61 protein-coding genes (2 of these 61 cut by a window edge) are annotated in these 56,938 nt (G+C 48.4%); 16 read left to right on the top strand and 45 right to left on the bottom strand.

Annotated features, from left to right (window positions below):
• Positions 1-1,280, top strand: the 3' portion of a protein-coding gene (locus tag WCY20_RS04105; protein WP_345977206.1) for a diguanylate cyclase. 556 nt of this gene lie to the left of the window's left edge; the window shows 1,280 of its 1,836 coding nt (coding positions 557-1,836); its start codon lies beyond the left edge, outside the window; it ends in the stop codon at positions 1,278-1,280.
• On the opposite strand, the gene WCY20_RS04100 is transcribed toward WCY20_RS04105, so the two are convergent.
• On the bottom strand, positions 1,233-2,006 hold the full coding sequence (locus WCY20_RS04100) for a DNA-processing protein DprA (RefSeq protein ID WP_345977204.1): 774 nt from the start codon (positions 2,004-2,006) through the stop codon (positions 1,233-1,235). The genes WCY20_RS04105 and WCY20_RS04100 overlap by 48 nt on opposite strands.
• Positions 2,003-2,980 carry a divergent polysaccharide deacetylase family protein gene (locus WCY20_RS04095; protein ID WP_345977202.1) on the bottom strand — a complete coding sequence of 326 codons (978 nt, stop codon included), beginning with the start codon at positions 2,978-2,980 and terminating at the stop codon, positions 2,003-2,005. The genes WCY20_RS04100 and WCY20_RS04095 overlap by 4 nt, the downstream gene beginning before the upstream one ends.
• Before the next feature lie 148 nt (positions 2,981-3,128).
• On the opposite strand from WCY20_RS04095, the gene WCY20_RS04090 reads away from it, so the two are divergent.
• On the top strand, positions 3,129-3,659 hold the full coding sequence (locus WCY20_RS04090; RefSeq protein WP_345977200.1) for a DUF2062 domain-containing protein: 531 nt from the start codon (positions 3,129-3,131) through the stop codon (positions 3,657-3,659).
• A gap of 177 nt (positions 3,660-3,836) precedes the next feature.
• Here WCY20_RS04090 and ilvC read toward each other — a convergent pair whose 3' ends face one another.
• A complete protein-coding gene (gene ilvC / locus WCY20_RS04085) occupies positions 3,837-4,859 on the bottom strand; it encodes a ketol-acid reductoisomerase (RefSeq protein ID WP_345977198.1) in 1,023 nt (340 codons plus the stop codon).
• A 164-nt stretch (positions 4,860-5,023) separates the two neighbouring features.
• Between ilvC and WCY20_RS04080 the strand changes: the two genes are divergently transcribed.
• Complete coding sequence (locus WCY20_RS04080; protein ID WP_345977197.1) at positions 5,024-5,674, top strand: hypothetical protein; 651 nt, start codon at positions 5,024-5,026, stop codon at positions 5,672-5,674.
• Positions 5,675-5,702: 28 nt separating this feature from the next.
• Here WCY20_RS04080 and ruvX read toward each other — a convergent pair whose 3' ends face one another.
• The 9 genes from ruvX to WCY20_RS04035 all read right to left on the bottom strand — a co-directional run bounded on the left by ruvX (position 5,703) and on the right by WCY20_RS04035 (position 14,142).
• On the bottom strand, positions 5,703-6,095 hold the full coding sequence (gene ruvX, locus WCY20_RS04075; protein WP_345977195.1) for a Holliday junction resolvase RuvX: 393 nt from the start codon (positions 6,093-6,095) through the stop codon (positions 5,703-5,705).
• A 47-nt stretch (positions 6,096-6,142) separates the two neighbouring features.
• Positions 6,143-7,486 carry a tRNA uridine-5-carboxymethylaminomethyl(34) synthesis GTPase MnmE gene (gene mnmE / locus WCY20_RS04070; RefSeq protein WP_345977193.1) on the bottom strand — a complete coding sequence of 448 codons (1,344 nt, stop codon included), beginning with the start codon at positions 7,484-7,486 and terminating at the stop codon, positions 6,143-6,145.
• Between the two features lie 213 nt (positions 7,487-7,699).
• The gene (locus WCY20_RS04065) at positions 7,700-8,578 is read right to left on the bottom strand and encodes a Jag N-terminal domain-containing protein (protein ID WP_345977191.1); all 879 of its coding nucleotides are present in this window, start codon (positions 8,576-8,578) and stop codon (positions 7,700-7,702) included.
• Complete coding sequence (yidC, locus tag WCY20_RS04060; RefSeq protein ID WP_345977190.1) at positions 8,578-10,161, bottom strand: membrane protein insertase YidC; 1,584 nt, start codon at positions 10,159-10,161, stop codon at positions 8,578-8,580. Before yidC ends, WCY20_RS04065 begins: the two co-directional genes overlap by 1 nt.
• 15 nt (positions 10,162-10,176) lie before the next feature.
• Positions 10,177-10,503 (bottom strand): membrane protein insertion efficiency factor YidD, encoded by a 327-nt coding sequence (yidD, locus tag WCY20_RS04055; RefSeq protein WP_345977188.1) that lies wholly within the window; start codon positions 10,501-10,503, stop codon positions 10,177-10,179.
• Positions 10,481-10,819, bottom strand: a complete 339-nt coding sequence (gene rnpA / locus WCY20_RS04050) for a ribonuclease P protein component (RefSeq protein WP_345977186.1) — start codon at positions 10,817-10,819, stop codon at positions 10,481-10,483. The genes yidD and rnpA overlap by 23 nt, the downstream gene beginning before the upstream one ends.
• A gap of 8 nt (positions 10,820-10,827) precedes the next feature.
• Positions 10,828-10,962 carry a 50S ribosomal protein L34 gene (gene rpmH / locus WCY20_RS04045; RefSeq protein WP_275856444.1) on the bottom strand — a complete coding sequence of 45 codons (135 nt, stop codon included), beginning with the start codon at positions 10,960-10,962 and terminating at the stop codon, positions 10,828-10,830.
• Between the two features lie 182 nt (positions 10,963-11,144).
• Positions 11,145-11,501, bottom strand: a complete 357-nt coding sequence (locus WCY20_RS04040) for a hypothetical protein (RefSeq protein WP_345977185.1) — start codon at positions 11,499-11,501, stop codon at positions 11,145-11,147.
• Positions 11,502-11,565: 64 nt separating this feature from the next.
• A complete protein-coding gene (locus tag WCY20_RS04035; RefSeq protein ID WP_345977184.1) occupies positions 11,566-14,142 on the bottom strand; it encodes an AAA family ATPase in 2,577 nt (858 codons plus the stop codon).
• A gap of 307 nt (positions 14,143-14,449) precedes the next feature.
• On the opposite strand from WCY20_RS04035, the gene WCY20_RS04030 reads away from it, so the two are divergent.
• From WCY20_RS04030 to crcB, 7 genes are all read left to right on the top strand, one after another.
• Positions 14,450-15,775 carry a S41 family peptidase gene (locus WCY20_RS04030; RefSeq protein WP_345977183.1) on the top strand — a complete coding sequence of 442 codons (1,326 nt, stop codon included), beginning with the start codon at positions 14,450-14,452 and terminating at the stop codon, positions 15,773-15,775.
• Positions 15,776-15,778: 3 nt separating this feature from the next.
• A complete protein-coding gene (gene purC, locus WCY20_RS04025) occupies positions 15,779-16,489 on the top strand; it encodes a phosphoribosylaminoimidazolesuccinocarboxamide synthase (protein WP_345977182.1) in 711 nt (236 codons plus the stop codon).
• Positions 16,490-16,500: 11 nt separating this feature from the next.
• Positions 16,501-16,743 carry a phosphoribosylformylglycinamidine synthase subunit PurS gene (gene purS / locus WCY20_RS04020; RefSeq protein ID WP_345977180.1) on the top strand — a complete coding sequence of 81 codons (243 nt, stop codon included), beginning with the start codon at positions 16,501-16,503 and terminating at the stop codon, positions 16,741-16,743.
• Positions 16,743-17,411: a phosphoribosylformylglycinamidine synthase subunit PurQ gene (gene purQ, locus WCY20_RS04015; RefSeq protein ID WP_345977179.1), complete on the top strand. Its 669-nt coding sequence runs from the start codon at positions 16,743-16,745 to the stop codon at positions 17,409-17,411. Before purS ends, purQ begins: the two co-directional genes overlap by 1 nt.
• A gap of 2 nt (positions 17,412-17,413) precedes the next feature.
• Positions 17,414-18,469 (top strand): hypothetical protein, encoded by a 1,056-nt coding sequence (locus tag WCY20_RS04010; protein WP_345977178.1) that lies wholly within the window; start codon positions 17,414-17,416, stop codon positions 18,467-18,469.
• Positions 18,444-19,139, top strand: a complete 696-nt coding sequence (locus WCY20_RS04005; RefSeq protein ID WP_345977176.1) for a lysophospholipid acyltransferase family protein — start codon at positions 18,444-18,446, stop codon at positions 19,137-19,139. The genes WCY20_RS04010 and WCY20_RS04005 overlap by 26 nt, the downstream gene beginning before the upstream one ends.
• A 122-nt stretch (positions 19,140-19,261) precedes the next feature.
• Positions 19,262-19,657: a fluoride efflux transporter CrcB gene (gene crcB / locus WCY20_RS04000; RefSeq protein WP_345977174.1), complete on the top strand. Its 396-nt coding sequence runs from the start codon at positions 19,262-19,264 to the stop codon at positions 19,655-19,657.
• 30 nt (positions 19,658-19,687) lie between these two features.
• Here the strand turns inward: crcB and WCY20_RS03995 are convergent, their stop codons facing one another.
• The 8 genes from WCY20_RS03995 to WCY20_RS03960 form a co-directional block, all read right to left on the bottom strand.
• Entirely contained in the window at positions 19,688-20,230 is a 543-nt protein-coding gene (locus WCY20_RS03995; protein WP_345977172.1) for an O-acetyl-ADP-ribose deacetylase, read from the bottom strand.
• Between the two features lie 135 nt (positions 20,231-20,365).
• Positions 20,366-20,926, bottom strand: a complete 561-nt coding sequence (locus WCY20_RS03990; protein WP_345977171.1) for a YqiA/YcfP family alpha/beta fold hydrolase — start codon at positions 20,924-20,926, stop codon at positions 20,366-20,368.
• The gene (locus WCY20_RS03985; RefSeq protein WP_345977170.1) at positions 20,927-21,448 is read right to left on the bottom strand and encodes an ATP-binding cassette domain-containing protein; all 522 of its coding nucleotides are present in this window, start codon (positions 21,446-21,448) and stop codon (positions 20,927-20,929) included.
• 50 nt (positions 21,449-21,498) lie between these two features.
• Positions 21,499-22,731, bottom strand: a complete 1,233-nt coding sequence (locus tag WCY20_RS03980; RefSeq protein WP_345977169.1) for a glutamate-5-semialdehyde dehydrogenase — start codon at positions 22,729-22,731, stop codon at positions 21,499-21,501.
• Positions 22,732-22,848: 117 nt separating this feature from the next.
• On the bottom strand, positions 22,849-23,472 hold the full coding sequence (locus tag WCY20_RS03975; RefSeq protein ID WP_345977167.1) for an ankyrin repeat domain-containing protein: 624 nt from the start codon (positions 23,470-23,472) through the stop codon (positions 22,849-22,851).
• A 138-nt stretch (positions 23,473-23,610) separates the two neighbouring features.
• On the bottom strand, positions 23,611-25,488 hold the full coding sequence (gene dnaK, locus WCY20_RS03970; RefSeq protein WP_345977165.1) for a molecular chaperone DnaK: 1,878 nt from the start codon (positions 25,486-25,488) through the stop codon (positions 23,611-23,613).
• A 64-nt stretch (positions 25,489-25,552) separates the two neighbouring features.
• Positions 25,553-26,107, bottom strand: a complete 555-nt coding sequence (grpE, locus tag WCY20_RS03965; protein ID WP_345977163.1) for a nucleotide exchange factor GrpE — start codon at positions 26,105-26,107, stop codon at positions 25,553-25,555.
• Positions 26,108-26,337: 230 nt separating this feature from the next.
• Positions 26,338-26,802, bottom strand: coding sequence for a hypothetical protein (locus WCY20_RS03960; RefSeq protein ID WP_345977161.1), 465 nt, complete (start codon positions 26,800-26,802; stop codon positions 26,338-26,340).
• 124 nt (positions 26,803-26,926) lie between these two features.
• On the opposite strand from WCY20_RS03960, the gene WCY20_RS03955 reads away from it, so the two are divergent.
• Entirely contained in the window at positions 26,927-28,501 is a 1,575-nt protein-coding gene (locus tag WCY20_RS03955) for a SagB/ThcOx family dehydrogenase (RefSeq protein WP_345977160.1), read from the top strand.
• A 5-nt stretch (positions 28,502-28,506) separates the two neighbouring features.
• On the opposite strand, the gene WCY20_RS03950 is transcribed toward WCY20_RS03955, so the two are convergent.
• From WCY20_RS03950 to WCY20_RS03920, 7 genes are all read right to left on the bottom strand, one after another.
• Positions 28,507-29,751 carry a HAMP domain-containing sensor histidine kinase gene (locus WCY20_RS03950; protein WP_345977158.1) on the bottom strand — a complete coding sequence of 415 codons (1,245 nt, stop codon included), beginning with the start codon at positions 29,749-29,751 and terminating at the stop codon, positions 28,507-28,509.
• Positions 29,720-30,382, bottom strand: a complete 663-nt coding sequence (locus WCY20_RS03945) for a response regulator transcription factor (protein ID WP_345977156.1) — start codon at positions 30,380-30,382, stop codon at positions 29,720-29,722. Before WCY20_RS03945 ends, WCY20_RS03950 begins: the two co-directional genes overlap by 32 nt.
• Complete coding sequence (locus WCY20_RS03940; protein WP_345977153.1) at positions 30,379-31,470, bottom strand: cache domain-containing protein; 1,092 nt, start codon at positions 31,468-31,470, stop codon at positions 30,379-30,381. The genes WCY20_RS03945 and WCY20_RS03940 overlap by 4 nt, the downstream gene beginning before the upstream one ends.
• Positions 31,471-31,565: 95 nt before the next feature.
• On the bottom strand, positions 31,566-32,525 hold the full coding sequence (locus tag WCY20_RS03935; RefSeq protein ID WP_345977151.1) for a substrate-binding domain-containing protein: 960 nt from the start codon (positions 32,523-32,525) through the stop codon (positions 31,566-31,568).
• Positions 32,526-32,654: 129 nt separating this feature from the next.
• Positions 32,655-33,149 carry a DsrE family protein gene (locus WCY20_RS03930; protein WP_345977149.1) on the bottom strand — a complete coding sequence of 165 codons (495 nt, stop codon included), beginning with the start codon at positions 33,147-33,149 and terminating at the stop codon, positions 32,655-32,657.
• Between the two features lie 13 nt (positions 33,150-33,162).
• A complete protein-coding gene (locus WCY20_RS03925) occupies positions 33,163-34,551 on the bottom strand; it encodes a hypothetical protein (RefSeq protein ID WP_345977147.1) in 1,389 nt (462 codons plus the stop codon).
• 248 nt (positions 34,552-34,799) lie between these two features.
• Positions 34,800-35,267: a haloacid dehalogenase gene (locus WCY20_RS03920; RefSeq protein ID WP_345977145.1), complete on the bottom strand. Its 468-nt coding sequence runs from the start codon at positions 35,265-35,267 to the stop codon at positions 34,800-34,802.
• A gap of 120 nt (positions 35,268-35,387) precedes the next feature.
• Here WCY20_RS03920 and selD point away from each other — a divergent pair, with 120 nt between their 5' ends.
• Positions 35,388-36,419 (top strand): selenide, water dikinase SelD, encoded by a 1,032-nt coding sequence (gene selD / locus WCY20_RS03915; protein WP_345977144.1) that lies wholly within the window; start codon positions 35,388-35,390, stop codon positions 36,417-36,419.
• Position 36,420: 1 nt separating this feature from the next.
• Entirely contained in the window at positions 36,421-37,518 is a 1,098-nt protein-coding gene (mnmH, locus tag WCY20_RS03910) for a tRNA 2-selenouridine(34) synthase MnmH (RefSeq protein WP_345977142.1), read from the top strand.
• A gap of 3 nt (positions 37,519-37,521) precedes the next feature.
• Here the strand turns inward: mnmH and WCY20_RS03905 are convergent, their stop codons facing one another.
• The 7 genes from WCY20_RS03905 to aroQ form a co-directional block, all read right to left on the bottom strand.
• A complete protein-coding gene (locus WCY20_RS03905; RefSeq protein ID WP_345977140.1) occupies positions 37,522-38,097 on the bottom strand; it encodes a phosphoribosyltransferase family protein in 576 nt (191 codons plus the stop codon).
• A gap of 11 nt (positions 38,098-38,108) precedes the next feature.
• A complete protein-coding gene (lepA, locus tag WCY20_RS03900; protein WP_345978214.1) occupies positions 38,109-39,899 on the bottom strand; it encodes a translation elongation factor 4 in 1,791 nt (596 codons plus the stop codon).
• A 41-nt stretch (positions 39,900-39,940) separates the two neighbouring features.
• Complete coding sequence (locus WCY20_RS03895; protein WP_345977139.1) at positions 39,941-40,867, bottom strand: ribose-phosphate pyrophosphokinase; 927 nt, start codon at positions 40,865-40,867, stop codon at positions 39,941-39,943.
• 153 nt (positions 40,868-41,020) lie between these two features.
• Complete coding sequence (mnmA, locus tag WCY20_RS03890; protein WP_345977137.1) at positions 41,021-42,064, bottom strand: tRNA 2-thiouridine(34) synthase MnmA; 1,044 nt, start codon at positions 42,062-42,064, stop codon at positions 41,021-41,023.
• 158 nt (positions 42,065-42,222) lie between these two features.
• A complete protein-coding gene (locus WCY20_RS03885) occupies positions 42,223-43,056 on the bottom strand; it encodes a MinD/ParA family protein (protein ID WP_345977135.1) in 834 nt (277 codons plus the stop codon).
• Positions 43,056-43,547, bottom strand: a complete 492-nt coding sequence (folK, locus tag WCY20_RS03880; RefSeq protein WP_345977133.1) for a 2-amino-4-hydroxy-6-hydroxymethyldihydropteridine diphosphokinase — start codon at positions 43,545-43,547, stop codon at positions 43,056-43,058. Before folK ends, WCY20_RS03885 begins: the two co-directional genes overlap by 1 nt.
• Positions 43,548-43,552: 5 nt before the next feature.
• Positions 43,553-44,035 (bottom strand): type II 3-dehydroquinate dehydratase, encoded by a 483-nt coding sequence (gene aroQ / locus WCY20_RS03875; protein WP_345977131.1) that lies wholly within the window; start codon positions 44,033-44,035, stop codon positions 43,553-43,555.
• Positions 44,036-44,184: 149 nt separating this feature from the next.
• Between aroQ and WCY20_RS03870 the strand changes: the two genes are divergently transcribed.
• Entirely contained in the window at positions 44,185-45,408 is a 1,224-nt protein-coding gene (locus WCY20_RS03870) for a metal-dependent hydrolase (RefSeq protein WP_345977130.1), read from the top strand.
• Positions 45,408-46,277 carry a signal peptide peptidase SppA gene (gene sppA, locus WCY20_RS03865; protein WP_345977129.1) on the top strand — a complete coding sequence of 290 codons (870 nt, stop codon included), beginning with the start codon at positions 45,408-45,410 and terminating at the stop codon, positions 46,275-46,277. Before WCY20_RS03870 ends, sppA begins: the two co-directional genes overlap by 1 nt.
• A gap of 24 nt (positions 46,278-46,301) precedes the next feature.
• Here the strand turns inward: sppA and dbpA are convergent, their stop codons facing one another.
• Entirely contained in the window at positions 46,302-47,678 is a 1,377-nt protein-coding gene (gene dbpA, locus WCY20_RS03860) for an ATP-dependent RNA helicase DbpA (RefSeq protein WP_345977127.1), read from the bottom strand.
• A gap of 172 nt (positions 47,679-47,850) precedes the next feature.
• Here dbpA and WCY20_RS03855 point away from each other — a divergent pair, with 172 nt between their 5' ends.
• Complete coding sequence (locus WCY20_RS03855; RefSeq protein WP_345977125.1) at positions 47,851-48,126, top strand: CDGSH iron-sulfur domain-containing protein; 276 nt, start codon at positions 47,851-47,853, stop codon at positions 48,124-48,126.
• A 4-nt stretch (positions 48,127-48,130) separates the two neighbouring features.
• Here the strand turns inward: WCY20_RS03855 and WCY20_RS03850 are convergent, their stop codons facing one another.
• The 10 genes from WCY20_RS03850 to thrB form a co-directional block, all read right to left on the bottom strand.
• Positions 48,131-48,736, bottom strand: a complete 606-nt coding sequence (locus WCY20_RS03850; RefSeq protein ID WP_345977123.1) for a hypothetical protein — start codon at positions 48,734-48,736, stop codon at positions 48,131-48,133.
• A gap of 57 nt (positions 48,737-48,793) precedes the next feature.
• Positions 48,794-49,267, bottom strand: coding sequence for a PAS domain-containing protein (locus WCY20_RS03845; RefSeq protein ID WP_345977121.1), 474 nt, complete (start codon positions 49,265-49,267; stop codon positions 48,794-48,796).
• Between the two features lie 258 nt (positions 49,268-49,525).
• Positions 49,526-50,779, bottom strand: a complete 1,254-nt coding sequence (xseA, locus tag WCY20_RS03840; protein ID WP_345977119.1) for an exodeoxyribonuclease VII large subunit — start codon at positions 50,777-50,779, stop codon at positions 49,526-49,528.
• Positions 50,780-50,789: 10 nt separating this feature from the next.
• A complete protein-coding gene (gene ubiE, locus WCY20_RS03835; RefSeq protein WP_345977117.1) occupies positions 50,790-51,500 on the bottom strand; it encodes a bifunctional demethylmenaquinone methyltransferase/2-methoxy-6-polyprenyl-1,4-benzoquinol methylase UbiE in 711 nt (236 codons plus the stop codon).
• Positions 51,501-51,522: 22 nt separating this feature from the next.
• Positions 51,523-52,536: a bifunctional diaminohydroxyphosphoribosylaminopyrimidine deaminase/5-amino-6-(5-phosphoribosylamino)uracil reductase RibD gene (gene ribD / locus WCY20_RS03830; protein ID WP_345977115.1), complete on the bottom strand. Its 1,014-nt coding sequence runs from the start codon at positions 52,534-52,536 to the stop codon at positions 51,523-51,525.
• Between the two features lie 70 nt (positions 52,537-52,606).
• Positions 52,607-53,041, bottom strand: a complete 435-nt coding sequence (locus tag WCY20_RS03825; RefSeq protein ID WP_345977114.1) for a ribosome maturation factor RimP — start codon at positions 53,039-53,041, stop codon at positions 52,607-52,609.
• Complete coding sequence (gene rbfA / locus WCY20_RS03820; RefSeq protein ID WP_345977112.1) at positions 53,031-53,396, bottom strand: 30S ribosome-binding factor RbfA; 366 nt, start codon at positions 53,394-53,396, stop codon at positions 53,031-53,033. The genes WCY20_RS03825 and rbfA overlap by 11 nt, the downstream gene beginning before the upstream one ends.
• Positions 53,393-56,020 carry a translation initiation factor IF-2 gene (infB, locus tag WCY20_RS03815; RefSeq protein ID WP_345977110.1) on the bottom strand — a complete coding sequence of 876 codons (2,628 nt, stop codon included), beginning with the start codon at positions 56,018-56,020 and terminating at the stop codon, positions 53,393-53,395. Before infB ends, rbfA begins: the two co-directional genes overlap by 4 nt.
• A complete protein-coding gene (locus WCY20_RS03810) occupies positions 56,004-56,237 on the bottom strand; it encodes a hypothetical protein (RefSeq protein WP_345978213.1) in 234 nt (77 codons plus the stop codon). Before WCY20_RS03810 ends, infB begins: the two co-directional genes overlap by 17 nt.
• Before the next feature lie 80 nt (positions 56,238-56,317).
• A protein-coding gene (thrB, locus tag WCY20_RS03805; RefSeq protein ID WP_345977109.1) for a homoserine kinase crosses the window boundary here: on the bottom strand, positions 56,318-56,938 show its 3' portion. It continues 261 nt past the right edge of the window; the window shows 621 of its 882 coding nt (coding positions 262-882); its start codon lies beyond the right edge, outside the window — the gene reads right to left on this strand; it ends in the stop codon at positions 56,318-56,320.

The raw sequence follows: 56,938 nt of genomic DNA, 5'->3' as shown, positions 1-56,938 counted from the left end.
CTGTTGTCGCTGAGCGTTATCTCTCGATCAATGACAATTATGAGGCCTTTACACCGAATCTTCTGCACTACCAAGAGCTTCGTCTTCTGAAATGGAAAAAGGCGCTCTCCGGTGGCGGGTATGTCAACGGCACCATCAAAAGTTTAAATGCAAAAGAACAGATGATGCTGCGCTCCTGCAAAGTCGAGACCCTCTTGATGCTGCCGGTCTTTGCCGACGGCGAATGGTGGGGTTTTCTGGGAATCGGCCATGACAGAGAGCTCCTCTTCGACCTTTCCAATCTAGAGATGCTGGAGACAGTTGCACGCATTATCGGCTCAGCAATCAACAATCAGCAAAACCTGCGCGAACATGAGATCAAAAGTGCCATGTTTGAGTACACTGTTGACGGTATCGTCATCACCGATGCCGAGAACCGCATCATTAATATCAACAACGCCTTCAGCGACATTACCGGTTTTACCAGAGAGGAGGTTGTTGGAAAAAATCCCACGATCTTGAAGTCCTCTGCCCATGACAGAAGTTTCTATCAGTCGATGTGGGAGAAGATACAACACGAAGGCTACTGGCAGGGAGAGATCAAGAACCGCCGCAAAAACGACGAACTTTATATCGAATGGTTGAGTATTACCTGCATCAAGGACAAAAAAGGGAATGTGCAGAACTATATGGGTATCTTCTCCGATGTCACGGCACACCGTAAGAGTCAACTTGAATATGCCCATCTAGCCACCCACGATGCGCTGACAGGACTGGCCAACCGTCTCTTGCTTGACGACCGTCTTACGCAGGCGATCAACCATGCCAAACGCTTCGACAAAAATGTGGCCGTCATATTCTGCGATCTCGACAACTTTAAACCGATCAATGATGTTTACGGCCACACCGTCGGTGATTTGGCACTCAAGCGATGCAGTGACTATTTCACCTCAATAGTGCGGGCGGAGGATACCGTCTGTCGCTACGGCGGCGACGAGTTCGTTATCATCCTCGGCGACATCGACAAGTTTAGCGATACCACTGCTGCTATAGAAAAGATATTGAATATTGCGGATGCGCCATTCTCGATAAACGGCGATCTGATAACACTGGAGATGAGCGCGGGTATCAGCTTCTATCCGCAGGATGCTCTCGACGCGAAAGATCTGATAGATAAAGCCGATGAGGCGATGTACAGTGCCAAAAGAAACGGCAAGAATGCCATTAATTACTACGGCCGGAAACCTCTGTTTCTAGATCAGCCTGATCTGTCCATTTACAACAGCGATTTTTCCATCTAGCTCATACTGTGAGACTTTCTCACCATACGTTCTGAACACCGCTTCATAAGAGGGGTTTTTAAGACAAAAAGCCAGAAACGGATCGTTTTCGACTGCTTTTACCTGCCCGTATTGCGCGACAAATTTATCGATATCGTAGATGATCGCGGCTTCACCCTGCTTGACCAGGTCCATACTCCCCTCGCTCTCTCCCGTACGGTGCGAAATGGTATAGATCTTTTTACCCATCTTTTTGGCATACTCGACACTGCGCATCGAACCGCTGTTACGGTCGGCTTCGGAAACGATGAGCACATCGCCGAGCGCTACAACCATCTCATTGCGTGCTACAAAACTCCAATACGCGGCCAAGGTATCATCCGGGTACATGCTGAGCGCGAGCCCCTCTTTTTCTATACCTCTGATAAGTTCTCTGTTGGTGGCCGGATAGTATATGTTGAGCCCGTTGCCCATGACGGCGATTGTATTCTCGGCACCGGCACCGAAATGGGCCTGGGCATCCACACCCATCGCCGCTCCACTAACAATGACAACCCCCGCCTGGGAAAGTTTTCGTGCTATATCCACCGTCATATGCTGTGTGTATTGAGAAGGACGGCGTGTACCGACAATGCTGATCTTCGGCCGTTTCAACAGCTCTAGATTGCCCCGGAAGAAGATCTCTTTCGGCTCTTTTTTCATCGCCGAAAAATGTTCCCTATACTCCAGAGGCAATCTTTGCGTCATCGTCTCGTCAACTTATCGATACGCACAAGCTCGACATCGTCAAAAAGTAGCTTTGACTCTTGCAGTGCCTGAAGTGTGGATTTGTGCGGGTGGCAGATAGCAACACATTTACCGTATTTTTTTGCAATGCGAACGGCCTTTTTGATCTGCGACTTGATCGTTTCAACGTCGTCGTCATGGTCCAAGAAGATATCACGGGCAATATAGGGCATCTTGTACCGTGCCATCACCTTTTTGGCTTTACTCTCTGCCGTAGTGCGCGAATCGATAAAACCGACCTTCTCAAGCCGCAAAGCAAAGATCAGCTTGTTCATCGCGCTTTCATCGGAGGTAAACTTGCTGCCGGTGTGGTTGTTGATATATTCAACATTCGGAAAAAGCTTTTTAAGCTTTTGTATCCGTTCTACAATCTTCGCCTTCGAGTCAGTCGTCAGCAGGGTTGATTTTTCAGGTGCATGGAAATTCATCGCTTCCATCGGAAGGTGCACCATATAGTAAGGCTCTTTTGAAGCCAGTCTGGCAGAATTCGGATGTCCCGATGTGGGCGGTAAAAAAGACATTGTCACAGGGATGCCGAGTGCCTTGATCTGTTTGACATCCCCCGAAAAAGAGACATCGTCAAAAATGATGGCGAGCTTTCCTTTTTGACCGGCAACTTTCTCGACACTCTTCTTCAGGCCGTTAGGCGGTTTTGATGCGGCATCATACTCGTGTTTGGCCGTCTGATTTGAAAGTTCCTGCAGCTCTTTTCGAAGTTGTATAGTCTCTTTTTTGTGTTTGGTTATCACACAGACGGATTCATCCCTCGCCTGATTGTATCCGGCATAAAAACCGACAACACCGGCAGCACCCAAGGCAGAGACAATTGCCAGTACCCAGTAAAAGTAGTGGAGGAATTTTTGCAGGTCAAACCGATTTTTCGGTGACGTTTTTTTACCTGATTTTTTCGATACCGCTTTTCTTGTCGCTGCCATTGCTGCCCGTCTTTTTTAGATCCTAAATTCTAGTCAAGAAAGAGTTAGATGCGGTTTAATATGACACCATGTCACACAAAAGAGCAATGCGTTCAATTTCTGCAGCAATATTAGAGAAGTTTGATAGAAGATAAGTATAATTACCTTTATGATCCGAAAAGTCTTTAAAAAACGAAACAGCAACAGCAAACTTGATGCTATCATTGACAAATACCATATTCCAAGAGAGTACCTTAGTGTCAACCGCAACTCTGTCTCGAAGGCTGTTTTGATCGGCATTTTTTTTGCCTTTATCCCCATGCCGATGCAGATGCTGGCCGTTGTCCTGATGATCCCTTTCATAAAGTTCAACGTACCGATCGGTGTCAGTCTGGTCTGGATCACCAACCCTATTACGATGCCCTTTATCTTCTACGGCGAACTCATTATTGGTGATCTTTTGACACTTAGTCCGATCAACCAGGACCTTGACTTTATGGTCGAGCTCTTTACGATGGATTGGTTCACCACCGACTTTTTGTCCAAATTGATGGAGATCGTCGTCCCGATGTATCTTGGTGCACTTTTTACCGCGGTCGTTTTATCAATAAGCGGATATTACCTCGTCCGTTACTTATGGTGGCGTTCAGTCCACCACCAAAAGCTCAAACGGGAAGAACGTTTTCATACGAAACCGTAGTCAATCGAGCTACGAGCTACGAGCTATGAACAATATATTACCCGTCTTTAACGAGTAAAGCGATGTTAAAACAGCTTTGTATAAAAACTGAAAGAGTGGTGTAATTGCAAGGGTCTGAGTGAGGAAGCGTACATCGGTACGCAACGAAGGAAGCAACGCAGCAAGTGCGCCGCTATTTTAGTTTTTAGAAGTGTCTACAATTTTGTTTGCAGAGATCCATGGCATCATCTCACGAAGCTTAACACCAGTCTGCTCAATCAAAGAAGCACGTGCATTGGTGCGCTCAGCGTTCATACGCGGGTAACCTGCTTGACCTTCAAGGATAAAATCTTTTGCAAAACGGCCGTCTTGGATCTCTTTAAGGATCTCTTTCATTGCCGCTTTTGATTCGTCGTTGATAACACGTTTACCGGAAACATAGTCACCGTATTCAGCTGTATTAGAGATTGAGTAACGCATGTCAGCGATACCGCCCTCGAACATAAGGTCAACGATAAGTTTAAGTTCGTGCAGACACTCGAAGTATGCCATTTCAGGAGCATAACCTGCTTCTGTCAATGTTTCGAAACCGGCTTGTACCAGCGCTGAAGCACCACCACAAAGAACAGCTTGCTCACCGAAAAGATCCGTCTCCGTCTCATCTTTGAACGTTGTTTCGATAATCGCTGTACGACCGCCACCGATTGCAGATGCATAAGAAAGTGCCAGCTCTTTAGTCGTACCGCTTGGATCCTGACCGATAGCGATAAGGTCAGGGATACCGCCGCCACGAACAAACTCAGAACGTACCGTGTGACCTGGAGCTTTTGGCGCGATCATTGTGACATTGATGTCCGCTCTTGGGATGATGCGACCGTAGTGAATGTTGAAACCGTGACCGAAAGCGATTGTAGCGCCCTCTTTAAGGTTTGGCTCGATCTCATTTGCATAGATCTCAGACTGGTTTTCATCAGGAAGAAGGATCATGACTACATCAGCAGCCGCAGAAGCTTCTGCTACTGTCATAACTTTGAAATTTTTTGCTTCAGCTTTAGCCCAGCTTGAACCGCCTTTGCGAAGACCAACGACAACTTCTACACCACTGTCACGAAGGTTTTCCGCGTGTGCGTGCCCTTGTGAACCAAAACCGATCATTGCAACCGTTTTGCCCTTAATAATATCGATATTACAATCTTTGTCATAGTAAACATTCAATGCCATGAATCGTCCTTCATCATATGCCATTTTGAGGCGAAAATTTCGCGGATTATACCCTAACTAACTATAAAGTTTGTTTACGTAGAACTTAGTTTACACAGCTTAAGAATCTCTTTTAATATAGTGGTGCTAAAATTCAAAATCAAAAATTATCGGATACCTACAAAATGAAAAAGTTCAACCTTTTAAAAGAGATCATTGTTATTTCAAGAGAAGCGCTTCTGAAAGCGATCAACACCAATAAAGAGTTTGCCGTAAGTTACAGGGGCGATGTCGTCTACCCACCCTACGGTGAGAAAGAGATCTTTGTTTTCAGAGGGACGGCTTCAGCACCAAAGGCCTCCGCTTTGACGCTGCCTAGAGCGCAAACTATTTCAGATATTTTGGGGAAGGAGTACAAGGTCGTTGAAGATGAAGATCGTGTCCTTATCAAAGCAGCCGGCAATTGGCAGGCACTGATCGGCATCAATACGCCAAACTCCGATTATGACGACACGACCGGTGACGGTATCTCTGAATTTGCTGATGAGCAGCTAGAAGAGATGGGTTGGCATGCAACGGATTTCAATATCGACTATCGTGCCATCGTTTCGCATCTCGAAGAGAACGTCGATGGCGTCTTGTTCTGTATTGAGAGAGATGAACCCTACCAATTCAGCGGCCTCGGATATATCTTTGACATCGAAAATGCACGCCGTCTGACCTTTGCATATTGTCAAAACATCATTAAAGAGAAACTGGCCAATGACCCTGATTTTGCACCGGACAATCTCACCGATGACGAAGAGCAGGTAGCTCGTTTTTTCGAGTGTCTATAACAGGCTGACACCCGATATCGACCATTCGTCACGTGTTATGACGAAGCCACCGCTCCAAAATAATCTTTGCCGCGATCGAATCGACCCGTCCGTCGCGCTTGTACTTCATCCCGCCCTTCATCATTGCTTCGGCTTCAAGTGAACTGTCCGCTTCGTCCTGGTAATACACCGGCCCATTAAAATTCACCAGGTTCATAAAATGCGCCACTCTGCGTCGCATCTCGTCTTCCGCGCTACCACCCATCGGGATGCCGACGACAACGGCATCGGCTTCCCATTCGTCAATGATCTTTTTCACGGCGGCAGCGGCCTGGTTGCGATTTTTACGCTCAACCGCTTCCAATGGTGTAACGATGTCCTGCCCGCCGCTGTAGGCCAGACCGATCCGTTTCAGTCCCAGATCAATTGCAACTATTTTCATTTTCTCTTCATCCTTGCTCTATCACGTTTTTGACCTGCTGGGCAAGATCATTTTCCCAGACAGAATGAGCCGAACATCTTGTCAAGCATCTCTTCGTTATCAAAAGGTCGTGTAATCGAAGCCATAGCACGGATAGCACGGTTCATGTGGAAAGAGAAGATCTCAAGGTCCTGATCACCGAGCGGACCGATCGCCTCATTGATCTCTGTGAGCGTATTTTTTACCGCGTCGATCTGGCGTGAGGAGATAAGCATGATCTCGTCCGAGACATTTTGTCTATCCATGATCGCTTTCAAAGTCTCTATAAGTGTTGCCGCATCTTCTTTGGCACTGATGCCCATAGGCGAAAAAGACGCAATAGCCGTTCGATCAAACTGCTGTCCGAGGTCCTGTTTGTTGACCGCACAGACAAAGGCCTTCTCATCCTTATGCTCTTTCATCAGATCGATGATCTTTCGGTCCTCTTCGTCTAGAACACGGCTGCCGTCAAAAATAGCAATAACGATATCGCTCTCTTCGACTGCTTCAATACTGCGTTCGATCCCGATTCGTTCGATCTCGTCACCCGCTTCACGGATACCAGCCGTATCGACGATGCGGATCAGATGCGAACCTATTTTAACCTGTTCTTCGATAGTGTCGCGTGTCGTACCGGCAATGTCACTGACAATCGCACGGTTGTAATTAAGCAGTGAGTTCAGCAGCGAGCTTTTGCCGACGTTCGGTTTGCCGATCAAAGAGACTTTAAAACCCTGCATCAGTCCCTGGCGACTCTCGCTTGCCTGCAGTGTTCTCTGCAAATTTTTAGAGATTGTACTCAGGCGTGCCTGTATCTGTTCTATAAGATCAAGCGGCAGATCCTCTTCGGCATAATCAATGGTCACTTCGGAATAGGCCAAAGCATGTAAAAGCTGATCGCGCACCTCTTCGACATAGTGACGCAATGACCCCTTCATCTGTTTGGCCAGGATCTTCGCCGCATCGGCACTTTTCGCTTCGATGAGCTGGGCGATCGCTTCGGCTTCCGTAAGATCAATGCGTCCGTTCATGAATGCGCGTTTTGAGAACTCACCCGGTTCAGCCAGTCGGGCACCCGCATCGAGTGTTGCCTGAAGGATCTCCTGCGCAACAACGGCACCACCGTGGCACTGAAATTCGACAACGTCTTCACCGCTGAAACTGTTAGGACCCTGGAAGTAGATCGTGATACTCTCGTCTATCAGTTCGTTATCGGCATCATACAGGGAGGTCAAGTGTGCATGTCTCGGCACTAAAGTCTCTCTCTTCGTCAAGGTCTTGGCAATGTGAAGAGCATTCTCTCCGCTCAGACGGATAATGGCAATAGAGCCGACCCCGTACGCCGTAGCAATAGCTGTAATAGTATCGTTCATCAAAAATCCATAAAAGTGTATTTGAAAGTGTAACTAAATTTTGCAGTAGGTGGATATAGAAAAACGACCAAAGTAGATCAAACCCAGATATAAAAGTTTTAGATTTAGTGCAGGTTGTACCGAAATAATCCCGAAGACGCACAAATGTGCGTCGAGTGGTGAAGTGGGTCTGTCCCTACGGGTATCGGTGCAAGATGCGCCGAAGCTAAAACTTTAATAAGCGTTGTAGCCGTTGACGATAATGAACTTCGAACCGTCTCGTGTCGAGCGGATGGCGACATACTTGTCCGGGTATTGATCGCGCAGCTGTTTGAGCGCGATCTGGACAAGGACGCCGTCGAGGATCTTAGTCTGGGCACGGCCGTCACGCTCGATCGCCTCGCAGACACCTACCAGATAACGGGTGATAGACTCTTCCTGGTTTTTCAGGAACTCTGCGATCTCAAGACGAAGCTGAAGTCCGTATTTGGCATTGATCCAGTTAAAGATCATGTAAGAGAGTGCTTTGTAACGATACCCCTCTTTACCGATCAGCAGCGCCGCATCAGGACCATTAAAATCGATCATCAGGGTATTCTCGTCATAGACGCTGACCTCGATCTCATTAAGTTCAAAACAGATATTGGCAAAAAGGGCATTGATCTGCTCTTTGACTTCGTGAGCGATCGTTTCAATGTCTTCAAAAGGTTCTTCCTCTTCGTCGTCAAACATCCCTTCAATCGCATCTTCGATATAGTCGTTCTGCTCATCTTCTTCGTCCTGGTCTGTCACAAATGATTCAGGTAAGATGGTGTCATTCAAGATACGCTGTCTAGGCATTTCAGGCTCTTTTTCTGTCACCTTTTCATCGTGGATCTCTTCTGCGACAGTGCTCGCTTCTTCCGGTTCGGCTATTTTTTCTTTGATCGGTGCGGCTGACTGAGGCTCTGTTTTGCGTGTAGCAACGATAATGGCACTTTTAGAAAAGAACCCTAATAAACCGCTTGATGGGTACTGAACAATTTCGACTTGAAGCTGTGTGACAGAGCACCCCAGCTTTTCCGCTGCTTGAGAGTAGGCAGCTTCAAGCGATTTTGATTCAATCTTGATCATTACGCTGCGCCTCCCGACTCTTTCGCCTTTTTGATCGCTTCAAACTGTTTATTGACCATAAACTGTTGTGCGATCGAGAAGATATTGTTTACGAACCAGTAAAGTACCAGACCCGACGGGAAGGTAATAAAAAAGAACGTAAAGATAACTGGCAGGTACTTAAAGATCTTCTCTTGCATCGGATCCGTAAAGTTGTTCGGCGTGATATGCTGCTGATAAAACATCGTCGCACCCATCAGGATCGGCAGGATGAAGTACGGGTCCATACGGGAAAGATCGTTCACCCACATGATCCATGGCGCACCCTGCAGCTCGACCGCGTTAAGAAGGACGCGATAGATCGCGAAGAAGACAGGGATCTGCAGCAGAAGCGGCAGACAGCCGCCGAGCGGATTGGCACCGTGTTTCTTGTAGGTCTCCATCACCGCCGCGTTCATACGCTGCGGATCGCCTTTATATTTGGCTTGGATCTCTTTGACCTTAGGCGCGATATCTTTCATCTTCTGCATAGAGAGCATCCCTTTATAGGTCAGTGGGAAAAGTACCATACGGATCAATATTGTCAAAGCGATGATCGCCCAGCCCCAGTTGCCGAAGATACCGTGCAGCCACATCAGCACCTTGAAAAGCGGTGCAGCAGCAAAGGTGAACCAGCCGTATTCGATCGCATTGGTAAGTACTGGATCGATCTTTTCAAGAATCTTGTAGTCTTTCGGCCCGATATAGCCATTGAATGCAAAGTTTTTAGAGCCGTCAACATAGACGATCGGATTGCTGTCGCGATCGCGGTCAACCGTGACAGTGACATCTGGAGTCAATCCGTAAAAGATCGATGCAAAATACTGGTCAAACGATGACGTAAGATGCACATCGCTAAAGGTCTTGCGTCCTTCGGCATCTTCATCTTCAACAATGTCGGTCAGACTGTCGCCGTGATAAACCATGGCACCATGTACGGCCATCATCATCTGGCCTTCTCGAAGAACATGCTGTCCCAGATAAACAAAATAACGCGTGTCAGAAGAGAGGGCGATATTGATGTCATAGTGACCATCATCATAGATCGTCAACTTTTTGACAACGGTCTGGTTTGTCAGTTTTTGTTCCATTGTAACGACAACTGAACCGCCCTCTTTCAGCGTTGCTTCACGTACATTGGTCGTGTATGGCGTCTTGCGGGACTCTTTATCCAGATCAACATCAGCAAAACGGATATGAAGAGGCTTGGTCCCCACCTGCGCGACCATCTCTGAGTGGATATTATCGTTGTTGTTAAACTTCTCATCTTTGAGAATCTTGGAAGCGATGCGACCTAGTGTATCGATCTTCATGCTGAAATGTTCAGATTCGATGTTGACTAGAACAGTTGAATCGGTTGACGGGAGCTGTTCATCAGCTGAAATAGCATGCTCAAGAGTGGCGTTCGGAATTGACGGACTGCTTGCATTTGCAGCAGCACTCTGCGTTTTTTCAGTTGCATTGGCTTCAAGGTTTACTTGTTCCGGAGGAAAAATAGCGGTATACGCCACAAAAAAGACAAATGAGAGGACAACAGCCAAAATCAGACGTTGGTTAGCAGACATATTGTTTAGCAAGGACTACCCTTTAAATAGGAAATTTTTTATAATGAAATATTGCTTGTTCTTTGTAGGAACGAGCCAGTACTTTATCGAATTTATGGTTAAATTTTCCGGTTTTTCACAGAATTTTTGTTTTTGGGGATAATCTATTCCGCCTGGAAACAGTTGGTTGCATGAAAGTATACGTAAAGCTGTTTTGTAAAATGCGGTATGGAGCGGGTTCTCTTCAAATTGCCATTTGGCGTATTCGGAGCATGTAGGATAATACCGACAGCTGCCATAACCGATTAAAGTAAAAAACTTTTGGTAGATGGCGAGGATACTAAGAAGAACTTTTCTGATCATCTTTTATGCTGCCTGCATGTTTTAAAATCTTGATAAAATCAGATTTTAACTGTTCATATGAGGTCGAGGCCAAAGCCTCTTTTGCGACCAAAACGTAGCTTCCGTCTTCCAGACGATGGCACTCTTCAGCAAATATAGCGCGTAGTCGGCGTTTTGAACGATTGCGCACAACGGCGTTGCCTACTTTTTTGCTGGCTGTAAAACCGTATTTTCGCACTCCCTTTTGCGGGAGATAGAAAAGAACCAGAGAGCGCGAGTGCACACTTTTGCCCCGTCTGTAGACGAATTGAAACTCGCCGTTAGTTTTGAGAATCAAAAAACTGCTTAAACAGTTAGTGATTTTCTACCTTTTGCACGACGACGGTTGATAATACGACGACCGTTTTTAGTTGCCATACGAGCTCTAAAACCGTGCGTACGTTTACGTGGCGTATTATGTGGTTGGTATGTTCTTTTCATTACCATATCCTTAAATAATTTTTAGCTCGCAATAATATGCAATCCTTACTTAAAGAGTGGTTAAGGTTGGGAGTTTAATGGAAAATTACCGCTTTCTTGCTTCATTTTTTAGCTCGAATGGCGGAGCAACTGTTCACGCCTGCCTTCAATTAACAAAAGAAAGCGCACCAAAACAGGCATACCTACTCTAAAAGAAAATCCCGCAGTGGTGCCTGCACATGAGACTGGTCATGCGCGTTGCTGATGTCAAGCAGTTCCTGCTTCATCTTCATATGACAATCTTTGCACCCCTGGATCACTTGGTGCTCTTTTACGCCGTTGTTGATCTTATTCATAGGGTGGCAGGCGAAACAGTCGCTGCCGCAATCGGCCATGGCATTTGGATCGACACCGTGACAATTGATGCAGGTCAGCATGGGTTTGTGCCGCAGGTCGTTTTGGATATTTTTTTCCAGCGCGGGATGACAGGTAAGGCAATCACCGGTGCATCCGAAAAGAGAAGCGGTCAAAAAGATTAATACGGAGAGGATTTTTTTCATGAAGCAATTATACTTTATAAAAAGTGAACCAAGACTAACGCGCCAGAGAGAAAAACTTCTCCTCTCAGCTGATCTTCACACTGATCTCATCGCCTCTCGCATCGAACGCGACCGTGCTGCCTTCACTGACCTCGCCGCCGAGGATCAGGTCGGCCAGGCGGTCTTCGACAATCTCGTAAAGAGCCCGTTTCAGCGGACGGGCACCATAGACCGGGTCGAAGCCGGCTTTGGCGATAACCGCCTTGGCCGCGTCGCTAAGCGTCAGGGTGATGTCACGTTCGGCAACCTTGTCTGCGATCTCCTTGAAGAAGAGCCCGACAATGCCGGTAATTTCACGCTCGCCCAGCGGGTTGAAGATGACCGTGTCATCCAGACGGTTCAGAAACTCCGGCTTGAACTTTGATTTCAGCTCACCCATCACCACATTTTCCAGTCCCGGATCACCCTGCATTGTCATGATCTTGTCGCTGGCGATATTGGAGGTCAATATGATGATGGTATTGGTAAAGTCGACCGTCACCCCTTTGTTGTCCGTCAAACGACCGTCGTCAAGCACCTGCAGGAGCATATTGAAAACATCAGGGTGCGCCTTTTCGACCTCGTCGAAAAGGACAACACTGTACGGCTTGCGGCGTACCGCTTCAGTGAGCTGTCCGCCTTCATCATAACCGACATACCCCGGAGGCGCACCGACAAGACGCGAGACGGCGTGCTTCTCCATATACTCGCTCATGTCAAAACGGATCAGTGCATCCTGCGAATCGAAAAGGAACTTTGCCAAGGTCTTTGCCGTCTGTGTTTTACCTACCCCAGTCGGTCCAAGGAACATAAACGAACCGATAGGACGATCTTTGTCCGAAAGGCCCGCTTTGTTACGTTTGATCGCACGCGCCACCGCGAAGGTCGCTTTCTCTTGGCCGATGACATCCTTATCCAGCTCTTCTTGGATATGCAGGATCTTCTCTTTTTCACTTTGGAGCATCTTCGTCACCGGAATACCTGTCCATCGGCTGATAATACCGGCGATGGACTCTTCATCAACACTGTTTTTGAGAAGCACACCCTCTTTTTGCATCTCTTTCCATTTCTCTTGCAAAGAGCTCTCTTCCTCATTGAGTTTCGGGATATCCCCGTACTCGATCGCTGCCGCCTTTTCGAAGTCACCATTATTTTTAGCCAGCTCTGCCGCTCGTCGTTTTGACTCAATATCGTTTTTGATGTTGGCTATACGTTCAAAAACCGTTTTTTCCTGCTCAAACTGCGTCTCCAGAGTGCGTTTCTTCTCTTCGGCATCGGCCAGCTCTTTTTTGATCTCTTCGATACGTTTTTCGTTCGATGCGCTTTCATCCATTTTCAAGGCTTCGCGCTCGACCTGCAGCTCTTGGACCTCGCGCTTTACGGCAGCAAGGACATTAGGCTCCGATTCGATCTGCATCTTCAGTTCCGCCGCTGCTTCATCGATGAGATCGATCGCCTTGTCCGGTAGGAAACGATCCCCGATATAACGTTCGGAGAGTTTAGCCGCTGCGATCAGCGCCGAATCGGTGATCGTGACGTTGTGGTGGGCCTCCAGCCGCTCTTTGATGCCGCGCAGGATCTGAAGCGACTGGTTGATCGTCGGCTCGGCCACATTGACCGGCTGAAATCGGCGCTGGAGTGCCGCATCTTTTTCGAAGTACTTTCGGTACTCTTTGAGCGTTGTCGCTCCGATGGTATGAAGCTCGCCTCGGGCAAGTGCCGGTTTCAGGATGTTGGCCGCATCCATTCCGCCCTCGCCGGCACCTGCACCGACAATAGTATGGATCTCATCGATAAAGAGAATGATATTGCCGCTCTTTTTCACCTCGTCGATCACCGCTTTGAGGCGGTCTTCAAATTCGCCGCGATACTTCGCTCCCGCGATCAGCGCTGACATATCAAGCGCGACGACCCGTTTGTTTTGCAGACTTAAAGGTACCTCTTTATTATAAATGCGTTGCGCCAATCCTTCTGCCAGCGCAGTCTTTCCGACGCCCGGTTCGCCCAAAAGAATAGGATTGTTCTTCGTCTTACGGATCAGGATCTGCATCATACGGCTGATCTCTTCATCACGGCCGATCACCGGGGCCAATTTCCCCTCCCCCGCTTCAGCGGTAAGGTCGATACCGTATTTTGAAAGACTTTCAAGATTCTCATCCGCTGTTTGCGATTCGATCTTTTGACCGCCGCGCATCGCTTCAAAAGTTTTGGCGAACTCCATCATGTCAACATATTTGGAGAGTATGCCTTTGAACGGTTCTTCCTGCACATTGGCAAGGATAAATGTATCGACCGCCAGAAAGCTGTCGCCCGTTTTTGTCATCTCGCCCACACCGCGCTCCAAGGCCTGCACCAGCGGCCGTGAGATTCGGATATTCTCTTTTGAGACTGATGATGATTTCGGCAGCTTGTCCGCTACGGACCTTACATCGAGTTCGATCGCTGTCTTATCCACATTCATTTTGTTAAATGCCTGGTTCAGTACCGAATTACTGTTAGTAAGCAGTGCCCAAAAAAAGTGGATAGGCTCTACTTCCATATTTTTATTATGCAACGCCAAAGAGAGCGCCGACTCGACCGATTCCGTCATTTGATGTGTCAGTTTTTCAAAAATTGTATTCATTTATTCATTCCTTCTTATTTCGTAGATGAAAATTATTATATCAACTTGAGTCATATATTGTCAAGTAAAGTTGATATCATATGACTAAAGGTTACTCTCTTCAGCTGATAAACGCTCTATTATATCCCTCTTTTACGCCTGGAAATCTTCTCGTATCTGCTATAAAAATTCTCCTCATTCACGCTCATATCACCGCTTTAGACTTGGATAATTATAACAGCACTTGTAAATGGTTTCAGTATTTGTTAATTAACCAACATTTAACTATAATATCACCTTCTAAAATCACTAGCCGGATTGGTTATTAATGAAAAACAAAAAATTTATGCTTTTAGGTGCTTTGAGTGCTGTTCTTGCAGCAGGCCTCACTTTCGGTTCAACCCTTTTTGCGAAAGAGATAAAAGCTGAACCTGCCGGTCAGCCAACTGTTGAGGCGTCACGTCTTCAAGCTCTTGCCAAGTTCACGAAAGTCCTCAGTATTGTTGAAAAATACAATGTCGACGGCCTTACGATCGAAGAGCTTATGGACAAATCACTGAAAGGAATGATGACGAACCTTGATGCGCATTCCAGCTATCTTGACAGCAAAAGTTTTGAGAACCTGAAAGTCCAGACCAACGGCGAGTTCGGCGGTTTGGGTATTACTGTCGGAATGAAAGACGGCGCGCTCACTGTTATCGCACCTATTGAAGGGACACCCGCAGACAAGGCAGGCATGAAGGCTGGCGACATTATCTTAAAGATCGATGACAAATCGACGCTAAGCATGGGACTGGATGAAGCCGTCAACATCATGCGCGGTAAAAAAGGCACCCCGATCGACCTGACTATCGTACGCGAAGGTGAAAGCAAACCGCTCTCTATCCATATTGTCCGTGATATCATCAAGATCGAATCGGTTTATGCCAAGACAATTGATGACAACATTCTCTATATCCGCGTCACCAGTTTTGATAAAAAAGTGGTAGAGGATGTCTCCACCGCGATCAAAAAGCATCAGTCGGACACAAAGGGGATCATCCTCGATCTTCGCAACAATCCGGGCGGCCTGCTCGATCAAGCCGTTGGGCTTGTCGATCTTTTTGTAGACAGCGGTGATATCGTTTCTCAAAAGGGGCGCGATACTCGTGAAAACGAGACCTACAAGGCTCATGCTGACAAAACTTTGACAAAAGTACCTCTGATTGTTCTTGTCAACGGCGGCAGCGCATCGGCATCAGAGATCGTCAGCGGTGCACTACAAGACCATAAACGTGGTGTTATCCTTGGAACAAAGACGTTTGGTAAAGGTTCCGTGCAGGTCATTCTGCCGGTAACAGACACCGATGCTATCAAGCTCACCGTTGCGCGTTACTACCTCCCTAGCGGACGCACGATTCAAGCTGTCGGTGTCACACCGGACATCACCGTCCTGGCCGGACAGGTTGACACACATGAAAACAACTTTTCTCTCAAAGAAGCCGACCTTAAACAGCACCTTGAAAGTGAGCTGGAAAAGGTAGACGGCAAGAAAGAAGAGAAGCAGACAAAAGAAGATGACAAAAACATCATCACCCAAGAGCAGCTTATCAAAGACATTCAACTTAAAGAGGGGACTGACATCATCAAAGCCCTCATCATTGTAAAAGGATAATCCATGGAAAAACAAGAACTTCTCTACGAAGGTAAAGCAAAGAAACTTTTCACCACCAGCGACCCCGAGATTTTGATCTCCGAGTTTAAAGATGACCTTACCGCGTTTAACGGTGCCAAAAAGTCCAGTGAAGCAGGTAAAGGTGTCCTGAACAACAAGATCTCTACAGAACTTTTTAAAGTCCTGGAATCACATGGGATCCCGACGCACTTTATTGAGATGATGGATGACAACCACATGCTGCATAAACGCGTTGACGTTATCCTGATCGAAGTGATCGTTCGCAATATTGCAACGGGGAGTCTCAGCCGCAACCTTGGTATTGAAGATGGCAAAGTACTGCCGTTTACACTTGTTGAGTTTGATTACAAGAACGATGAGCTCGGCGACCCGAAACTGAACGATCAGCATGCACTTATTCTGGGCCTTGTGGATTTTCAGGATGAACTGGACAAGCTGCGCCGTATGGCACGCCAGGTGAATGACATCCTGAAACCTTACTTTGCCGAAAAAGGGCTTAACCTGGTTGACTTCAAGCTGGAGTTCGGAAAAGACAAAGAGGGCAACATCATCCTGGTTGATGAAATCTCTCCCGACAACTGCCGTTTTTGGGACATGAAGACCGGCGAAAAGATGGATAAAGACCGTTTCCGCCAAGGCCTCGGCGGGCTAACGCTTGCTTACGAAGAAGTACTTAACAGAATTTTAAACTAAGAAGGAAAACAATGACTGCAATTATCAATATCTCACTCAAAAACGGTGTACTGGACTCTCAAGGAAAAGCGGTGCACCACGCACTGGGTTCGCTGCATTTTGATAACGTCGAAGACGTTCGTGTCGGGCGCCAGATCGTCATGAAGCTTAATTCAAAAGATACGGCTTCTGCCAAAGAAGAGGTAACAAATATGTGTGAAGAGCTCCTTGCCAACACGGTTATCGAAGATTACGAAATCGAGATCATTGCATAATGAAAGTAGGTATCGTTCAATTTCCCGGAACCAACTGCGAGTACGATACACAGTACGCTTTTGAAAAGCTGGGTGCAAGCACGCAGATCCTTTGGCACAGAGAGACAGAGATCCCCGATGACATCGAACTTGTTGTTATCGCCGGAGGCTTCTCGTACGGCGACTACCTTCGTTCGGGCGCTATCGCATCTAAAGCGCCTATCATGAAAGCCGTCAAGGCCCATGCCGAAGCAGGTAAAAAGGTGCTCGGTATCTGTAACGGGTTCCAGGTCCTGACAGAGACCCACCTGCTTCCGGGTGCACTTAAACGTAACGAACACCTTCACTTCATCTCAAAACACCACCATCTTAAAGTGGTCAGCAACAGCAATGATTTCTTGTCCAAATTTGAAAAGGGTGATGTCGTCAACATTCCAATTGCACACCACGACGGCAACTTCTTCATTGATGATGAGGGGCTTAAAGAGATGTATGCCAATGAGCAGGTCCTATTGCACTACTGTGACCAAAACGGCGAGATTTCGAACCCTAACGGTTCGGTAGACAGTATTGCCGGCATCTGCAACAAAGAGAAAAATGTTTTCGGTCTTATGCCGCACCCTGAGCGTGCAATGGAAGAGGTTCTCGGTTCTGCCGATGGTGTGAAGATGCTTGAAGGACTGATGTAGTTTTGAAAAGATTACTGCTGCTCTTTTCACTGCTTTTTACTGTTCTGTTTGCACCGACAGCACTGCAGGCAAAACAGAAAGTGATCTATCTTTCCTACAGTGACGATCTTCCGGAGCGCGTTTTTAACGGTGAGTTTTTTCCTGTTACAATCAAGACCCTATCGACCATCGGTCAGCATCACATGCTAAAATACAGCTTTACAGGAGGACGTGGTGCACGTCTGCAGAACAAGGTACCTGACCGCGAAGACAAAGGGACCTATGTCCTTGACACCTTCTACTTTTTAGCGACATCCAGCACCATTGTCCTGCCCGATATTACAGCCTCTATCGATTCCGAGAGATCAAGCTTGGGCGGAGAGAGTATTGAAGGGGTTTCGCTCAACCCCGACAATAAATTTGCCAATATATTGGCTGACAGCTTTCACATCACTGCCGTCGATGCCAAAAAATATGACAATAAACACAATATTTTAACCTTTGACGCAGAGGCAGAGCATTGTAATATCAAGGCCTTTAAACTCCATGGCGTAGAAGACCAGGGGTTTGAAAGTGTTAATGATGGCATTAAAAAGGCCAAAATGACCTATTATGCTGTCCTGCCAAAGAAGTATGAGAAGCTTGAATTCACCTACTTTGACCTTGAAAAAGAGCGTTACATGAAGGTCCGTATTCCGATTGAGGTTATCGACGATTCCGTCTCGACACAAAGCGATCTTAAACCGACAGAAAACAAAAACTATATCATCAAGATGGCTGTTGCAGCCGTCATCATTGTCATCGCCTTGGTACTCTTGATCGTCTATCGAAAATGGTGGATCACTCTTTTTATTATTATTCCGGGTATTTACATAGCACTTCAGGCGGCCCCTGCTGAAAACATCTGCGTTAATGCCGATACCCCTGTCTACCTTCTGCCGATAGAGAATGCCACCGTGTTCGATATCGTCTCGTCACAAGGCAGTTTTGAGGTCAAACACAGTGTAAAAGGGTACAAACAGATTACCTATAATAAAAAGATCGGATGGATTAGTGAAGACGATATTTGCTCGCATTAACTGGTTTTATGATCTGATCATAATCTTTATCGGCTTAACGCTCAAGATAATAACATGGCCTTTTGTGCCCAAACCTTACGGTTCGAAGATCGCCTCCTGCTTCATCCATACCTTCATGTTTAATCCGGTCAGAACAGTAGGCAAGATCGACCCTGATGCCCAGATGCTGATTGCGAACCATCAGAGTGATATCGACATCTCCTCTTTGGAGTGTTCGACAAAGCGCGATCTTGTCTGGGTAGCAAAAAAAGAGCTCTTCAGCGTACCATTTTTCGGTCTTGCTATCCGCATCTCGGATGACATCCCTGTAGATCGTGACAGCAAGGCGGCCCTTGTTTCATTGGTCAGAGAAAGCAAAAAACGTATTGATCAAGGACGTTGTGTTGTCATGTTCCCTGAGGGGACCCGTTCCAATGGTAAAAAGATGCGCCCCTTCAAACCCGGTGCAAAGATGGTTGCTGACACGCATGGGCTTCGTGTCCAGCCCGTCGTACTGATCAACACGGCACGCTATTTTGATCTAAAAAACAGAAGTGGTCAGACCGGTCCTATTACTGTCGTCTATCTTGACTCATTTGTCGCCTCAAAAGATGATGCAAACTGGCTCTCTGATCTCCAGGTGAAAATGCAAATTGTCTATGATGAGTACCTCGCAAAACTGGACAGCTAGATGAGCTGGCACGACTTCTCTGTTATATTCAAGGATCAAAGCCGTTCGCACTGCGATGACGCTGCGTGCTCTTCAGCAAAGGACCTACACCTTGCTCTACAACGCTTGAAAGTATTTGCCAAATGAGTTGGCAGACACTTTTAGCTATCGGTGCCGGAGGTTTTATAGGCGCTATACTGCGCGCCTATCTGAACGGTCTTGTTTCGCACCATATTCCGCATACCCTCCCCTTCGGAACGCTCAGTGTCAATCTTATCGGCTCACTGGCTATCGGCATCCTCTTCGCTCTTTTCGCCAACACGACGCAGGAGAGTCTACTCTCGGTCGAGATGAAGTCTTTCCTGACCACGGGGCTTCTCGGTGCATTGACGACCTATTCCACCTTTGCGATGGAAAGTTTTTTCCTGCTGCAGGGAGGAAGTTACCTCCTCGCCGCCGCCAATATGGCACTCAATCTTTTCGGTACGGTTCTTATGGCCGGTTTGGGTTTCAACCTAACCTCCGCACTCTTTAAATAACCGCGACAAGATGCTTTTAAGCATCCCCTTTCATGGTTCCACTGCCGCTATAAAAGCGTTGTAATCCGACTCGGAATGGAAGATAAAAGTAACGTCGATGTCGTAAGTTTGCAACGCTTCTTGGACGGCATTGAAAGCCGTCTCTGCTGCTTCGCGTTTGGGATAACCATAGACACCTGTTGAGATGGCCGGAAAGGCGATGCTCTTACATCCTACGATTGCAGCCTCTTTCAAGCTGTTAACGTAACAGTTACGCAGCAGCTCTTGACAGGACCCGCCGCATGAACTATAGATAGGCCCCACAGTATGCACCACGTAGTCAGCCGGCATATTGCCCGCCGTCGTTACCACCGCCTCACCTGTCGGTAGGCCATCAGGATAACGGCTCTGCCTTATCGCACGGCAAGCTTCCAAAACCCCTCCGCCGCCCGCACGGTGGATCGCTCCGTCAACACCGCCGCCGCCCAGTAGCGAACTGTTGGCCGCATTGACAACGGCACAGACCTTCTCTTGCGTGATATCCCCGACTTTTGCTTCAATGTGTTCCGTAAGTTTTTTCGCAATCTGTGGCATCTGCACTCCTGTATCGATCAATCTTAACACAGTTTCAACTTATTGACAAAAGAGTACTAAAATAGAGAACAGCGTCGCTTGCATTCCATAAGTTCCACTTCCTGACGCTTGGGCGTCTCATCTATTATCTGTTTTTTAAAGGCTGCCCTGTGTCATTCTGAATCTTTTGATCTTATCGAGATAATCATCAAGGTTTTCAAAACGATGGTTGCCGCCTTCTTCAACGATAATCGCTGAACCTTCGTATTTCTCCTGTGCCTTGGTATAGTCCAAAACCTCGTCACCCGTCTGAAGCAGCACCAGGTAGCGTTTCGGATCATTCAATCGTCCGACGGCAAATTCAAAAAGGCTGTTGAGATGGTCGCGTGTGAATTCAAACGCATCACCACTGCACCAGTAGTGGTTGGTCCCCACATAAGGAGCCAATGTGATAAACGGCTGTGTTGAAGGGTTGATCAGTACCGTTTTGATCCCGTACTGTTCAACGAAATAGGTCGCATAAAAACCGCCCAGTGAGGAGCCGATGATCAGGTCGATATCATTATCGAAAATCTGTCGGCGGATAAAATCGATCGCCTCGTGAGGATCAACCGGCAGATCGGGTGATAGGACGTTATTTTCACCAAAATACTTTTTTAGCAATTGGGTCTTGGTCGAGTTACCGCAGGAGGCGAAACCGTGCAGATAGAGGATCATCTACACTCCGATCTCGATGATTTCGTCCGCACACCAGCGGGCAAGGTCGAGTTCATGGGTGATCAGCAGCATTGCCGTCTTGTCAAGATGTTTGATGAGCAGTTTCATCACGTCAAGCTGTATCACATTATCGAGTGCCGAAGTGGGTTCATCCAGCAGAAGCAGCTCCGGCTTCATCAGCAGGGCCCTCACGATGGAGCAGCGCTGAAGCTGTCCGCCGGAGAGTTCATGCGGCCGTTTCAGCAATAAAGAGTATTCGAGCTTCATCTCATCAAGATAACGCTCCAGCCCGTCAAGGGAAGCCACATCTTTGATCTGGTTTATGATGCTGTAAAAGGGGTGAAACGAGGTGTAAGGGTCTTGGAATACCTCGGAAGCACGTGAAGCGGTCAGTGTGCCGTCGAGCGGTTTTAGGTTGCCGAGGACTAGCTCAAAAAGTGTGCTTTTGCCGGAACCGCTTGCGCCGACAACCGCCTTGACCTCACCGCGTTTCAGCGTTAAAGAGAGATCCTTAAAAAGCATCTTATCCTTGGTGTAGCCGAAGCACAGCTGCTTTATCTCAAGAACCGGGTTCAACGTATCTGACCACTTCCGTAGATCTTGAACTTGTAGGTGGTCAGCCCTTCGATTCCCATCGGTCCGCGCGCATGCAGTTTGTTGGTCGAGATGCCGACCTCCGCTCCGAAACCGAAAGCACCCCCGTCGGTAAAACGGGTAGAAGCATTGACATAGACCGCCGCCGCATCGATGGCATTCAGAAAATGCTCTGCCGCGGTGTAGTTCTCTGTCACAATCGCTTCCGAATGCCCTGAACTGAACCGGACGATATGCTCGATTGCGCCTTCAACACCGTCAACCACTTTGATGTTAAGGATATTGGCAAGATACTCCGTATCATAATCCTCATCCGTTGCATGGGCAACGTCAATGATCGCCTGGGTTCTGTCACACCCTTTTAATTCAGTCATCGTCTCGTCAAATGCCATCTTCAGTTTCGGCAGTGTCTCTTTTGCTATGGCGCTGTCAACAAGAAGGGTCTCCATCGCATTACAGACACCCGGACGGTCCACTTTTGCGTTGATGGCAATAGAGATCGCCTTGCCGATATTGGCATCTTTGTCGATATAGGTGTGACACTGTCCTTTGTCGTGTTTGACCACCGGCACCGTCGCATTCTCACTAACATAACGGATCAGTCCGGCACCGCCGCGAGGAACAATAAGGTCGACATACTTGTCCATCTTGATCAGTTTGGACACACCCTCGCGCGACGCATCCGGCAAGAGTGAGATCAGCGCTTCGGGAAGATCGTTTTTACGCAGGACGGCGCGCAAAACATCGGCGATCACCGCATTCGAGTGTTCTGCCTCCTTACCGCCTTTCAATACACAGACGTTGGCTGATTTAAAACAGAGTGCCGCCGTATCGGACGTTACATTCGGGCGCGACTCGTAGATAATCCCGATCACGCCGATAGGAATACTCACCTTCTCTATCTTGAGCCCGTCATCGGTGACCCAGCCGTCAAGCACCCGACCGACCGGTTCTTTGAGTGCAGCGATCTCTTCAATAGCGACCGCCATGGCATCGATGCGTTTCTCGTCCAGATAGAGGCGGTCTTTCAGCGATGCCGCCAGATTATTCTCGTCGGCGGCTCGCATATCTTTGGCATTCTCTTCGATGATGTTCATTGTGTTGGCCCGCAAGCCTTCTGCCATCTCACGCAAGATGCGGTTTTTGTCATGCCCGCTAAGCAGAGCTAAAACGCGTGAACTCTCTTTTGCTGTTTGTAAAAATTGTTCCATATCAGTTCCAATACGCTTATAGATTTATATAATTATAGCGAAGAGTTTTTAAGCCGTGTGTCTCAATTTTGGAATAGGCCAACTGCAGTTACCCTCCCTCATTGTCAGACTTGATGACTAGTTTTTGGCATACTTCTCAATGATCTTCACGATACGGCCGTTGTCTTCTTCATCAGCGAGATCGGAAGCGCTCATCTCTTCATCATTGATATAACGGTTACTCGCACCGCCCTTTATCAAAGCCCAGACCGCATCTTCATTGTTATATTTTGCCGCTATATGAAGCGGCGTTGCCCTGTGTTTATTGACCGCATCGACCTTTGCGCCGTACTCTATCAACAGACGGACGGCAACGGCACTTCCACCTTCAGCAGCTTTATGTAAAGGGGTGTTGCCCTCATTGTCTTCGGTATTAATGACGGCGCCATGCTGCAAAAGGCTCATGATCATCTTGTTATTACCCATATAGGCTGCAATGAACAGTGCGCTCTGGCCGTTTATCATCTCGACATTGCTCATCGCACCTCTGTTTAAAAGGAGTTCTACTGTTTTGAAATGTTCATTGTAAACAGCGAGGATCAGAGGGGTCTGCTTGTATTTTTCATTTGGCAGATCAATCGCCACACCGGCATCGATCTCTTTTTGTAACGCGTTGAGATCACCGTTTGTTGCGGCATCATGGATCGGTGCGGCATGAAGTGCAGAAAGTGCGATCAGATAAGCAGACAGTATATGTTTCATGTTGTATTAGCCTAGCATTAGATTTTGTTATGCCATTCTAACGACTTTAGCTGAAACGGGTGCTGATAGATCTGGTTTTTTTTGAAGTTATAAAGAAGGTGTGAGGGGAAAACAGCACAAGGCTGTTTTCAAAGAAGTTTAGTCGATCTCTGCGTCGATCACATCATCATCAGCTTTTTTAGCCGATTCAGACGCTTGCGCGTTCTCATCTTTTTTATACATCTGTTCTGCAAGCTTGTGGCTTACTTCTGTCAATGTTTTGACCTTCTCTTCGATCTGCTCTTTTGTTGCAGATTCATCTTTCAATGTCGCTTTCAGATCCTCGATAGCCGCTTCGATCTTCTCTTTTTCCGCAGCATCGACACTCTCACCTGCTTCCGCAAGTGTTTTTTCTGTCTGTGCGACAAGGGCATCTGCCTGATTGCGCAGATCGACGATCGCTTTACGTTTTTCATCTTCCGCTTTGTGTTTCTCGGCATCCTGCACCATTTGGTTGATCTCCTCTTCGCTTAGACCTGAAGAGCCTGAAATCGTGATCGATTGCGATTTACCTGTGCCTTTGTCCGTTGAGCTTACTGTCAAGATACCATTCGCATCGATATCAAATGTCACCTCGATCTGTGGCACACCGCGTGGCGCTGCAGGAATATCTCCCAATTCAAACATACCGAGTGACTTGTTGTCTCTGGCAAACTCGCGTTCACCTTGAACAACGCTGATAGAAACCGCCGGCTGGTTATCTTCCGCTGTTGAGAAGACCTGCGATTTTTTGACCGGGATTGTTGTCCCTTTTTCGATAATCTTGGTTGCGACACCGCCAAGTGTCTCGATACCAAGGCTAAGCGGTGTAACGTCCAGAAGAAGGACATCTTTGACATCACCTGTCAGTACCCCGCCCTGGATCGCGGCACCAAGAGCCACAACCTCATCCGGGTTAACCGACTTGTTAAGCTCTTTTCCGCCGAACTCGGCAGAGACTTTCTCTTGTGCAAGCGGAACACGGATCGAACCACCGACCATGATCACCTCATTGATCTCATTTTTATCAAGATCGGCATCTTTGAGCGCCGTATTGATATGGCTGATCGTCTCATCGATCAGTTTTGCGATCATCCCTTCGAACTTAGCACGTGTCAGTTTAACGACAAGGTGCTTAGGACCGGTCGCATCCGCCGTGATGAACGGCAGGTTGATCTCTGTCTCAGAAGCCGAAGAAAGCTCTTTTTTCGCTGTTTCAGCCGCATCCTTCAAACGCTGAAGAGCCATTTTGTCCGCTTTAAGGTCGATACCGTGATCCGATTTGAATTCAGATGCCAGGAAATCAACGATCTTGTTATCGAAGTCATCCCCGCCCAGGAAGGCATTACCGTCTGTTGAAAGGACTTCGAAAGTACCGTCAGAGATCTCAAGTGTCGTAACGTCAAACGTACCGCCACCAAGGTCATAAACGAGAACATTCTCTTCCGCTTTGCTGTCAAGACCGTATGCCAGTGCCGAAGCTGTCGGCTCATTGATGATACGAAGGACATTAAGACCGGCGATCGTTCCCGCCTCTTTCGTCGCTTTACGCTGTGCATCGTTAAAGTAAGCTGGAACCGTAATAACAGCATCCGTAACCGGCTGACCGAGGTAGGCTTCTGCATCTTCTTTCAGCTTTGTGAGGATCTTTGCAGAGATCTCCTGTGGCGTATAGACCTTACCGGCGACATCGACCGCTGCCATACCGTTTTTATCGACGATTTTATAGGTGACTTTGTCATGCGCCTCTTTGGCTTTCTCTTCGTTCATCATCAGACCCATAATACGTTTTACCGAATAGATCGTCTTGTCCGGGTTTGTGATCGCCTGGCGTTTTGCAGGATCACCTACAAGAACCTCGCCTTTGTCCGTGAAAGCGACGACGGATGGCGTCGTGTTCTTACCCTCTTTATTCGGGATGATCTTCGCCTCGCCACCTTCGTAGACTGCTACTGCCGAGTTTGTTGTTCCTAAGTCAATTCCAATTACTTTTGCCATTGTATATCCTTTTGCTAGTTTTAGTTTGAATGGTTAAACCACTCTTCTTTTGCGTTATTGCGAATCAGTTCGCGATAACCACCATTGCGTCACGCAGAGTACGCTCTTTATACTTGTACCCCTTCTGGAAAGTACTGACGATCTGACCACTCTCATGTTCATCACTGTCTACCTGTTGTACCGCGTGATGGACATTCGGATCGAAAGGTGCATCGTCCGGCACTTGAACTACACCGTGTTTTTCAAGTGTCGATAAAAATTGTTTCATTGTCAGTTCCACACCTTCGGTCATCTTTGCCAGAAGTTCTTCAGCGTTGGCTTCGCTTTTTGAGGCTTCGATCGCCATGCCAAGTGCATCGACGACCGGGATAAGATCTTTGGCGAACTTCTCCTGGGCGTATTCAAGCGCCTGATACTTTTCACGCTCTAAACGCTTCTTGATATTGTCAAAGTCGGCATGCACGCGCGCATATTTATCCTGCAGCGCCGCCACCTCGTTTTTCAATGTCTCAAGTTCGTCTTCGACCTCTTCAACTTCAGATTCCTCTTTCGCTTCGAGCTGCTCTTCGAGTTCCTCTTCTATTGATTGTGTCTCTTCGTTTTTCTTTTCTTCAGACATAATGTATAAGTAACTCCTTTCTTGAAATCTGAGCAAATTATAACAGATGAGTCATTTACTGTCAAGTACTGCATCACACAATCATGCTCAATTGACTTTAGTCCAACAGACTCATATCTGAAAAAGCCCGTGTTTTTTGGGATTTCTAAGTAAGATCGTAAAAAAATGTGCAGGATTTTAGTGCAAAAGAAGTTTGTGGATACGCTGAATTTTGAGTGGTTTTACCCTCTCTACTCTCTGAACAGGGTTTGAAGAGTAGAGGCAAGTTCTTGTTCATTGTCGACATATTCGATTTTCATAATCCGACCGTGTTCGAGATAGAGGATCGTCAAACATCCCTCTTTGTACGGCAGGGAGGCATTGAATTTTTCATCAAAACTCAACAGCATGCTGTGGCGGGTATAGGCCTGCATACGCGGCATGACAAAAAGCGAAAGTATCCCTGACGGTATTGTTGAAAAATCAGCGATCATGGCAACCTCTTTGTTCTGCAGCAGCGAAGGGTCTTTTTCAAAATAGTCGTTAGCGATGCGCGTGGTGCTCTTGTCCCAGGTCAAAACCCATACCTTCTCATTGCCGACCCGATGTTTCTTCGAAAACTGATCTTCCAAAGTACGCGGGGCGATTCTGTCGCCTACAGCCAGGATCTGGGCAAAGAGAGAAAGCGGTAATAAAACGAGCAGGATAAAACGCATTGTTTTCCTTAAGAGATAAAATTGGTTTTCTTATGAAGTGCTATTTTACACAAGGGGACCTATAATGCCCCTATATGATCAATCCCGGGAGCTGAAACGGCCCATACATAGGCGACATTACCATATGAACACAACAGAGACTATCTTCGACTATCACCAGCGCACCAAACATCATCCCAACCGTTACGCCGCCTCTCTGGGCTATATGGACTGGGCAACGCAACCCGACCCATTCCGTCGTTATGAAGGTTCACGATCGGTAGAGCTGCCACTCGCCTTTGAAAACGCGACAATGAGCTATAACGCTATTATGGGCGATGCACACCTCCCCTCCGCCCCGCTCTCGCTTGAATCCCTGTCGCAGCTTCTGCAGTTCTCCCTCGGCATCGCGGCATGGAAATGCATGGGGCCCGAGTGCTGGGCGCTGCGCTGCAACGCCTCCAGCGGCAACCTCCAGCCCACCGAAGCCACACTCATCCTGCCGCCGGTCCAAGGGATCTCGGAGAAAAGCGTCATCGCCCACTACGCCGTCAAAGAGCATGCCCTGGAAGTTCTGGCCGAGTTCGATACCGCCTACTGGAGAGAAGAGAAAGAGCACGGCTTCTTCGTCGCACTCAGCTCCGTCACCTGGCGGGAGATGTGGAAGTACGGCGAACGCTGCTTCCGCTATGTCAATCTTGATCTCGGTCACGCAACAAAAGCACTCAAAGTGAGTGCAAGGGCGCTGGGACTGCAAAGCTCAAAGATCGGGAACCTTCCGCTCGCCGATCTCGAGAGACTGACCGGTCTCGATCAGAAAGAGCGTTACCACGCAAGCGAACCCGAAATAGGACAGACGCTGCTGCACATCGGCGAAACAGCCGACAGCGGTCACGATCTGTCGCAACTGCTTCGTGACCTTCCCGTGCAGTTTCATGGAAAGGCAAACCTGCTGAGCCCTTCGCATCACCCCTGGGAGGCTGTCGATCTCGCTGTTAAAGCAAGCCGGGTCGACATGGCAACGATGCCGAAGCTCTCTATTGCAACACCTGCCGTAAAACGCATGGAAAACAGGAGAAGCATCAAAGAGGTGATTCTGAAACGCCGCAGCGCCCAGGCGATGGATTTTGGTCTCACCCATATAACACTTGAACAGTTTATGCAGCTGCTCCATAGCGTCACAGCACCGGTCGACAGCTATCGCAGCCGTGCCCACTTCGCCCTCTTTGTACATGATGTGGAGACACTGGAGAGCGGTCTCTACTTCTACATCCGCAACAGCGAGCACAAAAGCGCCCTCAAACGGCTGACGCGAAAAGACTTTCCCTGGGATGAAAAAGCGCCGAATCTCTATCTTTTGGAAAAAGGCGACTTCCGTTCGCAGGCCAGATTCATCTCCTGTTCGCAGGATATCGCAGCCGACAGTGCCTTCTCCCTGGGCATGATCACCCAGTTTCATGAACCGATAGAAACCTACGGCGCGCATGAGTACAAAGAGCTCTACTGGGAGTGCGGCGAGATCGGCCAGCAGCTCTACCTCGAAGCGACAGCCCTAGGTCTGAACGCCACCGGTATCGGCTGTTACCTGGACGATGTGATGCACCGTATGCTTGGGCTCGAAGACGACACTTTCCAGACGATGTACCACTTCACCATCGGGCGTGCGATCATCGATACGAGAATGAGCACAAGAGAACCCTATCCGAACCGGGGTTCGTAAAATTGCTATGCCAAAGCGTACGCTTCTGCCTCGGTTTTTACTGATTGTTGAAGAGGAGTGCCTGTATGGATCAGTGAGGAGTTGATGGTATAGGTGAAGGTACTGCCCTGCGACGGTGCAGATCTTATCTCAAGCGTGATATCCGCCTCGTCGATAATGGATTTTACGATGCTCATACCGATACCGAATCCGTTCTTATACTCATCTTCACGGTAGTAGCGTCCCGTTATCTTTTCAGGGTTTTTGATGCCCTGCCCGTGATCCGTGACAGAGAGCGCCACCCCGCCATCACCAGCCTCTTCTATTGCAACCTCAATGCTGCTGTTTTTATGCGAAAACTTAATGGCATTGGAGAGTGTATTATCTATGATGCGTTGCAGCTTGGTAGGGTTGAAAACCATCTCTGTCCTTGTATCGGCAGACAGCGAGAGTCTTATGTTTTTAAGCTGGCAGATAAGCTCAAAGTACTCCACCCGCTCCCGGACGAACTCTTCCAGCCCTATTATCTCATCTCTGTAATCCACACGGTTCTCTTTGATCAGGTAATCCATATCATTATAGATCGTCGCCAATGATTTTGTAGCCGACTTGATACGGTTAAAGTATTTGTTCTTTCCGTATATGCTGTCAAAAAGGTCCACATTTACATTGATGATGCTCAGCGGCGTATTGATCTCATGCATGGACTCTTTGATGAAGTCATCGAGTTTTTCATTTACCCGCTTGAACGGCAGGGAAAAACTGTTCAGAAAGTAGAAAGAGAGAAGCAGGATCAGGGTAATGATGCCGAAGGCGATAAGACTTGTTTCAAGAAAAACCGAAGTATACGATATCGCTGTTTTGGTAATAATATAGTCGGCAAAAAAGTACTTCTCGGAGGGGAGGACCGTGATCAGGAAACGGCTGCCGCCCTGGCTGTGATAGCCCGGCATAAAAGAGGGCAACGGTTCTTTGATCTGTGAATAGATGGCCGAAAAATTTTTGGCATACAGCCCCGACTCGTAGGCGGCAAACCTCGGAAATTCGAAGACCTTGTCCGGGTTGTTGCCGAATGCGTCCATTGCACTGATCGTATGGGCCTGAATAGACTTTAGCTCGACTTCCGTCTTGATCTCCTGCACGTTGATCTTGTGATTGACATAGATAGACAGAGGGGCCAAAAGGATGAAAGAGATGATAAACGTATAGATCAGACTGTAGCGTCTTACAAACTTCTGCTCATCGACAATCAAGACGATACCCCAGACCATAGATGTTTTTAATCATATTTTTCGGCAGTTTTCTTCTCAGGTTGTTGACCTGCACACGTGCATTGGCAGAATCTACATTGTTCTCCCATATCTGTTCATACAGCATCTCAAAGCTGACGACCTGATTACGGTGGATAAGAAAAAGGTTGAGAAGCTCCCCTTCCCTCTTGCTAAGCGGTATCCGCTTTGATTGACAGCTGAGTTCATATGTCGTTACATTGTAACTGTACCCCTGCGGAAGTTCGATGAAGTTCTCTTTTGTTTTGAAACAGTTCGATTTAAGGGCATGCTGTACCCTGAGCAGAAGCTCTATCAGGTCAAATGGCTTTTTAATGTAATCGCAGCAGCCGTTGGCATACCCTTGAAGCATCGCATCCGCACTGGACATCGAGGTCACAAAAATAGTAGGTATCGACTTGCCTTCCCTAGCCAACTCTTTTCGCAGGGAAAAACCGTTCCATTCACCGGGGACATTGACATCGAGCAGCAAGAGGTCATACTCGGTAGAGAAGATGGCGTCAAAAGCGTCATCACTGTTTTCAAATCCGTCCACGATGTACTTCTTGGAGGTCAGAAACTCTTCGATGCTCTCTTTTAAGATCAGTTCGTCTTCCAGCAGAAGAATTCTCATTTTATCTCTCCTCTAGATTTTTTGTTTGAATTCACATCCAGTAAAAGGGAGATGAGTTCATCCTGCGTGTAATTTTCAAGCTGCTTTCTCAGCTTCTCTTCAAGCGCAACCCTGTCCTCTCCGTGCACACATTTTTTCAGCAGAAGGAGCTCTTTATCCGTAAAATCATGATAGCTGTTGATAGAGGGGTCGCGATTGATGATAGAGTAGTAGAGATCTTTTCGGGCATAGGTGAAGAAAGTATCCAGTTCCTCTTCAAAAGCACTGAAAAGGCTGAGCTTTTTTTTAGAGAGTATCAAAATAAACGATCCGATATTCTGCCCTTCACTGTTTAAGATCGCTTTGGAAAAATAGAAGTGGTTCTCCCCTTCCAATATCCCCTGCGTCAACAGATCCCCTACACCCGTTTTTTGCATATAGGCGATATGGTGTATGTTCGCCCCCTCATTGGCCACGATCGTATCGCCTATACGGGGATTTTTGTCGAGCAGTACCGCCTGAGCCTCATATTTTGCATCAAGCAGGACCAGAAGGTCAACGTCGTAATTGGCAAAATAGTCCTCTATCGCATCGAATTTCTGTATCACCTCGACAAAACCGATAAACGCACCCTCTTTGACAATGGGGATAGAGGCGATCAGTACCAGTCGTCTTGCCGCTTCAAAAGAGAGGTGGGGTTCAAGCGTACGGACCATCTCTTCAAGATCCGGACGGTACTCTTTTATGGGCAATCCGGCATCACGGTTGTCCCAGCTTCTTGCAAAGATGACAAAATCTTTCGAGATGATCTGGGTACGGACCTTGGAGCCGCTGAATGTTTCCAAGGTGCTCATATACCGTTTTAAGATCTCGTAGCCTTTCGCTCCATCGCTGTTTTGTATTGCTGTCTGCAGTGTCTCGTTTTGCGAAAGTGCAAAAGCGAAAGCAAAGGCTTTGGCTTTCTCTTCTTCGATCTGTTTGTCGAGCAGATTTATAAGAACGACATCCACCCTGTTTACAAACTCATGTTTATTTTGGATGTAGAAGTAGACGATCGCTATGAGCAGCAGCAGCAACATCAAAGCAAGATATTTTTGATAGAGTTTCATAATTTTCCATACAGTAAAATAATAAATTCTGATACTATAACTGAATAATTTGAATCAAACATATGATGCACCTCTCCTGTTATGAATCACAGCCGTTAAGGAACAAGCTTCAGTTCAAGCTCTTTATTATCAGCCTGAACGAATCCGTAACCGGCATAGATCTTTTGCGCTTCCGGCGTTTTTAAAAATTTCAGGTAACGGTGGGCATTTACGTGATTTTTCGCAGTTGTAAGTTCTCCGATCACATAAGAGACCTCGTTCGCCATATTGTATGGAGCCGGGATTTTCACACCTTCAAGTGCACGATGAGCGGCTTCTGCAGCGTTGACTTCTGTTGTCCATACAATCCCGACATCCGCTTCATTGTTTTCTATAAGAAAAGGTGTCTCTCTGTGGTGACGCTCTGTAAACCATGTCTTATCTTTAACTGCCCAACAAGATTTACATTTTTTTCCATCGGTAACTTTTTCATAGATACCCAGATCTTTTAACATCTGTGAACCATAAAATTTAAAAATACCTTCTGTTAAAGGATTTGGCAGAGATTTGACCAGATCATCCCTTGCAAGATCCGCCGGTCCTGTAATATGTTTAGGATTACCTTGGGCAACCATTAACTCAAGCTGATTATGCGTATACGTCATGTAGGTGTTCATCTTATCTACTTCTTTAAGTTTTTTAAGATGCCCTAAGTTTACACTGCCGTAAATATCTGGATTTTGATTGGTCTTTTGACCGTAAACCATGCCTTGCTTTAAAATCTGTTCTTTTAAAATCTTGCCCGGTGGTATCGTTTCAACATAAACAGTTTTTATATCGGGGTTTTTCTTTTGAAAATTTTTGATCAACTCTTCTATAACCATAAATTGATTTCCGGCTAAATATACCACCAGATCCGAAGTGTAAGAATCATAAATCTGCCCATACTCGATTTTTCCATTACTATGAAATGTTCTATAATCATGTCCATGTCCTGCATCTTTCGCAAAACAGACAGGAGAGAGTGAAAATACACCTGTTAACGTAGCAGTCAGCAGCAGTTTTTTAATATACATTTTTTGCCTTTAATGTTTTAATGTATCACTCCTCCAAGTAAACAGACACATTTTTAGGAGTCGTAATACTTTGGTTCCATGATCCAAAATCGTGAAACCACTTTTTCTCTGTCTCGGGTAATATTGAGATTACTGGATCTTAATATAGGAATATCCTTGTCGCTGAAGCTCGATTGCTTTTATAATACCGGCCGGTGTCGTTTTAACGATGTCCAACAGCTGCTGCGGTTTGACATTTTTCTTGTTCATCGTGTTTTTGCACGCAAAAAATTTAATATTGTCCCCGCCCGTCATTTTTAGACTTTTGAACCGTCCGGTCGTTCCGTTCTCTGCCGGTCCGCCGTGGGTGAGATAGGGCATCTCTCTGAAACCGGTCTCTTCGAAATCTTTCATCATGTACTGCAGACAGGGGCCGAGCGTCACGATATTGATTTCGTAATCGATAAAATTGTCCTGATAGTACTTTACAGCGTTATTGAGCGTGTTCAACATCAAATGGACGCGTTTTACATCGGGAAAATCGCATTGGTAAACGACTTTTATCGTCTCTTCATCCTCTGCAAAAAGCGGCAGCGAAGCCGCCATCATGACCATTAGTGTGATTACTGTTTTTAGCATTTTCATTGTTTTTCCTTTCCTAGAAAGCAGCAGTGACTTGGACTGCTACCCGGTTACCCATATTGTCAAGAACTTTCTGCGCGTTGGCGTTGCCGGGGGCTTTGGCATCACGGAACATGTAGTTCAAGTCAATACGCGTTGCGCCTTTAAACCTGTAAGAACAGCCGAGTGTGGCCGTTTTAAAATCTCTTTCGGCCTTGCTGTCATTTGTCAGACGATTTGAAAAATCATAACGTCCGAAGACTTCCAGCTTTTTAGGCATAATCTCATACTGAAGGTTCACATAACCGCCGTCTGCCTTGTTTTCATCGCCGACCGCAAACTGGAACTGCCAGTCTTCTTTCAATGGGTCACTGTCTTTATCTTTCGCGCCGGTAAAGATCATCCCTTCGGCTCTCATATATTCTGCTTCAAATCGAAGACCGGAATTGTAATAGGTCATACCAAGACCGTAACGCTTTCTGTTTGCGTTCACTTCAGTCGTCACGAGTGTTGTTGGATCCGTTGAAAGAAGAGTACGTTTGCCGTCCTGACCCCAGATAAAGAATTTCATCGATTCGGTGTAATAACCTCTGGCCGGACCGAAATTGTCTTCCAGAGCAAGGTAGCCGTAATGTGTTCTCTGCTTATCAGAAGCCTTCATGGAAATGCCGTTTCCGTTACCGTACATATAAGCATAAGACAAGGTCCAGCTCTTTGCAATATTAAAGGTGTCAAAGATCTGTGCCCCGGTATCTCTATAGGCACCTATCGGTTCGTCAATGCTTGTACTGGTATAGTGTACCGTCGCTGCTCCGCCCGCTGCGCCATTTTTTTGCGCTGCACCAACATTAGTTACTTTTCTTTCAAGCAACTGCTGGTTTGACATCGTCGTAAACTCAATATACGGAGATACGAAAACAGCCTGTAAACCCTCTTCACTACCAGGCGTTTTAAACATACCCACACGCAGTTTTGCTCCGGGAACATGCTTTAAAGTAACCGAAGCGTCACTAAAGTACGTCGCTACGTTTCTGTGCCCTGCCAGGTTGTTGATACCATTATTCCCAAACTCTGTCATGACAAAGTAGTCCACAAGATTCTCATTATCCGCCATACCGCGCAGGGCTATCCTCGCACGGAAGACGTTAAATCCGGACTGATCTTCCAAGTCCGGGTTTAACAGTGAAAATGGTGTTTGATTTACGCCCCCGCCATTAACGACAACATCACCAAAGTCTTTCTTGTAGTTTATCTGTACAAACCCCCACAATTTCGGTACTTTACTGCGGTAAGGTACGATAACGCCTTTCGGTGCCACTACTTCGGGTTGTGCACCCTGAAGCATAAGCCAGTCGGCTGCATTCATCTGGGAACAAGATGCAAGCAGGGCCCAACCGAGAAACCTTGTTTTTAAACCTATTTTCATATGTTTTCCTTATAAAAGATGGGGGCAGTGTAGAATAAGAATGAAAAGGAAGTGTAAAAGCTTTTTCGATTGCATTTCGCTCTATATAAAGGACTCGACAATACCGAAAGAATCAAGAAGACCCATCGAAAACCTGATGGGTTCTATGAGAAGAGGAAGAGGCTTTTTACCTCGGGGCGGCAGGTTTCAGCTGCCATCTTGATGATGTTATGTCCCGAATACTGGGACCGAGAGCTTGAAGTATACTCTTACATTCGCAGTGTCGCAATAAGGCGTTTGTCGTTAAGCAGCAGCCCCAAAGCGTCTTTGATATTTGTGCAGACGACATCACTGCTTAACAGGGTCTGGGTACTGCATCCTTCATCACCTATCAGGGCGATACCGAGCAGCGCCTCTTTCAACATCTTTGCATCATTGTTCCCGTTGCCGACGGCAGCGCAATGGAGACGTCCAAGAGCATCAATATACGCCGCCTTTTCAGCGATATGGTCATCACTTGTCAATACCTTGACCGTTACATCGAACCCTTCAAGTTGCGTCTTGACACTGCCGAAAGTGTCCGAAGTGATGACGTGCACACTGTAGCGTTCGACCAGGGGCGCAAGCAGTACTCTTGCCTCTTCTTTGAGTTCACCGTCTTCTGCCAGTGTACCGTTATAGTCCAACACGACATGGCGTAGTACAAGCCTCTTGTAATGCGGGATAGTAATATTCATTTCTTTCATCTTCAGCGCTCCGGAGTATTTTAAAAATCATACCATTAAAGTGCCCTCTTAGCGAAACGGGACTATTATATGGCTACTCAAACATATGAATTTATTACGCGAAAGACACCCATGGAAGCAATAAAACTGACACAATACAGCCACGGTGCGGGCTGCGGCTGCAAGATCTCGCCGAAACTGCTCAAAACGATTTTGGAGAGTACGCGAGAGACCATCGAGTACCCGCAGCTTCTCGTCGGCAACGCCACCAATGATGACGCGGCCGCCTTCGACCTCGGCAACGGCACCTCGGTACTGAGCACCACCGATTTTTTTATGCCTATTGTGGATGACCCCTTCACTTTCGGGCGCATCGCGGCGACCAATGCCATCAGCGACATCTATGCGATGGGCGGCAAGCCGCTGATGGCCATCTCCATCTTCGGCTGGCCCATCAACACGCTTGACGCCGATGTCGCCCAGCAGGTGATCGACGGCGGCCGCGCGGTCTGTGAAGAGGCCGGTATCCCCCTGGCCGGCGGCCACAGCATTGACTCCCCGGAGCCTATCTTCGGTCTTGCCGTCACCGGTCTTGCCGAGAACAAAAACATCAAACGCAACGACACGGCAGAGGTAGAGTGCGCACTTTTCCTGACCAAACCTCTGGGTATCGGTATCCTGACCACTGCGCAGAAACAGGGTAAGATCTCGGAAGGCGACATTCAGGTGGCTATCGACGCCATGTGCACGCTCAACAAGATCGGTGCCGAAATCGCCCGGCTCGAAGGGGTCACCGCGCTGACGGATGTGACCGGGTTCGGACTGCTCGGCCACCTTACAGAGATCTGCGACGGCAGCAACATCAGTGCAATCGTCCGTTTCGATGATGTTCCCGTCTTGGACAATGTCAAAAAATACCTTGCGATGGAATGTGTCCCGGGCGGAACCCGCCGCAACTTCGAAAGCTACGGGCACAAGATCGGTCCGATGACGTCTGAGCAGCAGGACATCCTCTGCGATGCCCAGACATCCGGCGGACTTCTCTGCGCGGTACGCAAAGATGCGCTGGATGATTTTTTACGTATCACGGCATCGGCCGGGCTGGAACTGCGTTCTATCGGGCGTACCGTCAACCGCGGCCAATACAGCGTCGAGGTAATCTAAGGTGCCACTGCCTCTGACGGATGATTTTCGTTCTATTGTCCTGCAGGCACGGCCGCTTATCGATGTCCGCGCCCCTGTCGAGTTTGAAAAAGGCTCTTTTCCGACATCAACGAACCTCCCCCTGCTCAATGACGAGGAGCGCCGTCTGATCGGTATCCGTTACAAAGAAGCAGGCAACAGCGAAGCTGTAAAGCTGGGGCACAAGCTCATTCAGGGAGAGGTAAAAGCGCAGCGGGTAGAGGCGTGGCAGAGCTTTGTGCAGCAGCATCCCGACGCCTACCTCTACTGCTTCCGCGGCGGCCAGCGTTCCAAGATATCGCAGGCGTGGCTGGCCGAAGCAGGCATCACCATACCCCGCCTCAAAGGGGGTTACAAAGCCTTCCGTAACTTTTTGATGAACGAATCGCTGCGTATCAGTTCCGAAACAGCGCCCGTCATCATCGGCGGACGGACCGGTTCGGGCAAGACCCTACTGATTCACCAACTCGAAAATGCCATCGACCTTGAAGGTATCGCAAACCACAGAGGCTCCTCCTTCGGCCGTTTCAGTACCCCGCAGCCTTCGCAGATCGATTTCGAGGACCGTCTCGCTTTTGCGCTGATCCGCTACGAAGCCGCCGGACACCGTCAGCTCGTTATCGAACACGAAAGCCACAATATCGGCAGGGTCTATATCCCGAAACCGGTCTTTGACAACTTCCAGAAAGGCTCTCTCATCATCCTGGAGACTCCTCTGGAAGAGCGCGTCCAGATCACCTTCGACGAGTATGTCACCGCTGCCCTGCTCGAATACGGCAGCCGCTTCGGCGAAAACGGTAGCAAACAGTGGTTTGATACGATGGACGGCGGGCTGGACCGTATCCGAAAACGGCTCGGCAGCGAACGCTACCTGTCTCTCAAATCGCTACTTGCCAATGCCTTTAAACGCCAGCAGGCGAACGGCGACACCGAAGCGCATAAAGCGTGGATCGAAATACTGCTGCGCGACTACTACGACCCGATGTATGACTACCAGATCAGCAAAAGCCCTCTTCCAGTGCTCTTCCGCGGCAACGCCGAAGCCGTACTTGACTTTGTCAAACAAGGCAAAAAGAGCTAGAGGTTACCGCTTTTCCGCATCTGCCAGGGTCAGGCAGAAGAGTACCTCTTTACCCTCTCTCTCTAGTGCCTCAACCGCCTGGGTCAGGGTCATCCCCGTCGTCACGATATCATCGACCAGTATCACATACTTCTCCTGAAAGGGCTTAACCTCGAACCGGCGTGGATGCAGCAGCCGAAACTGAAAGCTCTTGCCCGAGTAGGTCTCTTTGCTAGTCGCGATCAGCTTGTTGAAACGGGGATAAATCTGTTCCGACGTCAAGGCCCTGTTCAGGATTGCCGTATGCGAATACCCGTGCTTGACATGTTCGTCGACGCCTAGCGAAGTGACACTTCCGTCAAAGCTGAAGTTGTCACTGAAGCGTTTAAAAGCGATCTTTGCAAAAAGCGTATAGATGTAGAAACCGAGATCGGTATGTTTGGTGTGGAGCAGTTTCTCGATCTCCCTGTATTTATAGAAAGAGTAGACATTGATATTGCCGCGTATCTTGCGTTTATAGAATGCGGGTTGGAGGTTTTCTGCCTGGCAGGCTTTGCAGATATGGGTGGGAGACCATGAAGAGCAGAGCAGGCACTTCATAGTCTTGTACTTTAGTCCATCTTCAGTACGGACATGAAGGCTTCCTGCGGCAGGTTGACCTTGCCGATGGACTTCATCCGCTTCTTACCCGCTTTCTGTTTCTCCAGAAGCTTGCGTTTACGGGTAATATCCCCGCCGTAACATTTGGCAGTAACATTTTTACCCATCGACTTGACCGTCTCGCGGGCGATTACCTTGTTGCCCAGAGAGGCCTGGATCGCCACCTCGAAAAGCTGGCGCGGTACGATCTCTTTCATGTTCTTCACCAGAGCACGGCCGCGATGTTCCGCTGCTGTCCGCGGGACGATGACCGACAGGGCATCGACCACATCGCCGGCGACACGTACGTCGAGCTTGACCAGGTCGCCCTGGCGGAAACCGATCGGTTCATAGTCAAAAGAGGCGTACCCTTTGGAGATAGACTTGAGCTGGTCGTAGAAATCAACAACGATCTCGTTCATCGGGATAGAGTACTCAAGGAGAACACGCTCTTCGTTAAGATAATCCATCTTCTCCTGCATACCGCGTTTTGAGACAAGCAGGTTCATGACGTTGCCCAGGTATTCGCTAGGCGTAATAACCGTTGCCTTGACATAAGGCTCGTCGATATGGTCAATAAGGTTCGATTCCGGAAGCTCCGACGGGTTCTGCACCTCAACCAGCTCGCCGCTGGTCAGATAGACATTATAGACGACCGAAGGGGCCGTAGCGATAAGGTCAAGGTTGAACTCGCGCTCAAGACGCTCTTTGATGACCTCCATATGCAGCATGCCAAGGAATCCGACACGAAAGCCGAAACCGAGTGCGACTGAGGTCTCCGGCTCATAGCTCAAAGAGGAGTCGTTGAGCTTTAGCTTGTCAAGAGCGTCTCGCAGGTCCTCAAACTTGTCTGTATCGATCGGGTAGAGCCCGGCGAAGACAAAGGGTTTTGCCGGCTCATAATTGCCTACCGGTTCAGCTGTCGGGTTCTTCGCATCGGTAATAGTGTCACCGACATTGACGGAGCCCACATCTTTAAGGCCCAGGACAACAATACCGATCTCACCCGTTTTGATCGCCTGTGTCTTTTGGCGTTTAAGTGGGTGCGGGTACATCAGGTCAAGGACCTGGTGCTGCTCTTTGTTGCTCATCAACAGCACGTTCTGGTTTTTGGAGATCTCGCCGTCAAAGACCCGTACAAGAGCCAGTGCACCCAGATAGGGGTCGAACCACGAATCGTAGATGATCGCCTTTGTCGGCGCATCAGGGTCACCTTCAGGTGCCGGGATACGCTCAACGATCGCATCGATCAACTCACGGATACCGAGCCCCGATTTTGCCGAGACCATCAGCGCATCCGTCGCATCGATGCCGATACTGGTTTCTATCTCTTCGGCAACACGTTCGGGTTCGGCTGCCGGAAGATCGATCTTGTTGATAACCGGCAGCAATTCCAGGTTATTGTCGAGCGCCAAATAAACGTTTGCAATCGTCTGCGCTTCGACGCCCTGAGCCGCATCGACGATAAGCAGTGCACCGTCCGACGAAGCCAGTGACTTGCTCACCTCATAAGAGAAGTCGACATGGCCCGGAGTGTCGATAAGATTCAGGTTGTAGTGTTTGCCGTCTTTGACATAATCCAGACGCACCGACTGAGCTTTGATCGTAATACCGCGCTCTTGCTCGATATCCATCGTGTCCATCATCTGGGAGGTCAGCTCACGTTCACTCACCGCACCGCATTCCTGGATAATACGGTCGGCCAATGTCGATTTACCATGGTCAATATGGGCGATAATGGAAAAGTTTCTAATGTGTTCTATTTTCATATGTTTCCGAAGAAACGGCTTTCACCGTTTGAGATTTATGCGAAGAGTGAGTTGACACTCTCATTGTGGTAAACACGGCGAATCACCTCGGCGAACAGAGGCGCGACGGAAAGAACCGTGATAGTATCATGAGGTTTTGTCACCAAGGTGTTTGAGATACAGAGTTCATCCAGAGAGTCGCTGTCGAGATTGCTATACGCCTTGCCGCTGAGGACACCGTGCGTCGCAATCGCCATGACCGACGTCGCCCCTTGGGCCTTAAGCGCCGCGGCGGCTTTGACCATAGTACCGGCTGTATCAACCATGTCATCGACGATGATAACATCCTTGCCTTCGACATTACCGATAATGTTCATGACTTCAGACTCGTTTGCCTTTTCACGGCGCTTGTCGACGATGACCATCTCGAGACCGAGCTGTTGGGCAAAATAACGGGCACGGGCTACACCACCGATATCCGGCGAAGCGATAATAGGGTTCGGAAGGTTCTTGGACTGTACATACTCTTTGAAGATGATCGAACCGTAAAGGTTGTCAACCGGAATATTGAAAAAACCCTGGATCTGACCGGCATGAAGGTCGATCGTCACGACGCGATCGATCCCGGCCGTCTCGTAAAGGTCTGCGACAAGTTTCGCCGTAATCGGTACACGAGGTGCCGCTTTACGATCCTGGCGAGCATAACCGTAGTATGGGACCACTGCGGTGATCGAACTGGCCGACGAACGGCGAAGTGCATCGGTCATGATCAGCAGTTCCATCAGGTTGTCATTCGACGGGGCACCCGTAGACTGGACAATGAAAACGTCGCGTCCGCGGACACTTTCTGCGATCTGTACAGAGATCTCACCGTCTGAAAAACGTTTTACATCCGCCTTGGCTAAAGGAACATCAAGGCTCTTACACACCTCTTGAGCAAAGTCAATGGAAGAACTACCTGCAAAAATCTTATATCCGCGCATGGGTCACCTTATGGTACAAAATAATAATGAAATTATATCGTATGAGCCTGAGGAGAGAGTAAAGAAAATGAAATAGCATCTGGAAGGCACCAGACAGGTCGATACTGACTCTGATTTCAAAAAGTCAGGTATCTGTGTTATCGACACAATCTGTTAAACGATCCAGCCGCCGCCTACGAGCTTGTTTCCGTCGTAAAAGACCGCAGCCTGCCCCGAAGCGACACCCAGAACCGGCTCTTTGAGCGTTATCCTGCCGCGGTTTCCTTCGATCTCGACGTGGCACGGCACGGCGTGGGTGCGGTAACGCAGTTTCACCGTCGTATCGAAACTCGTGCGGTCGTCGAACATATTGACGTCTTTGATCTCGACCTCATAACATTCGAGCTCTTCTTTAAGTCCCACGACGATCTGGTTCTTCTCCGGAATAATCTTCGTAACAAAGTGCGGGTCATGTGCCCCTTTGACCGTAAAGCCCTTGCGCTTGCCGATAGTGTAGTGCATGTACCCTTTGTGCTCTCCGATCACATTGCCTTCAGCGTCAAGTACCTCGCCGGGCTGATCGACCTTGACATAGTCTTTCAGGACGTCGGTGTAGGTGGTCTCGACAAAACAGATCTCGCTCGACTCCGCCTGCGAAGCGAACGACTCCAGCCCCTTGATGCCCGCCGCAAACGCTTTGACATCTTTTTTATGGCGTGACCCTAGGGGGAACAGAAGACGCGGCACGATCGCTTTGTCGATGTAGAAGAGAAAATAGGACTGGTCTTTCGTGTCGTCTTCGGCCTGCAGAAGATAGGTGCCGTCATGCTGGATGTAGTGGCCCGTTGCCAGGTAGTCGGCACCGATCTCATCGGCGAACTTCAACATCTCGCCGAACTTGAGGTTGCGGTTGCACAGTGCACAGGGGTTCGGGGTCTTTCCCGCTTTGTACGTCTCAATGAAAGGGGTAACGACCTTCTCTTTGAACGTCTCCTGAAGATCGAGGACATGGAGTTTGATACCGACAAAGTCCGCCGCTTTCTGCGCACGGGCCTGATGGATCTCGTGATACCCCGGTTTCGAATGGAGTTTCATATAGACCCCTTCGACCTCGTAACCCTCTTCTTTCAACAGCAGTGCCGAGACCGTCGAATCGACGCCCCCGCTCATACCGATCAATACTTTCTTCTTTGCCATAATGTCTACTCTCGACCCCATAAAATGAGTCTCTTAAATTTTCGTTGTGAAATCATAACAAAAAGAGACTAAGCAAGAGACTATCTTTACCATTTAGATTAGGTATACCGTTTTTGGGTAAAGAAAATCAACCGCAAAAAGAGGCCGATTTTTGGAAGAATCTTCTTGACACTACCAGATCAGAACTGTTCTTTGAGCCGTTTCATAAGGCCGGCCAGACCGCTCTCTTTCGGCTTGACATAGACCTGTCGTTCCAGTTTTTTGACCAACTCTCTGGCGATGGCACGAATGTCACTGCTGGGGATGCTTGCCGGATAAGTCTGGGCAAAAAGGGCGCGCCGTTTAACAGCGTTAGAGACCTTTTGATCGGCATTGATCTTGCCTAAAAACTGCAGATCCAGATCGTCTCTGATATTGGCAAGTGCGACGCGCTGTATACGTTCAAAGATCGAGAGCGCCTCCTGTTCATTGGCAACCTGATTAAGGAGCATCCACATGTCGTTTCGCTCTCGCGCCGCTACTTTTACCGTCGCATAGGCATCCGTGATCGCCGCCGGATCGGGCACTGTGACAATGATAACGTCGTCCGCCGCCTGCAAAAAAAGCTGCGTGTTTTTGCTGATACCGGCACCCGTATCGATGATAAGCACATCGAGATCATTCAGCACTTCAGCCTCTTTCATGAACTGCGCAAAGATCGCCGAATCGGAGTAGTTCAGTATCTCTTCGCCGCTCTCTCCGGGGATCAAGACAAGATTCTCCATCACCCGTATCAATATGTCTTCCAGCCGCGCTTCGCCTTTCAAGAGGTGCAGAATATTTTTTTTGACGGAGACATTAAGCATCACATCGAGGTTGGCCAGACCGATATCGGCATCAAAGATACCAACCTTGACGCCTGCTGAGGCAAGGATATAGGCGAGGTTTGAGCTGATGGTACTTTTGCCGACACCGCCCTTGCCGCTGGTCACAGCGATGAAGCGGGTCTTTTTGGCACGGTTGCTTTTATGCATCACTCTCTTCCTAACAGTGACAGAGGGATCAGTACGCTCTCGCGCTCCTGCCAGTGCGGGTGCGGCAATGTCAGCTTAGGCGTGTTCATCCGGACATCATCAAAAAAGATCAGGTCAAGGTCAAGGGTGCGCGGTGCATTGGGAAAGCTGCGTTTACGCCCGAAACGCTTCTCTGTGCGCAGCAGAAAGTCCAGCAGCTCTTTCGGGCCCATCGACGTCGCCACCTCGATGACCGAGTTTAGAAAATCGTCCTGATCGGTATAGCCGAAAGGAGGGTTTTGTAAAATCGGTGCGGTGTGCAGTATCTCGATATTTTTCTGACGGTTCAGATAGTGGCGCAGGTGCTGAAAACGGCGTTTGACATCGCCGACGTTGCCGCCGATACCGATGACGGCACGGTGACGGTAGTGCGACGAAGCTTGGTATGATGCAGGAAAACCTTCCTCTATAAAGAGCCTGAGTGTAGGCGAAAGTTCTCGTACGATCCCCACGGCAGTTACGCTTGTTGCTGCTGTGCCGCTGCTTGTTGTGCCTGAAGAGCCTGAACCTCTTGCATGATCTGGCTCATACCCAGCATTGCCAGGTGGTAGCCGAACGGACCGAAACCGACAATAGATGAAGCACAGACCGGTGCGATCATGTTCTCTTTTCTGAACTCTTCGCGGCGGTGGATATTGGAGATATGGACCTCGATCGTTGGAATAGCAACCGCAGTGATCGCATCGCGGATCGCGATAGAGGTGTGCGTATAGGCTGCCGCATTGATGATGATCCCCTGCGCCTCGCCGTAGCACTCCTGGATCTTGTCGACGATCTCGCCCTCAAGGTTCGACTGGAAAAATTCGATCTCCATGTTGTTTTTGTCGGCAAAGTCTTTCATCTGTGCATGGATCTGCTCCAGTTTCATCGGTCCGTAGATCTGCTGTTCACGAACACCTAACATATTGAGATTTGGACCTTGAATGACAACTACTTTCATTGAATACCTTTGTTTTATATGATAATTTTCTGGGTGCATTATAGGTAAAGATTTATTTTAATACCTTGAAACCACACCTGATTTCTAAACGACCTTCAACGTCTAAAGCGATATAATCTTTTTCAAATAACAGGTGAAAAAGAATTATTATGAAAATTATCTCCCCAGAAACCATCCTCTCCCCATCTGAACAGCTTAGTGGGCTATGCATTGCTTTCGATACCCACATCAGGGCAATCGCCCCTTTAGATGAGTTACTAGACCAGTTTCCCGACGCCGAGGTCATCGATGTGCCGGAACATGCCCTTGTAATGCCGGGGCTGATCAACCCCCATGTTCATCTTGAGTTCTCAGGCAACAAAGATACCCTCAAATACGGCTCCTTCCTGGAATGGCTCTACTCGGTCATCGAACACCGTGACGACCTCATCCAGAACTGTGACGAGAGCTGTATGAAAAAGGCCTGCGACGATATGCTCGCCAACGGCATCACTACCTTCGGTGCGATCAGCTCCTATGCGATGGACCTTGAGGTCGCTGCCAATGCGAAACAGAAGGTGGTCTTTTTCAATGAGGTCATCGGTTCACAGGCAACGATGGCGGATACCCTCTACGATGACTTCCTCGCACGTCTGGAGAGCTCCCAAATGGTGCAGAGAGAAGGCTTCATCCCTGCTATCGCCATCCACTCCCCCTACTCGGTCCACCCTGCTTTGATCAAACGGGCGCTCGAACATGCCAAAAACCATAACCTCCTGACTAGCGCCCACTACATGGAGAGCCCTGCCGAAAAAGAGTGGCTGGAGAGTAACAGCGGTGATTTCCAACCCTTCTTCAAAGATTTTCTCAAACAGGAATACGCCGTCAACACGTCAAAAGAGTTTTTGGACCTATTCAAGGAGAAAACGACACTCATGACCCATGTGGTGCAGGCAGATGATGAAGAGCTTAAGCAGCTCAGTAAAGACGGTCATACCGTCATCCACTGCCCCATCTCGAACCGCCTTCTTGGCAACGGCACGATCGATCTTGAAAAACTGGACCAGATCGGTGTGCCGTGGGTCATCGGAACAGACGGGCTGAGCTCAAACTACGGACTTGACCTGATCGAGGAGATGAAGATCGCACTCTTTATGCATTCGAGTGCCGACCTCTTAAGTCTTGCACAAAGACTGATCATCAATGCGACCAAAGAGAGTGCCAGAGCGCTGCAGCTCAATACCGGGGAGATCGCTGTCGGCAAAGAGGCCGATCTGCTTGTGATCGACCTTGAGTCTGCACCTAATGAGCAGTTGCCGCTGCATTTACTGCTGCATGGCTATAATATTGAACAAATCTACATTAACGGAAGCTCCGTTAAAGAAGGACAGTGATGGAAGGCCTTAAAAAACTCTTTTTGCCTATTACGGCGACACTTGGATTTATCCAGAAATATTTCAAATCGATGCTCTTTCTGCTGCTGCTTTTTATTCTCTTCGCACCGGCCGGCGATCAGAAGCTTATTCCCAACAACCTGCAGGAGATCAAACTGACGGGACCGATCTTCGATACGACCGAAGTCGTTGAGGAGCTCGACAAAGCGCGTGAGGACACGCAGATCAAAGGGGTGCTTTTCACCGTCGACTCTCCCGGCGGTGCCGTCTCTCCGTCGATCGAGGTGATGCAGGCGATCAAACGTCTCAAAGAGAAGAAACCTGTCGTGGTCTATGCCGCAGGCGTGCTCGCAAGCGGCTCCTATTACGCCTCGATCTGGGCCGATGAGATCATCGCCAACCCCGGATCGATGGTGGGTTCCATCGGTGTCATTATGCAAGGGGCCGATCTGAGCGAATTGATGGATAAGGTCGGCATCAAGACACAGGTTGTCAAAGCGGGTAAATACAAACAGGTCGGTACGGCCGACAGGGAGTGGAGTCCGGAAGAGAAAAAAGAGCTGGACAAGGTCATTCAGGGTACCTACAAGATGTTTGTCCATGATGTCGCGACAGCCCGAAATCTTGATGAGCAAAGATCCGATCTCTTCGCCGATGCCCACATCTTCACCGCCCAGCAGGCAAAAGAGGTCGGCCTTATCGACAGTCTCGGCGTCGGCTATGATGCCAGAAAACGGGTGGAGATATTAAGCGAGGTAAAGAAACCGCTCTGGAACAAAGAGGACAAGTTCGAAAAAATGATGAAAAAGTTTGCAGCGGAAACATCGTTAATGCTGCACACCTATTTTCCCCCTGTCTCGCTGCGTTAACCTTTCACTGTATAGAAATAACTTCTAGTCCAACAGGGTGACTCTGAAACGTCGCCCTTTCATCTTGCCGTCACGGATAAGGTTGAAGGCCTGTTTGGCTTTGGACCGATCGACGGCGACATAGGAACGGATGGCCGTGACATTGATGTTGCCGATCTCATCGCCCTTGATTGTTTTATCCGATGTTAGCGCACCGACGATGTCGCCGGGACGCAGTTTGTCTTTCTTGCCGCCGTCGATTCTGAGGGTGACATATTTAGGCGCGTAAAGCTCGTTATGCCGAAGCTTGTCAAAACGTCCGTAGTCGACGGTCGTTCCCATCTCTTCTTCGATCGCTTCTATTTTCTTTTCCTCTCTGGAAGTGTAGAGCGCGTCTGCGATGCCGCTTTTGCCCGCGCGTCCCGTCCTCCCGATACGGTGAACATAGACCTCGCTCTGATTCGGAAGGTCATAGTTGAGAACAAGGTCAAGGTCTTTGATATCAAGCCCGCGTGCCGCGACATCGGTCGCCACGAGAATAGAGATGCTCCCGTTACTGAACAGGGTCAGCACCTCTGTTCGTTCACGCTGTTCCAGATCACCGTGCAACGCAACGGCATGCAGGCCGGCATTGTAGAGATAATCGGCCACCTCATCACAGGTGACCTTCATATTGCAGAAGATGATGCACGAAGCGGCTTGATGGTGCAAAAGCAGTTTCAGCAGGTCAGCATCTTTATCCCGCTCGCTGGTTTTGTAAAAGGTCTGCACGATGTTCGGCTTCTCTTCATCGTGTTCGACGCTGACACTCTTTGCATTTTTCATGATGCTGTGGCTCAGGGCATCGATCTCATCAGGATAGGTCGCAGAAAAAAGCAGTGTCTGACGTTCGGAAGGAAGATGCGAGATGATCTGTTTGATATCGTCTAAAAAGCCCATATCGAGCATTCTGTCCGCTTCGTCCAGGATCAGGGTGTGCACGCTTGAGAGGTCGATCGTGTTTTTTCCGATGTGGTCTTGAATACGTCCCGGTGTCCCGACGATGATATGGGCGCCGTGTTCCAAAGAGATACGCTGAGGCGTCAACGGCATCCCGCCGCAAAGCGTCAGTATCTTGATGTTGTGTCTGAACCGGGCGAGCCTTCTGAGCTCATTGGCAACCTGGTCCGCCAACTCACGCGTCGGGCACATGATCAGCCCCTGTATCTTCCACTTTTTCACATCAAGTTTATGCAGCAGTCCCAGGCCGAAAGCAGCTGTCTTGCCGCTGCCCGTCTTCGCTTTGGCAATGACATCCTCACCTGCAAGGGTAAGCGGAAGGCTCTGCTCCTGTATCGGTGTCATCTCGGTGTATCCGAGAGCATCCAGGTTGTCGATGATCGCTTTTTCAAGGGGGAGGTTGGAAAACTGTTTAGTGCTCATATATACTTCTTTGCAGGGGTTTTGATATGACATTATACTATCTATCTCGTATTCTATTGGGCAACAAAGAGAGAGTACGGCATATCCGAAGCCGGACGTAATGAACGGCACCGCGTTTTACAATGTCGAATAAATTTTATGTATACTTAGAGACAACACAAAAGGAGTTACTATGTGCAAAGATGCCATCGTTTTTTTTAACAAACCACAGGGGATCGAACTCGAAGCAGGGAAAACCTATCGTTTCTGTACGTGCGGCCGCAGCGAGGACGGTCTCTTTTGCGATGATAGCCATGAAGGGACATCATGCGAGCCCAAAGAGTTTACTGTCGACAAAACAAAGGCCTACCAGCTCTGCCGCTGCAAAAGCTCGGACAACCTTCCCTTCTGCAGCGGCAATCACAGCTACTACGCAGACAGCGATGTCGGCAAGAAAATCAAGTTTTAACGCTTTAACCCTCGACGCGTATCATCGCGGCATTGTCGACATTGTCGATAAGAATACGTTTGACCCGTTCCTGCCACAGTTCGCCAAAACATTTTTGCTCTTCTTCATTCGCTTTGCCACCAAGTATCTTCGGCATCAAAGTATGCATCTCAGTGTTTGGCGGTACGACAACAGGATTATAGAAAATATCGACGCTCTCACCCGTATCGATGCGAGTAAATCGTGCACTCGAGGAGACATCAGCACCGAATGCCATCAGCGAGTGGCGTGCGAACCTGCCGTTAAGCCCTTTAAAACCGCTGTTTCCTGCCGCTCCGGTAATATGCGAGATTACATTGCCGACGACGCCTGCGCCTCCTTCATCCTCTGCGTCGGAAAAAGCGACGCTGATATTGCCGCGTACAGGTGTGCTGTCCGGATAGAGTTCTTTAAGCGCTTTGAGTGTCATTAAGTAGGCACCGGCGACTGTCGGACAGCTGTGTCCGGCCGCTTTTACAACGTCCAAATAACTGAAAGTCACATCACCGTTCACAAAGGTGCCCAGCATATTCGAAAGCGGATCTTTCATCTGAATCGTATCGACGGCATCAAAAAAGTCTGGATTGTTCATCTATACTCCCCCATTTTTGAGCGGAGTATAACAGATAGCAAAGCGTCGCAGCTTGACCTAGGACAAGGTACAGGATGAATACAGGGCGGCCTGGTCATGCCTATAGTTTTCCATAACATCGGCTTCGCGTTGCAGCAGCATTTCATATTTTTTTTTAGCAGCTTTAAGGCTCTTTTCACCGGGGACCTGACGCGCAGCGATATAGCCGATGATCCTGTTCTCTTCATCACATCGCGGCGTGATAAAGACATGTACCCAGTAAAACGATCCGTCTTTGGTCAAGTTGATGACATGGCCGTTCCAATCCTCTCCCCGAAGCAGCGTATCCCACATCTCTTGAAAAGCGGCACGCGGCATTTTGGGATGGCGGATAATGCTGTGCGGAGAACCCAAAAGCTCCGCTCGGCTGTAGCCTGTTATCTCCATGAATTTACGATTGGCATACGTGATGCACCCTTTAAGATCGGTTTCGGTGATCATGTAGCCGCCGTTGAAAATGATCTCGTTATCAGTGGGTTGTGGACGACGCATCGTTTTCCTTTATGAAGAGAATATCCGATCGCTTTGCTGTTGGCAAATCGATCGGTGTTAATACCATGTAATCATGGGATAATTTCATTGCCCGATTGTTACACCCGCGAAACAATACTATTACGCAATAATCGTTTATCGGATTTCAATTGCAGTGAGAGAGGGGAAGTGTCCGAGGTTAAAGTGCATCGTTCAGTGCAGATAACATACTACGCTATTAGCGTTTTAAAAGGGAATGAATAAAAGCCGGAGTGGGGTTTAAAACTTCGTTATGTTTTCTACAACAGCCGTAACGCTTCTCGAAGAATCCATCGCTTCAAAGCTGTCACCGATATCCAGCGCAGACAGGTCGATGACTTTGCCTTCTTTGGCGATCTGGGCATACCCTTTTCGGCTTTTCTGCTTGGGGTCCTGCGCCTGCAGCGCCTGCAGCAGTGTGGATAGTCTGTTCCGGTTTTGGATCAGGTTGCTGTTTGCCTGGCGCGCCAGATTTTCGGCGACCGGGGCGAGTTTGCGCGCAGCGTTTTCGGTGACAAAGTTGATGCTCTGATCAAACCGTGCGCTGAGCTGCGCGATCTCTTCAAGCCTGTTCTTGATGCGCTGCTCTATCGAATGACGTTCATATGAGTTTTTGAGGTGGGAAAGTTTTTCACCGGCACTGTAAAGCTTCTGCTGAAGGCTCTGCGTAAACTGCTGGCCCAGGATGTCGATCGTCTGAAGCAGCTCGTTCTGGTCCGGCAAGATCATCTGCATCGCGGCACTCGGTGTCGGTGCACGCAGGTCGGCGACAAAATCGCTGATCAGCCAGTCGATCTCATGGCCGACGGCAGAGACGACAGGTGTCCTGGCATGAAAGATGGCATTAGCGACGATCTCTTCGTTGAAGCCCCAAAGGTCCTCCATGCTCCCGCCGCCGCGGCTTACGACGATGATGTCGAAATCCTGACTGTCGGCCGCCTGGATCGCGTTGACGATCGAAGGTGCGGCATACTCTCCCTGGACGATGGTGTCGTAGACAAAGAGCTGCGCCAAAGGCCAGCGCTGAGCAGCGACGCGCTGCATATCCTGCAGTGCCGCACCCGTCGCCGACGTGACCAGAGCGATGCGTTTGGGGAATTTTGGCATCGCTTTCTTGATGGCCGGATCGAAATAGCCCTGAGCGCTCAGTTTCGCTTTGAGCTGCTCGAAGGCCAAAGCCAGGGCGCCGTGACCCGCGGGCTCGATATTAAAGGCGTTGATCTGGTAGCTGCCGCGCGGTGTATAGACGGTGACCGCCCCTTCGACGATCACTTTGAGCCCCTCTTCGAGGCGAAACTTCAGTTTGGAAGCGTTGCCGCGGAACATCACCCCGCTGACGGCCGAACCGGCATCTTTGAGGGTAAAGTAGATATGCCCGCTGTTGTGATGGGTTATGCGGGAGAGTTCACCCTCGACATAGACACGGACAAAGGTGCTCTCCAGGAGGCCTTTGATCTGTTCGTTGAGTGTCGATACGGTGATGGCTTGCTGCATGGGAAAAGAATTATTTTTTTCTGGCAATGATAAGTGTAGAGATATCCATCGAGAAACTCTCGGTGTACATAATCTCAAAACCGGCTTCTTCAAGTTCACGCTGCATATTGGCAACCGTCAGAAACCCCTCTATTGAATTGGGAAGGTATTCATAGGCTTCAAGGTTTTTGGAGATAAACCCGCCCACCTTCGGAAGGATCCTGTTCATGTAAAAGTCGCGGATTTTACCCAGCAACGACGGGTGCTCGTTTTTCATGAACTCCAGGATCACCACCATGCCGCCCGGCTTCAGAACACGGTTGAACTCTTCGAGCCCTTTTTGGCGTTCAACGACATTACGGATGCCGTAAGAGATGGAGAGCATGTCCGCTTGGCCATCCTCGAGCGGGATCTCTGTCGCCGGCGCGATGACAAAGTCAAAGTCTGGGAACTTCTGGCGGCCGACACCGACCATACCCTCTGAGGGGTCAACGCCTAACAGCTTTTCAACATTTATGGCGTTCTTTTCGGCTTGACGTTTCCAGTAGTCCATCATATCGCCGGTCCCGCAGGCGACATCCACGATCAGATCGATCTCTTTCTGACCATAGTAGCCAAAGGCTTTGTCGCACCCTTTTTTACGCCAACTGCGATCTACGCCCATACTCATAACACGGTTCGCTTTGTCGTATGTCGGGGCGATATCATTAAACATCTCTACGATTTTTGTCTGTTTTTCCATCTCTGTTGTTATTCTCTCTCTGTTATTTATTTCGCTGCATCCACAGCATCAAGTCTGAACCGCTTGTCTGCGAATGGAGTATTCTGAAATCGTCTTTTGTATTTGTAAACCGTATTGTACCACCGCTTTTTGGCGCGACAAAACAGAGGTAGCTGTCAACCACATCCTTCGTCGCCTCAAACATCGCTGGACCGCCTTCGATAAGGATATTGCGATAGGCCTTGATGCGATCCAGCGAGGAGTCGATATACACCTTACGCCCCTCGATATTAAAGAGGGGAATGCTCTGGTCAAACTCTTTCTCGCGGGAATAGATCAGTACGTCACACACTCCGCCGTCGACCAACCTCGCATCCAGCGTCGGTCTGTCAGTACGGACCGTCTCACCGCCGATAACGATGAGATCGCTGACATCGCGCATCGCATGGACGTGGACTCTTGACGTATGTGACGAGATCGTCCCGCCGTCGACCGTTCCGTCAAGCCGCTGTGCCCATTTGAACGTAACATACGGTTTCTGCTGCCATGTTATAAAAGGTCTGATCAGGTCTGCTGCCCTGCTCTTACAGTCATCGTCCATCGTGACTTCACAACCGCTATACCGCAATAGTTCGATGCCGCCTGCAGCTTCTGCATTGGGATCTTTATGACCCACCACCACTTTCCGGATCCCTAGTGATTCTATGAGCCGTGCGCAGGAAGGTGTTTTGCCGTGATGCGCACACGGCTCCAATGTCACATAAAGCGTACAGTCGACAAAAACATTATTATGGTTTTTAATAAGAAAATCATGGATCTCGGCAGACGATGAGAGCGCCAGAACGGTACTGTCATCACGCAGAACAGCGTAGGCCATCTGCAGAGCGTGCACCTCGGCATGCGGCTCACCGGCTTTTTCGTGGACGCCTACCGCGATGATCTTGCCATGTTCATCAACGACACTGCATCCTACGGCCGGATTGGGGAAAGTAAGACCTTGGTATTCCCAGGCCGAATCGATAGCAACCTGCATCGGTGACGGGCCGTGTAACAACATTATAAGCTTTCTCTGTTTTTAGGTTTTTGAAGAAGTAGTTTTAAAGGTGTGAGAGCAAGCTGCACGCGGCTTACCACTCAAAATAGGTTGATGCTTTGGCGATGTCGTTAAAATCTACGCTCACATCACCCTCTTCGCTTTCGATAGTGATCACGCCGTCTGTTACACTTTTCAGCGTACCTTTGAGCTTTGTTTTGTCCAGCGTCTGGACTCTAACCTTCTCGCCGAGCGAGCATTCGAAATGGTTAAGCGTTTTTAACTTGCGTTCGATTCCCGGAGAGCTGACCTCAAGACGGTACTCTCCGCGGACCGGTGGTGTCACATCCAAAAGAGGCGAGATCAGCTTCGTTACCTGAACGACCTGATCCATACTGACACCGCCCTCTTCAGGAGAAGATATATTAACACGGTAGATCGTCTCTTCATGCTCACTTACCGTCGTAATGTCATAGAGTCTAAGTCCCAGTGATTCAACCATGCTTTTGATATCAGATTCAAGACTCATCGTGTTTCTCCTTGGCGATCTGTTTAAAGAGATCTTCTATCGTTTTGCTTTTTTCCAGTTGGTCATCAAATTCAAAGGCAAGTGTCGGACAGCGGAACCATCCCTGGTCTTTCATACAGTGGGTCTCAATGATCGGGCGCGCTTTTTTAAGCTGGCGCAAAAATTCATTACGCTCTTTCTCGCTATAGTCATGCGGGTCCAGATAGACTTTGGCATCGCTGCGCCCTTTGGAACATCTTACCTCAATGACATCAAGTTCACGAAGGCGCGCGTCGCTCAGCTGGGAAAGCGCTTCGGGGATAAGCTCCCCTAGAATAGAGTCATAGCGTTTGAGTTTAATCTCGGCCGGTGTCAAAGTTCTACTTTTTTCTCAACTTTGACAAAGGTCTCGATCACATCGCCGACTTTGACATCTTCGTAGCCGCTAAGAACGACACCACACTCAAGGCCTTTACCGACCTCTTTGACGTCATCTTTGAAGCGTTTAAGAGAATCCAGCTTACCTTCGTGGATAATAACACCGTCACGGATAACACGGACCAGTTCGCCACGGACCATTTTGCCGTCGACGACCATACAACCCGCAACCATCCCTTTTGGAATCTTGAAAGTATCGCGTACTTCGGCTTGCCCTGAATGCTCTTCCGTATATTTCGGTGCCATCATACCTGTCAGCATGCCGGTAATATCGTCGATCAGTTGATAGATGACGGTATAGGTCTTGATGTCAACACCTTTCTGCTTGGCAACAGCTTTGACAGCACCGGTAGGACGGACATTGAAACCGATCAATACACAGTTCTCAGAGTTGTTAACAAGTTCAACGTCGTTTTCGGTGATACCGCCGACGCCTGACGAGATAATCTCGACTTTTACCTCTTCATTACGCAGTTCACTCAAGCTTGACTTGATCGCTTCAAGAGAACCGTGTACATCTGTTTTAAGAACCACTTTAAGTGTTTTCAGTTTACCCTCTGCAATCAGTGCCGTCAACTCGTCAAGTGATGTTTTGGTACTTGCGGAAAGCTCTTTCATACGATCATACTCAGCACGTTTCTGCGCCAGTTCACGTGTCTCTTTGTCCGAGTCCATTGCGATCATGACTTCGCCGGATGGTGGTACAGAGTTAAGCCCGACAACGACAGCCGTGTCAGAAAGGCCTAATGATTTAACCATCTTTTTCTGATCGTTTATCATCGCTTTGACGCGACCGTAGGCGCTACCGCAGACTACGTTGTCGCCAACTTTCAGCGTACCGTTTTGAACGATAACCGTTGCAACCGGACCACGTCCTTTTTCAACAGAGCTTTCAACAACGACTGCCTTGGCTTTGGCATTCGGATTCGCTCTTAATTCAAGAACTTCTGCTGTCAACAAGATATTTTCAAGCAGATCATCGATTCCGGTGCCTGTTTTTGCAGAGACAGGAACGAATTCAATATCCCCGCCCCAGTCGACCGGTGTCATGCCACGCTCAGCCATCTGACCTTTGACCAGTTCAGGATTCGCTGATTCTTTATCCATTTTATTAACAGCAACGATCACAGGGACACCCGCTTCTTGAGCGTGTTTGATCGCCTCTTCTGTTTGCGGCTTGACACCGTCATCCGCAGCAACAACGATAATAATAATGTCTGTTACTTCTGAACCGCGTTTACGCATTGCAGAGAACGCCGCGTGACCCGGAGTATCCAGGAAGGTGATCTGTTTGCCGTTTTTCTCAATAGAGTAGGCACCGATATGCTGCGTGATCCCGCCGGCTTCGCCTGTAGCAACACGTGTATTACGGATCGCATCAAGAAGTGAGGTCTTACCGTGGTCAACGTGACCCATGATCGTAATGACCGGTGGACGTTCTTCAAGGTTCTCATCTTCAAGAACCTCAGCTTCGTCATACTCCTCTTCATAGTTGAAGGCATCTCTAGGGTCGATCGTCGTTACTTCAACACCGAACTCTTCGGCAAGGATCTCGATCTCATCTTTTTTCAGGAAGTCATTTTTCGTGACCATCATGCCAAGTTCAAACAGAACCTTGATGACTTCAGACATGCTCTTGTTGAGTGCTTCTGCAAACTCATAGACACGGATATCTTCAGGGATCTCTACGTGTGTAATGACCTCATCTTCAACCACTTTGGTATACTTTTTCCGTTTACCGCGTGAGACCTGGCGAGGACGGTTTCCGCCCGGCTTTTTCTGACCGCCGCTGCGACCTGCAGGACGTGGTTGACGTGGTTTGCGAGGCTCTTCTGGTTTCAGCTCTTCTTTGTTGACTTCGCTCAAGTCAAGAAGAACGACCTCATCTTCCTCATAATCCATCGAAACATCAGACATGCTGCCACCGAAAATATCGAGGGATTGTCCCGTCGACTTCTTACCTGTCGGTGCACCTTTCTGTTTTTTCTTCGACTTTTTCTCTGCCAGTTCTTTTAAAACATCTTCACCCAGCTTGCCGTACGACGAAAGTTTCAAAGCGGCTGCAGAAGCCGTAGCCGCATCGGTATTCGTGTCGATTTTCGGCTTTTTCTTTTTGACGATCTTCAGACCTGAACGTTTGATCGGCGCCACCACTTTCGGTCCTCCTTCAGACCCAGGCTCAGTCTCTTTTGCTTCAGCCTTTGGTGTCTCGGCTGCCGGTTCAGGTTTTTTATCAGCACTTTTTGCAGGCTGACTTTCAATAACGGGTTCTTTTTCTTGCTCTTCGGCAGCAGGCTTTTTCTCTTCTTGTGCAAGTTTCTCTTCAGCAGGAGCCTGCTCCTCTGTTTTCGCTGCTTTTTTAACGGTTACTTTTGGTTGCTCAGGTGTAGGAGCGGGTGCACCATTCATAATATAATTCATGATCTGTTCTGCATCATTCATCGAAACAGTAGATGAGGCTGTTTTTACATCCAAGCCCATCTCTGCAGCTTTTTCAACAACCTCTTTTGAATTGATACCGAGCTCTTTAGCAATCTCGTGCACTCTAACTTTGTCTGACATCAGCGATGATCTCCTTTAATTGGGTAGACAGGTACTTTATATCCCCGCTCTTGCATATTCGGGCTAAAGCCCGCGTGACTTTTTTCTCATCATCTATGCAGGTCGAACAGAGATAAAAACTCCGTCCGACCCCACTGTGAGAACTTAGCTGCTGTTCCTTGCACTGTAAGCGAAACAATGCCTTTTGTTCAAAACGTTCGCGGCAAACGACACACATTCGTTGGGGATAATTTACTTTGGGCGCCATTATACCTTAATCTTCCTTCAACATAGGGACTCTTACAAAATTCCGATGCACTATCGTTCGGTAATGATTCCATTATTGTCAAAATCCAATGTCTTCACCATGTATTCCGGATATTGTTTTGTAAAGATATCCTGTAATTTTGAAGCATCTTCATCATATACCATAGAGAAAAAGGTTGAACCGGAGCCTGAAAGCGTACTCATCAGCGCACCCTGTTCATACGCTGTTTTCTGTATCGCAAAAAGCTCGGGAAGCATCTTCATCCGTATTTTTTGGTGAAAACGGTCCTGAGTCGCAAGACGCAGCATCTCCCAGTCTTCGTTAAAAAATGCGGCGACGGTCAACGCCGTATGGGACAGATTGAAAATAGCATTCTCTTTGGAATACGAACGCGGCAGCGTTGTTCTCGACTTAGCCGTTGAGATCGGCTTGTTTGGAATAACAACCACTGCCTTAATATAGTCAGGCAGATGCTTCTTCTGCGAAAAGACTTTCTGTTTTTCCACTGTAGCCGCATTAAAACCACCCATTACGGCAGGAGTTATATTGTCCGGGTGTGATTCATAGACCAGCGCATGGTTTAAGATACGGCGTTTTGAGACGCGTACACCTGCTGCTTCATGCGCAGTTGCAATCGCCGCGACAATAACGGCAGACGAACTGCCAAGTCC

It is taken from the genome of Sulfurimonas sp. HSL3-7 (assembly GCF_039645985.1).
GTDB classification, from domain to species: Bacteria; Campylobacterota; Campylobacteria; order Campylobacterales; family Sulfurimonadaceae; genus Sulfonitrofixus; species Sulfonitrofixus jiaomeiensis.
This window is presented reverse-complemented; position numbering and strand designations above follow the sequence as displayed.

Bases quoted from the DNA above. Each gene is read 5' to 3' on its own strand.
- WCY20_RS04100 (WP_345977204.1), bottom strand. From the start codon at position 2,006: ATGACGCAAAGATTGCCTCTGGAGTATAGGGAACATTTTTCGGCGATG.
- WCY20_RS04095 (WP_345977202.1), bottom strand. From the start codon at position 2,980: ATGGCAGCGACAAGAAAAGCGGTATCGAAAAAATCAGGTAAAAAAACG.
- WCY20_RS04090 (WP_345977200.1), top strand. From the start codon at position 3,129: ATGATCCGAAAAGTCTTTAAAAAACGAAACAGCAACAGCAAACTTGAT.
- ilvC (WP_345977198.1), bottom strand. From the start codon at position 4,859: ATGGCATTGAATGTTTACTATGACAAAGATTGTAATATCGATATTATT.
- WCY20_RS04080 (WP_345977197.1), top strand. From the start codon at position 5,024: ATGAAAAAGTTCAACCTTTTAAAAGAGATCATTGTTATTTCAAGAGAA.
- ruvX (WP_345977195.1), bottom strand. From the start codon at position 6,095: ATGAAAATAGTTGCAATTGATCTGGGACTGAAACGGATCGGTCTGGCC.
- mnmE (WP_345977193.1), bottom strand. From the start codon at position 7,486: ATGAACGATACTATTACAGCTATTGCTACGGCGTACGGGGTCGGCTCT.
- WCY20_RS04065 (WP_345977191.1), bottom strand. From the start codon at position 8,578: ATGATCAAGATTGAATCAAAATCGCTTGAAGCTGCCTACTCTCAAGCA.
- yidC (WP_345977190.1), bottom strand. From the start codon at position 10,161: ATGTCTGCTAACCAACGTCTGATTTTGGCTGTTGTCCTCTCATTTGTC.
- yidD (WP_345977188.1), bottom strand. From the start codon at position 10,503: ATGATCAGAAAAGTTCTTCTTAGTATCCTCGCCATCTACCAAAAGTTT.
- rpmH (WP_275856444.1), bottom strand. From the start codon at position 10,962: ATGAAAAGAACATACCAACCACATAATACGCCACGTAAACGTACGCAC.
- WCY20_RS04040 (WP_345977185.1), bottom strand. From the start codon at position 11,501: ATGAAAAAAATCCTCTCCGTATTAATCTTTTTGACCGCTTCTCTTTTC.
- WCY20_RS04035 (WP_345977184.1), bottom strand. From the start codon at position 14,142: ATGAATACAATTTTTGAAAAACTGACACATCAAATGACGGAATCGGTC.
- WCY20_RS04030 (WP_345977183.1), top strand. From the start codon at position 14,450: ATGAAAAACAAAAAATTTATGCTTTTAGGTGCTTTGAGTGCTGTTCTT.
- purC (WP_345977182.1), top strand. From the start codon at position 15,779: ATGGAAAAACAAGAACTTCTCTACGAAGGTAAAGCAAAGAAACTTTTC.
- purS (WP_345977180.1), top strand. From the start codon at position 16,501: ATGACTGCAATTATCAATATCTCACTCAAAAACGGTGTACTGGACTCT.
- purQ (WP_345977179.1), top strand. From the start codon at position 16,743: ATGAAAGTAGGTATCGTTCAATTTCCCGGAACCAACTGCGAGTACGAT.
- crcB (WP_345977174.1), top strand. From the start codon at position 19,262: ATGAGTTGGCAGACACTTTTAGCTATCGGTGCCGGAGGTTTTATAGGC.
- WCY20_RS03995 (WP_345977172.1), bottom strand. From the start codon at position 20,230: ATGCCACAGATTGCGAAAAAACTTACGGAACACATTGAAGCAAAAGTC.
- WCY20_RS03990 (WP_345977171.1), bottom strand. From the start codon at position 20,926: ATGATCCTCTATCTGCACGGTTTCGCCTCCTGCGGTAACTCGACCAAG.
- WCY20_RS03985 (WP_345977170.1), bottom strand. From the start codon at position 21,448: ATGCTTTTTAAGGATCTCTCTTTAACGCTGAAACGCGGTGAGGTCAAG.
- WCY20_RS03980 (WP_345977169.1), bottom strand. From the start codon at position 22,731: ATGGAACAATTTTTACAAACAGCAAAAGAGAGTTCACGCGTTTTAGCT.
- WCY20_RS03975 (WP_345977167.1), bottom strand. From the start codon at position 23,472: ATGAAACATATACTGTCTGCTTATCTGATCGCACTTTCTGCACTTCAT.
- dnaK (WP_345977165.1), bottom strand. From the start codon at position 25,488: ATGGCAAAAGTAATTGGAATTGACTTAGGAACAACAAACTCGGCAGTA.
- grpE (WP_345977163.1), bottom strand. From the start codon at position 26,107: ATGTCTGAAGAAAAGAAAAACGAAGAGACACAATCAATAGAAGAGGAA.
- WCY20_RS03960 (WP_345977161.1), bottom strand. From the start codon at position 26,802: ATGCGTTTTATCCTGCTCGTTTTATTACCGCTTTCTCTCTTTGCCCAG.
- WCY20_RS03955 (WP_345977160.1), top strand. From the start codon at position 26,927: ATGAACACAACAGAGACTATCTTCGACTATCACCAGCGCACCAAACAT.
- WCY20_RS03950 (WP_345977158.1), bottom strand. From the start codon at position 29,751: ATGGTCTGGGGTATCGTCTTGATTGTCGATGAGCAGAAGTTTGTAAGA.
- WCY20_RS03945 (WP_345977156.1), bottom strand. From the start codon at position 30,382: ATGAGAATTCTTCTGCTGGAAGACGAACTGATCTTAAAAGAGAGCATC.
- WCY20_RS03940 (WP_345977153.1), bottom strand. From the start codon at position 31,470: ATGAAACTCTATCAAAAATATCTTGCTTTGATGTTGCTGCTGCTGCTC.
- WCY20_RS03935 (WP_345977151.1), bottom strand. From the start codon at position 32,525: ATGTATATTAAAAAACTGCTGCTGACTGCTACGTTAACAGGTGTATTT.
- WCY20_RS03930 (WP_345977149.1), bottom strand. From the start codon at position 33,149: ATGAAAATGCTAAAAACAGTAATCACACTAATGGTCATGATGGCGGCT.
- WCY20_RS03925 (WP_345977147.1), bottom strand. From the start codon at position 34,551: ATGAAAATAGGTTTAAAAACAAGGTTTCTCGGTTGGGCCCTGCTTGCA.
- WCY20_RS03920 (WP_345977145.1), bottom strand. From the start codon at position 35,267: ATGAATATTACTATCCCGCATTACAAGAGGCTTGTACTACGCCATGTC.
- selD (WP_345977144.1), top strand. From the start codon at position 35,388: ATGGAAGCAATAAAACTGACACAATACAGCCACGGTGCGGGCTGCGGC.
- WCY20_RS03905 (WP_345977140.1), bottom strand. From the start codon at position 38,097: ATGAAGTGCCTGCTCTGCTCTTCATGGTCTCCCACCCATATCTGCAAA.
- WCY20_RS03895 (WP_345977139.1), bottom strand. From the start codon at position 40,867: ATGCGCGGATATAAGATTTTTGCAGGTAGTTCTTCCATTGACTTTGCT.
- mnmA (WP_345977137.1), bottom strand. From the start codon at position 42,064: ATGGGGTCGAGAGTAGACATTATGGCAAAGAAGAAAGTATTGATCGGT.
- WCY20_RS03885 (WP_345977135.1), bottom strand. From the start codon at position 43,056: ATGCATAAAAGCAACCGTGCCAAAAAGACCCGCTTCATCGCTGTGACC.
- aroQ (WP_345977131.1), bottom strand. From the start codon at position 44,035: ATGAAAGTAGTTGTCATTCAAGGTCCAAATCTCAATATGTTAGGTGTT.
- WCY20_RS03870 (WP_345977130.1), top strand. From the start codon at position 44,185: ATGAAAATTATCTCCCCAGAAACCATCCTCTCCCCATCTGAACAGCTT.
- sppA (WP_345977129.1), top strand. From the start codon at position 45,408: ATGGAAGGCCTTAAAAAACTCTTTTTGCCTATTACGGCGACACTTGGA.
- dbpA (WP_345977127.1), bottom strand. From the start codon at position 47,678: ATGAGCACTAAACAGTTTTCCAACCTCCCCCTTGAAAAAGCGATCATC.
- WCY20_RS03855 (WP_345977125.1), top strand. From the start codon at position 47,851: ATGTGCAAAGATGCCATCGTTTTTTTTAACAAACCACAGGGGATCGAA.
- WCY20_RS03850 (WP_345977123.1), bottom strand. From the start codon at position 48,736: ATGAACAATCCAGACTTTTTTGATGCCGTCGATACGATTCAGATGAAA.
- WCY20_RS03845 (WP_345977121.1), bottom strand. From the start codon at position 49,267: ATGCGTCGTCCACAACCCACTGATAACGAGATCATTTTCAACGGCGGC.
- xseA (WP_345977119.1), bottom strand. From the start codon at position 50,779: ATGCAGCAAGCCATCACCGTATCGACACTCAACGAACAGATCAAAGGC.
- ubiE (WP_345977117.1), bottom strand. From the start codon at position 51,500: ATGGAAAAACAGACAAAAATCGTAGAGATGTTTAATGATATCGCCCCG.
- ribD (WP_345977115.1), bottom strand. From the start codon at position 52,536: ATGTTGTTACACGGCCCGTCACCGATGCAGGTTGCTATCGATTCGGCC.
- WCY20_RS03825 (WP_345977114.1), bottom strand. From the start codon at position 53,041: ATGAGTCTTGAATCTGATATCAAAAGCATGGTTGAATCACTGGGACTT.
- infB (WP_345977110.1), bottom strand. From the start codon at position 56,020: ATGTCAGACAAAGTTAGAGTGCACGAGATTGCTAAAGAGCTCGGTATC.
- WCY20_RS03810 (WP_345978213.1), bottom strand. From the start codon at position 56,237: ATGTGTGTCGTTTGCCGCGAACGTTTTGAACAAAAGGCATTGTTTCGC.